The 57440-nt window shown below is 66.7% G+C and carries 50 protein-coding genes, 1 tRNA gene and 4 pseudogenes (2 of these 55 only partly in view); 38 read left to right on the top strand and 17 right to left on the bottom strand.

Annotated features, from left to right (window positions below; all coding sequences use genetic code 11):
- Positions 1-150: the start of an ArsR/SmtB family transcription factor gene (locus OHA40_RS03945; RefSeq protein ID WP_330231711.1), read on the bottom strand. The gene continues 561 nt to the left of window position 1, outside the view; only the first 150 of its 711 coding nucleotides appear in the window; it begins with the start codon at positions 148-150; its stop codon lies beyond the left edge, outside the window.
- Between the two features lie 899 nt (positions 151-1049).
- Between OHA40_RS03945 and OHA40_RS03940 the strand changes: the two genes are divergently transcribed.
- A complete protein-coding gene (locus OHA40_RS03940) occupies positions 1050-2000 on the top strand; it encodes an AraC family transcriptional regulator (RefSeq protein WP_330231710.1) in 951 nt (316 codons plus the stop codon).
- Between the two features lie 19 nt (positions 2001-2019).
- Here the strand turns inward: OHA40_RS03940 and OHA40_RS03935 are convergent.
- Positions 2020-2189 (bottom strand): annotated as a pseudogene (locus OHA40_RS03935) (IS701 family transposase); the annotation flags it as partial.
- A 130-nt stretch (positions 2190-2319) separates the two neighbouring features.
- The gene (locus OHA40_RS03930; protein ID WP_330231709.1) at positions 2320-2646 is read right to left on the bottom strand and encodes a hypothetical protein; all 327 of its coding nucleotides are present in this window, start codon (positions 2644-2646) and stop codon (positions 2320-2322) included.
- An 872-nt stretch (positions 2647-3518) separates the two neighbouring features.
- Here OHA40_RS03930 and OHA40_RS34660 point away from each other — a divergent pair.
- Positions 3519-3902: an ImmA/IrrE family metallo-endopeptidase gene (locus OHA40_RS34660; protein WP_442943919.1), complete on the top strand. Its 384-nt coding sequence runs from the start codon at positions 3519-3521 to the stop codon at positions 3900-3902.
- Between the two features lie 40 nt (positions 3903-3942).
- Here OHA40_RS34660 and OHA40_RS03925 read toward each other — a convergent pair whose 3' ends face one another.
- Positions 3943-4347: a hypothetical protein gene (locus tag OHA40_RS03925; RefSeq protein WP_330231708.1), complete on the bottom strand. Its 405-nt coding sequence runs from the start codon at positions 4345-4347 to the stop codon at positions 3943-3945.
- A 9-nt stretch (positions 4348-4356) separates the two neighbouring features.
- On the bottom strand, positions 4357-4494 hold the full coding sequence (locus OHA40_RS03920) for a hypothetical protein (protein WP_330231707.1): 138 nt from the start codon (positions 4492-4494) through the stop codon (positions 4357-4359).
- 21 nt (positions 4495-4515) lie between these two features.
- On the opposite strand from OHA40_RS03920, the pseudogene OHA40_RS34655 reads away from it, so the two are divergent.
- The 6 genes and pseudogenes from OHA40_RS34655 (at position 4516) to OHA40_RS03890 (ending at position 8260) form a co-directional block, all read left to right on the top strand.
- A pseudogene (locus OHA40_RS34655) lies at positions 4516-5285 on the top strand (DUF6879 family protein).
- Positions 5282-5797 (top strand): annotated as a pseudogene (locus tag OHA40_RS03905) (Scr1 family TA system antitoxin-like transcriptional regulator); the annotation flags it as partial. The pseudogenes OHA40_RS34655 and OHA40_RS03905, both read left to right, overlap by 4 nt.
- 61 nt (positions 5798-5858) lie before the next feature.
- Complete coding sequence (locus OHA40_RS03900) at positions 5859-6176, top strand: Scr1 family TA system antitoxin-like transcriptional regulator (RefSeq protein ID WP_330234029.1); 318 nt, start codon at positions 5859-5861, stop codon at positions 6174-6176.
- Positions 6177-6361: 185 nt separating this feature from the next.
- Positions 6362-6841, top strand: a complete 480-nt coding sequence (locus OHA40_RS03895) for a helix-turn-helix domain-containing protein (RefSeq protein WP_330231704.1) — start codon at positions 6362-6364, stop codon at positions 6839-6841.
- 168 nt (positions 6842-7009) lie between these two features.
- Positions 7010-7138 (top strand): annotated as a pseudogene (locus OHA40_RS34650) (DUF4236 domain-containing protein); the annotation flags it as partial.
- 123 nt (positions 7139-7261) lie between these two features.
- A complete protein-coding gene (locus OHA40_RS03890; protein ID WP_330231703.1) occupies positions 7262-8260 on the top strand; it encodes a DUF2510 domain-containing protein in 999 nt (332 codons plus the stop codon).
- A gap of 515 nt (positions 8261-8775) precedes the next feature.
- On the opposite strand, the gene OHA40_RS03885 is transcribed toward OHA40_RS03890, so the two are convergent.
- Together OHA40_RS03885 and OHA40_RS03880 are read right to left on the bottom strand one after the other, a co-directional pair.
- Complete coding sequence (locus tag OHA40_RS03885) at positions 8776-9222, bottom strand: hypothetical protein (protein WP_330231702.1); 447 nt, start codon at positions 9220-9222, stop codon at positions 8776-8778.
- A gap of 83 nt (positions 9223-9305) precedes the next feature.
- Entirely contained in the window at positions 9306-10163 is an 858-nt protein-coding gene (locus OHA40_RS03880) for an HNH endonuclease (RefSeq protein WP_330231701.1), read from the bottom strand.
- A gap of 1635 nt (positions 10164-11798) precedes the next feature.
- On the opposite strand from OHA40_RS03880, the gene OHA40_RS03875 reads away from it, so the two are divergent.
- A complete protein-coding gene (locus OHA40_RS03875; protein WP_330231700.1) occupies positions 11799-12020 on the top strand; it encodes a tyrosine-type recombinase/integrase in 222 nt (73 codons plus the stop codon).
- A 42-nt stretch (positions 12021-12062) separates the two neighbouring features.
- Here OHA40_RS03875 and OHA40_RS03870 read toward each other — a convergent pair.
- Positions 12063-12136 (bottom strand) — tRNA-Pro (locus OHA40_RS03870).
- 271 nt (positions 12137-12407) lie between these two features.
- Here OHA40_RS03870 and OHA40_RS03865 point away from each other — a divergent pair.
- The 8 genes from OHA40_RS03865 (at position 12408) to OHA40_RS03830 (ending at position 24550) form a co-directional block, all read left to right on the top strand.
- Complete coding sequence (locus OHA40_RS03865; protein ID WP_330231699.1) at positions 12408-14060, top strand: S8 family peptidase; 1653 nt, start codon at positions 12408-12410, stop codon at positions 14058-14060.
- Positions 14061-14392: 332 nt separating this feature from the next.
- On the top strand, positions 14393-14803 hold the full coding sequence (locus OHA40_RS03860) for a hypothetical protein (RefSeq protein WP_330231698.1): 411 nt from the start codon (positions 14393-14395) through the stop codon (positions 14801-14803).
- 85 nt (positions 14804-14888) lie between these two features.
- The gene (locus OHA40_RS03855; protein WP_330231697.1) at positions 14889-15239 is read left to right on the top strand and encodes a hypothetical protein; all 351 of its coding nucleotides are present in this window, start codon (positions 14889-14891) and stop codon (positions 15237-15239) included.
- 396 nt (positions 15240-15635) lie between these two features.
- Positions 15636-17303 (top strand): fatty acyl-AMP ligase, encoded by a 1668-nt coding sequence (locus OHA40_RS03850; RefSeq protein WP_330231696.1) that lies wholly within the window; start codon positions 15636-15638, stop codon positions 17301-17303.
- A gap of 44 nt (positions 17304-17347) precedes the next feature.
- Positions 17348-17608 carry an acyl carrier protein gene (locus OHA40_RS03845; protein WP_330231695.1) on the top strand — a complete coding sequence of 87 codons (261 nt, stop codon included), beginning with the start codon at positions 17348-17350 and terminating at the stop codon, positions 17606-17608.
- Positions 17605-21915, top strand: coding sequence for an aminotransferase class I/II-fold pyridoxal phosphate-dependent enzyme (locus OHA40_RS03840; protein WP_330231694.1), 4311 nt, complete (start codon positions 17605-17607; stop codon positions 21913-21915). The genes OHA40_RS03845 and OHA40_RS03840 overlap by 4 nt, the downstream gene beginning before the upstream one ends.
- Before the next feature lie 430 nt (positions 21916-22345).
- Entirely contained in the window at positions 22346-23938 is a 1593-nt protein-coding gene (locus tag OHA40_RS03835; RefSeq protein WP_330231693.1) for a carboxylesterase/lipase family protein, read from the top strand.
- 117 nt (positions 23939-24055) lie between these two features.
- Positions 24056-24550, top strand: a complete 495-nt coding sequence (locus OHA40_RS03830) for a hypothetical protein (protein ID WP_330231692.1) — start codon at positions 24056-24058, stop codon at positions 24548-24550.
- On the opposite strand, the gene OHA40_RS03825 is transcribed toward OHA40_RS03830, so the two are convergent.
- Both OHA40_RS03825 and OHA40_RS03820 read right to left on the bottom strand, forming a co-directional pair.
- On the bottom strand, positions 24481-24897 hold the full coding sequence (locus OHA40_RS03825; RefSeq protein WP_330231691.1) for a hypothetical protein: 417 nt from the start codon (positions 24895-24897) through the stop codon (positions 24481-24483). The genes OHA40_RS03830 and OHA40_RS03825 overlap by 70 nt on opposite strands.
- A 33-nt stretch (positions 24898-24930) precedes the next feature.
- Entirely contained in the window at positions 24931-25521 is a 591-nt protein-coding gene (locus OHA40_RS03820; RefSeq protein ID WP_330231690.1) for a DUF2231 domain-containing protein, read from the bottom strand.
- Positions 25522-26231: 710 nt separating this feature from the next.
- Here OHA40_RS03820 and OHA40_RS03815 point away from each other — a divergent pair.
- Entirely contained in the window at positions 26232-26483 is a 252-nt protein-coding gene (locus tag OHA40_RS03815) for a S1 RNA-binding domain-containing protein (RefSeq protein WP_330231689.1), read from the top strand.
- Positions 26484-26873: 390 nt separating this feature from the next.
- Entirely contained in the window at positions 26874-27560 is a 687-nt protein-coding gene (locus OHA40_RS03810) for a PAS and ANTAR domain-containing protein (protein WP_330231688.1), read from the top strand.
- Positions 27561-27590: 30 nt separating this feature from the next.
- Here OHA40_RS03810 and OHA40_RS03805 read toward each other — a convergent pair whose 3' ends face one another.
- A complete protein-coding gene (locus tag OHA40_RS03805) occupies positions 27591-28667 on the bottom strand; it encodes an Rv2629 family ribosome hibernation factor (protein ID WP_330231687.1) in 1077 nt (358 codons plus the stop codon).
- A 236-nt stretch (positions 28668-28903) separates the two neighbouring features.
- Here OHA40_RS03805 and OHA40_RS03800 point away from each other — a divergent pair, with 236 nt between their 5' ends.
- From OHA40_RS03800 to OHA40_RS03790, 3 genes are all read left to right on the top strand, one after another.
- Positions 28904-29104 carry a hypothetical protein gene (locus OHA40_RS03800; RefSeq protein WP_330231686.1) on the top strand — a complete coding sequence of 67 codons (201 nt, stop codon included), beginning with the start codon at positions 28904-28906 and terminating at the stop codon, positions 29102-29104.
- Between the two features lie 911 nt (positions 29105-30015).
- Complete coding sequence (locus OHA40_RS03795) at positions 30016-32775, top strand: hypothetical protein (protein WP_330231685.1); 2760 nt, start codon at positions 30016-30018, stop codon at positions 32773-32775.
- A 243-nt stretch (positions 32776-33018) separates the two neighbouring features.
- A complete protein-coding gene (locus OHA40_RS03790; RefSeq protein WP_330231684.1) occupies positions 33019-33675 on the top strand; it encodes a hypothetical protein in 657 nt (218 codons plus the stop codon).
- Between the two features lie 4 nt (positions 33676-33679).
- On the opposite strand, the gene OHA40_RS03785 is transcribed toward OHA40_RS03790, so the two are convergent.
- Positions 33680-34558, bottom strand: coding sequence for a LysR family transcriptional regulator (locus tag OHA40_RS03785; RefSeq protein WP_330231683.1), 879 nt, complete (start codon positions 34556-34558; stop codon positions 33680-33682).
- Between the two features lie 70 nt (positions 34559-34628).
- Between OHA40_RS03785 and dapA the strand changes: the two genes are divergently transcribed.
- Both dapA and OHA40_RS03775 read left to right on the top strand, forming a co-directional pair.
- Positions 34629-35564, top strand: a complete 936-nt coding sequence (dapA, locus tag OHA40_RS03780) for a 4-hydroxy-tetrahydrodipicolinate synthase (protein WP_330231682.1) — start codon at positions 34629-34631, stop codon at positions 35562-35564.
- Complete coding sequence (locus tag OHA40_RS03775) at positions 35561-37099, top strand: DHA2 family efflux MFS transporter permease subunit (RefSeq protein WP_330231681.1); 1539 nt, start codon at positions 35561-35563, stop codon at positions 37097-37099. Before dapA ends, OHA40_RS03775 begins: the two co-directional genes overlap by 4 nt.
- A gap of 252 nt (positions 37100-37351) precedes the next feature.
- On the opposite strand, the gene OHA40_RS03770 is transcribed toward OHA40_RS03775, so the two are convergent.
- Positions 37352-37783 carry a type II toxin-antitoxin system Rv0910 family toxin gene (locus tag OHA40_RS03770; RefSeq protein WP_330231680.1) on the bottom strand — a complete coding sequence of 144 codons (432 nt, stop codon included), beginning with the start codon at positions 37781-37783 and terminating at the stop codon, positions 37352-37354.
- A gap of 646 nt (positions 37784-38429) precedes the next feature.
- Between OHA40_RS03770 and OHA40_RS03765 the strand changes: the two genes are divergently transcribed.
- The 9 genes from OHA40_RS03765 (at position 38430) to OHA40_RS03725 (ending at position 48204) form a co-directional block, all read left to right on the top strand.
- Positions 38430-39800: an ATP-binding protein gene (locus tag OHA40_RS03765; RefSeq protein WP_330231679.1), complete on the top strand. Its 1371-nt coding sequence runs from the start codon at positions 38430-38432 to the stop codon at positions 39798-39800.
- Positions 39800-40225 carry a roadblock/LC7 domain-containing protein gene (locus tag OHA40_RS03760; RefSeq protein WP_330231678.1) on the top strand — a complete coding sequence of 142 codons (426 nt, stop codon included), beginning with the start codon at positions 39800-39802 and terminating at the stop codon, positions 40223-40225. The genes OHA40_RS03765 and OHA40_RS03760 overlap by 1 nt, the downstream gene beginning before the upstream one ends.
- 234 nt (positions 40226-40459) lie before the next feature.
- A complete protein-coding gene (locus OHA40_RS03755) occupies positions 40460-40810 on the top strand; it encodes a DUF742 domain-containing protein (RefSeq protein ID WP_330231677.1) in 351 nt (116 codons plus the stop codon).
- Positions 40785-41390 carry a GTP-binding protein gene (locus tag OHA40_RS03750; RefSeq protein ID WP_330231676.1) on the top strand — a complete coding sequence of 202 codons (606 nt, stop codon included), beginning with the start codon at positions 40785-40787 and terminating at the stop codon, positions 41388-41390. The genes OHA40_RS03755 and OHA40_RS03750 overlap by 26 nt, the downstream gene beginning before the upstream one ends.
- Before the next feature lie 35 nt (positions 41391-41425).
- A complete protein-coding gene (locus OHA40_RS03745) occupies positions 41426-42661 on the top strand; it encodes a cytochrome P450 (protein WP_330234028.1) in 1236 nt (411 codons plus the stop codon).
- 12 nt (positions 42662-42673) lie between these two features.
- Positions 42674-43903, top strand: a complete 1230-nt coding sequence (locus OHA40_RS03740) for a cytochrome P450 family protein (protein ID WP_330231675.1) — start codon at positions 42674-42676, stop codon at positions 43901-43903.
- 304 nt (positions 43904-44207) lie between these two features.
- Positions 44208-45503: a cytochrome P450 gene (locus OHA40_RS03735; protein ID WP_330231674.1), complete on the top strand. Its 1296-nt coding sequence runs from the start codon at positions 44208-44210 to the stop codon at positions 45501-45503.
- A gap of 199 nt (positions 45504-45702) precedes the next feature.
- Positions 45703-46965, top strand: coding sequence for a cytochrome P450 (locus tag OHA40_RS03730; RefSeq protein WP_330231673.1), 1263 nt, complete (start codon positions 45703-45705; stop codon positions 46963-46965).
- A gap of 9 nt (positions 46966-46974) precedes the next feature.
- A complete protein-coding gene (locus OHA40_RS03725; RefSeq protein ID WP_330231672.1) occupies positions 46975-48204 on the top strand; it encodes a cytochrome P450 family protein in 1230 nt (409 codons plus the stop codon).
- A gap of 44 nt (positions 48205-48248) precedes the next feature.
- On the opposite strand, the gene OHA40_RS03720 is transcribed toward OHA40_RS03725, so the two are convergent.
- Positions 48249-49214: a pyridoxamine 5'-phosphate oxidase family protein gene (locus tag OHA40_RS03720; protein ID WP_330231671.1), complete on the bottom strand. Its 966-nt coding sequence runs from the start codon at positions 49212-49214 to the stop codon at positions 48249-48251.
- A gap of 524 nt (positions 49215-49738) precedes the next feature.
- Between OHA40_RS03720 and OHA40_RS03715 the strand changes: the two genes are divergently transcribed.
- Together OHA40_RS03715 and OHA40_RS03710 are read left to right on the top strand one after the other, a co-directional pair.
- Complete coding sequence (locus OHA40_RS03715) at positions 49739-50239, top strand: flavin reductase family protein (protein ID WP_330231670.1); 501 nt, start codon at positions 49739-49741, stop codon at positions 50237-50239.
- Positions 50240-50463: 224 nt separating this feature from the next.
- Positions 50464-52728: a hypothetical protein gene (locus tag OHA40_RS03710; RefSeq protein WP_330231669.1), complete on the top strand. Its 2265-nt coding sequence runs from the start codon at positions 50464-50466 to the stop codon at positions 52726-52728.
- 87 nt (positions 52729-52815) lie between these two features.
- Here OHA40_RS03710 and OHA40_RS03705 read toward each other — a convergent pair whose 3' ends face one another.
- On the bottom strand, positions 52816-53415 hold the full coding sequence (locus OHA40_RS03705) for a TetR/AcrR family transcriptional regulator (RefSeq protein ID WP_330231668.1): 600 nt from the start codon (positions 53413-53415) through the stop codon (positions 52816-52818).
- Positions 53416-53480: 65 nt separating this feature from the next.
- On the opposite strand from OHA40_RS03705, the gene OHA40_RS03700 reads away from it, so the two are divergent.
- On the top strand, positions 53481-54779 hold the full coding sequence (locus OHA40_RS03700) for a YhgE/Pip domain-containing protein (RefSeq protein WP_330231667.1): 1299 nt from the start codon (positions 53481-53483) through the stop codon (positions 54777-54779).
- A 113-nt stretch (positions 54780-54892) separates the two neighbouring features.
- Here the strand turns inward: OHA40_RS03700 and OHA40_RS03695 are convergent, their stop codons facing one another.
- Together OHA40_RS03695 and OHA40_RS03690 are read right to left on the bottom strand one after the other, a co-directional pair.
- Positions 54893-55225: an ArsR/SmtB family transcription factor gene (locus tag OHA40_RS03695; RefSeq protein ID WP_330231666.1), complete on the bottom strand. Its 333-nt coding sequence runs from the start codon at positions 55223-55225 to the stop codon at positions 54893-54895.
- On the bottom strand, positions 55212-55643 hold the full coding sequence (locus OHA40_RS03690; RefSeq protein ID WP_330231665.1) for an SRPBCC domain-containing protein: 432 nt from the start codon (positions 55641-55643) through the stop codon (positions 55212-55214). Before OHA40_RS03690 ends, OHA40_RS03695 begins: the two co-directional genes overlap by 14 nt.
- A 317-nt stretch (positions 55644-55960) precedes the next feature.
- On the opposite strand from OHA40_RS03690, the gene OHA40_RS03685 reads away from it, so the two are divergent.
- Both OHA40_RS03685 and OHA40_RS03680 read left to right on the top strand, forming a co-directional pair.
- Positions 55961-57193 carry a PucR family transcriptional regulator gene (locus OHA40_RS03685; protein WP_330231664.1) on the top strand — a complete coding sequence of 411 codons (1233 nt, stop codon included), beginning with the start codon at positions 55961-55963 and terminating at the stop codon, positions 57191-57193.
- Between the two features lie 128 nt (positions 57194-57321).
- On the top strand, positions 57322-57440 hold the 5' end (the start) of the coding sequence (locus OHA40_RS03680; protein WP_330234027.1) for a class I adenylate-forming enzyme family protein. The gene runs 1360 nt beyond the window's last position; only the first 119 of its 1479 coding nucleotides appear in the window; it begins with the start codon at positions 57322-57324; its stop codon lies off the right edge, out of view.

The following is a 57440-nucleotide window of genomic DNA, read 5'->3' as shown; positions in this document are numbered from 1 at the left end:
CCACAGCACCTCCGCGATACGGTCCCCGAGCCCGTCGAGAGCCAGCCACTGAGCGGCCGGCGGCTGTGGGCACGCGGCGACCGCCTCCGCGGCGACGGACCGGAGGTACTTGTCCGAATGCGCCGCCACCTGGGCGAGCTCATCGGACAACCGCGTCGTTACACCAGCCGGCGGTGGAGCCACGACGCCTGGAATTTTTTTCGTCGTCGCCAGCAACGGTAGCAGTCCCGCGGCTACCGGATCCTGGCGTAGCCACTCACGGTATGCGGCGCAATGGCGGTTCCCTTGCGCCAGATACGGATGGGCAGACCGACGCTGCAGCACGATCAGACTGCCGATCGTTTCCGCAAGCGGCGAAATAACGAAGCGACATCGCGCCATCGCTCCCGGACTCAACCGGACAACAACCACCGAGCCCCCCTCACCAGCCACCCAGGGATGGCGATCCGAAACAAAGTTCCTATGTATTCCGTCAGACGTGACCGGAAACCCTCGCCCGGGATTGCCATCCATCCGGATGTCTTCGGTGAAATCCTGCGGACTTGTTTGTGCGCCAACCCATATCGGGAAACGCGCGCGGGGCCGGCTTCGACCGATACCTCGGTCACACCGTGGATCGGCTGCGCAACTGTCGCCGTTTCGCCGATAACGGCGCGGAAAGAAGCCCTGCGCGGACCCGGAGACAGCGTTGATCGCGGGTGCGTGTGGCCTGGGCTCGGTGATCCCAAATCGGTGGACGTGTCGCAGGTGTCGACAGGGATGCAGTGCTTTCAGCGAGTCGGGTGGGCATAGACCTCTTCGCGGGCTTTCTCGGCAACTGCATTTGTAGAAGCTCACCTTTTGTCGTCGTCTCGGTGCAGTGTCACCCTCGGATGACGACAGTAGATGTGATGCGCAGGCCCCGATTGCCGGTGAGCGCACGAAAGTTGTTGCTGCGCGCAGCGTCGACCGTAGGCGCATGGCAGATGGGGGGCACCTATGCTGTGGACGCGCCGCACCACCCCGAGACGCGGCCTGCTCGACGGTGACGATGTTGGGAGATGATGCCGATGAAACACGAAATTGACCTCATCGAGTCAGCTGCCACGCACGATGTCGCTCCGCACGAGCGCGCGGACTACTGGGCCGAGCTGATCCAGTCCCACCACCGCCTACGCATGGGCTACGCATTCCCCCGCCAGCGTGACTTCGACGGACGCACGGTGCTTCGACGGACCGCCAACTACCAAATCATCGGATGGCAGGCCGACGCAGTGACCTACTACCGCAGTGCCGGACATGTGCGGGCCGACTCCGACGGAGACTATCGCCTGGTGCTGCCTACCACAGGACACGTCGCCATCTGGCAGGAAGACCAGCACGCACTCATGTCACCCGGCATCGGCTGCCTGGTGACCATCGACCAGCCGTTCGCGTTCACCCAGATCGGCGGCACCAAGGGGCTGACGATGACAATCCCCCGATGCGAGGTCGATCACCGCCTCAACCGCGCCGCACCATCTGGTCAGCGGTTGGACTTCAGGTCGGGGCTCGGACGAGTGGTTGCCGACCTCGCCACCGGTTTGATCGCCGAACGCGCCGATCTCACCCACCATCAATTCGACGCCGTGTCCGATCGGCTGGTCGAACTACTCTGCATGCACATCGTCGGCGACCACCCCACCGAGTCCCGTCATCTCACAGAGGTGGAATCCGCAGTCCGCCGCTACATCCGTACCCACGCCCACGACCCCGAACTCAGCGGCGCTTCCGTTGCTCACGCTCTCGGCTGGTCCCTGCGCCAGATTCAACTCGCGCTCCAGCACGGCGGCACCACACTCCGCGACCTCATCAGGGAAGAACGCCTGCAACTGGCCCGAGCACGGTTGCAGAACCCCGCATACCGCCACTGGAGCATCGCCGCCCTCGCCCACGAACTCGGCTTCAGCTCCGCAAGCGCCTTCACCACATCCTTCCGGTGCCGCTTCGGCACCACCCCCCGCGAGGTCCGCCGATCGTGACGAACCGTGAACCCATGGTGTTCAGCAGATGCTGACACCCATCGGGACGCACCGCTCCAGCCGCCTCTGCCAACTGCCAGGAGTTCTTCCGCTCCACCAGCGCCAGCGCCCCCTCACATACGCCCGCGCCCACCCTCGGGGTTCTGCCCGCCCGAACGCCCCGGCGATGCGGGCGAACACGTCGTCCAGATTCGCCCGCCATACCGAAGTACCTTGCGATACAACATCATCTGCGACGACATTGCACAGGTAACGAACTGCAACCTGTTGCGTTAGGTTCTCCGCGCCGATCGTCTCAACCAGACGATGCCAGTGCGTCTCACTGTTGTTCGAAACGGTGTGGAATGCCGGATGTCTTCTCGTGGCCTTTACCATCGCCGGGAACGACGTGACGCGATGGCGCAGCAGGGCCGAGCCATTCGATCAGCAGCGTTTTCTCGGTCGAGCATCGGTTGTGCCAGTAGACGGTCGTGGTGGTGTTGCCGTCAGCCCACGACCACGCGAAGCAACCGGCTTCACCTCTGTGCATGTCCACCGCTTGGAACGGTGCCATCGGCTGTGCCAGCGCTGTCGGCGCAGCGGCGATCGCCGTCGCGAAGACGGGAGCAGCCATCAGCGCGGTCGTGAGCTTGCTCATCAACGTCATGTTCGGATTCCTTGTCCGTTGGTTTCTCTTGTCCCCCAAAAGGTGCACGGGGCAAGCGCCGATAGTGTCAGTCAGCGGTGTGGCGCGCCAACGTTGCGAACAGGGGCGTAACAACGATTCGAGCAAAGTCAGGAGTCGTGGTAACAGCCCATGCATGGTTGCGATTTTCATCGCAACGATGGCTTCGGGCAGAGCCTTCGACAAGACTCCACGTCGACGCTCTGCCGTCGGGATGTTCAACCCTGACGGATTGGAGAGGTCGTCACTGCGGCTAGCGGAGCGCTGGCCTCTGTCCACCTTTTTCGGGGGGAATTTCAACTGAGGAAAGGAATCCCATCAATGGGTGTCTTCAATTCGAACTGTCGCGCGGATCGGTCTCACCGCCCGGCCACGGCAGTGCGAGCCGGCATAGCCGGCGTCGCCATCAGTGCCGCAGTTGTCTGTGGCGCTGCCCCGGCCCAGGCTGCGGACCAGAATTCTGCCGGCATCGCACTGGCCACAGTTGTGCAGCCCGCCGACGAGAACGCGACGCACACGGCACCATCCGGATCGATGATCTCCGGCGTGTGCAGCTCCCCCGGTAGTATTTATATTCTGCCTCTCGCCCTCTTCTGCATCATTACCGGCTCTGCGGGCAGTTGAGTTACGGAACGCTGCACACGTGCGGTAATGACCGCCGCGGCTACCCGCGCCAACGCGGTGACGACAAGTGGCACATCCGCAATGTGCATTGTGGCTGAACAATGACAGACGAGAGGCTTGTGCGGAATCGGCTCCCGCACAAGCCTTTCTTCTACTGACCACGCGTTGTCGACACCGGTGCATCGCAGTCAATCGTGACCGGTCCCCGATGACGCGACCGCCCGATCCGGGTGCTGCACGGCGAGGACGCCTCCAGCTTCTCGGGCTTGACGCTCTTTGACGGACCGCGACGTGCGATCGTTCACAACGAGGCGCATTCACCCGGACGACAGGCCAGCGATATTGCCCACGAACAGGGCCATGGCCTGCGCATGCATCCACCCGCCCCGTTGCACGACGGCTGTGGCTGCCGGAAGTGGAACGCCGACCACGAGGATGAAGCAACCTTCCTCGCTGGTGCGCTACTTGTCCCCGCCAAGGCAGGTGGGCAATTGCCAAGCAGCGCAAGAGCCTTGAGGAAGCAGCGTGGGCCTTTGGGTGCAGGGTCGAGATGGTGTGGTGGCGGATCAACGTTACGGGAGCGCGTCGGCTGTTGGCGGGATGAAGTTGGATAGATAGGTCACCGCTCGGCCGTCACCCGGTCTGTCGGGGCCGTTATGTCTGCCGTTCAATCCCCGCCCGAAACTCCTCCGCATGCGGCCCCCTCACCTTGTAGGTGACAGCAGCCGGTTCCGCCGGCCCGTGCGGACCGTTTGGTGCCCCAGGGATGATCGACTGCACCAGCGCCTTGATCTCATCGAACGTCAGCGCCTGCTGCGGTGCCGACGGATCGAAGTCGTTGATCTCACCTCGGTTCAACGGTGTTCCGCCTTGCCGGGGCCAATGCACCTCCAGGATCGAGAGCGGTGTGGCGGTCACAATGGCGGCCAGCAGATCCTCCACACCGATCCAATTGTGCCCGTGCTCGGCAGCAATGGCTGCCGCCCGCCTGAGCGCCACGATGGTTCCCGGCGCCGCCCCGGTGATCGTGACGGTCGACTCATCCTGCTCGGCGGTCATGATTGGACCCTACCGAGCGCGGTAACGGGTGTCGCCGCCGAACTCCAGGATCTCCAGCGGTTTGGGATGGCCGTAGAAACCACCGAAGCACCACAGCTTCGTCGTCTTGCCGGGTGCCGGGCACGTCACCTTGTCCCGGCGGGTCACCCCGGCTGTTCGGCGCAGCGGATGACGATCCCACCACCATCGACGCAGTCCGAGATCGTGATCGCCCCCGCTGGCCCTATGCCCAGGAACTCCTCGGGTTCCTCGAGCCCGGAACCTGTTTGGGCACAGTGCTTCACGACACCAGGCACGGGACGTTCACCCTCACGGGAGAACCCGCTGCCGATGCGGAAGCATTGGCGCAGACGGACATTCCGCCGCATGAAACGTGCGTGGAGGTGCCGATGGGAAAGGAGATCCGCCGCGATGTACTCGCTGACCGGTGACGAACTCGACGAACTGTTCCGGTCCCCGTGGCAACGTGCCTTCCACCTCGAACTACAGGACACGTATGCCGTATCCGGGGAGTTCGAACCGCTGCGGCAGTTCCTGGCCGGAGAACCCGAGGACGCGGCCTGGCAGCAGCCCTGGCTTGATCTCGTCCGCGAAATAGCCGGTACCGGTAAGGCGGTGCAACGGGTACGCGTGGTGACCGAACCGCACACCGACTACACGCGGTGGGCACTGTCGGTATCGCGCGCAACATCGCGGCAGGTGAGGAAATACGTTGGCTGCCAAGGTATTCCATTGCACCAGCCGATTTGACCGGTGACGACTACTGGCTGTTCGATGACCACTTGGCCGCGTTCAGCGTGTTCACTTCAACCGGGGAGGGCGCCGGCTTCGCCGTGACCACCGATCCGGTGATCGCGGCGCATTTCCGCACTGTCCGTGACCGTGTTTGGCCATTGGCGGTTCCGCACGACGAATACATGCACGTGCTGCATCAGTGACCAATCTGCGGGAGGCCCGCGAGGCGCTCGGACAGCGACTGCGCGAGATCCGTAAGGGTGCCGGTCTAACTGGCCGCGCCCTGGCGGACCTCGAGGGGTGGCACGAGTCGAAGGTCTCGAAAATCGAATATGGCAAGCAGACACCCTCCGAAAAGGATCTTCGGGCGTGGTGTCTGCATTGTCATGCCGCGAACCAGTTGCCCGACCTGATCGCCACCCTGCACAACGTCGAAGCCGCCTACCTGGAAGTCCGGCGGATGCGTATCCCGCAGTGGCAGCGGGTGATCGCCAAGATAGAGGCCGACGCCGAGTTAGTCCGCTGGTACGAGCCCGGCCTCGTCCCCGGCCTGCTACAGACGCCGCGCTACATCCGAGGCGTTCTGGAAACGGTCGAAGCCCTATACGGCGGCCCCAATGTCATCGAGGCATCCCTGGCAGCTCGACTGGAGCGGCAAAACGTCCTGTACCGGGGTCGGCACCGCTTCCATTTCCTCATTGGCGAACAAGCCTTACGTACGGTTGTTGGCGGCCCCGACGTCATGATCGAACAGTTGGACCGGCTCCTGGTAGCAGATGACTCTGCCGCGTGTCGTACTCGGCGTGATTCCCCTGGATGCCGCCTACCGGATACCGGAAATGAACTTCACCATATTCGACCGGAAGATGGTGCAGGCCGAGACGATCACCGCGCAGCTGACAGTCACTCAGCCGCGCGAAGTTGTGTTGTACGAGAAGGCATTCACGGCGTTGATCGAACAAGCAGCGATCGGCACCACTGCCCGCGAACTGATCCGGACCGCCATGGACCGGTATATGGCGTCGCAACGTCCACACCCAATCGGTCCTGTCGATGTCGGCCAACGAGGAGCTCCGGCCGCTGGTGACTCGTAGCGCCGCCGCGATGCAGAGCAAGCCAGAAGCGCGCATGTTCGTCGGTCCGCGTGGTGGTCGCATCTCGACCGGTGTCCTGCGTCGGGCCACGCAATGGGACGACGTCGTCAGCCCTGGTGGAGGACGGAACCTGCTCTCACAGCATCTCCGGTCCCCACGTGGTCCCCAACTCCGGGTGGTCGGGGATGAGGAAAGCCCCTCCGACGTTGGTCAGAGGGGCTTTTTGGTCTGTCGACCTACTGGGACGTTACTCGAAATGTTGGCAGGCTGAACAGCTGCGGAAGATCGTCAAGCTGGTCGAGCACACACCGCCGCGGAGGCCGGCGAAACCAAGCAGCAAGGTTCAGGCACGGCGGCTGGATCGGCGGCTCGCCGCCACCACGATCGCTGAGCTGGTCGATGATTACAAGGCTGGAACCTCCAGCAATCAACTCTGCGAGCAGTACAACCTGTCCAAGGGCGGGCTGTTGAAGATCCTTCGGGACCACGGAGTCGAGATGCGGTATCAGCCGATGACTGAGGACGAGATCGTCTGGGCGGTAAGGCTTTACGGCGAGGGGCAGTCCCTCAATGCCGTCGCCCGACAGCTTGGCAAGGCGAAGGGCAGTGTCTGGAAGGCGTTGCGAGAGCGAGGCGTACGGCTGCGGTGGTCGCCGTTACGATAAGGCCGAGCCGATTCTCTTTCGATTCGGCGTTGCAATATCGCTGCTCGACGTAGCGGACCTTGGTGGGCGGCCACCCCGGCGCAGCGGCTCCGGTAACGCCACATCGAGCTGTACCGATGATGTCATCGCCAGTCGCTCGGCGGCAATAATGGGTATCGAAACCGCAGTGTGGAAGCGGCAGTGCAGGAGGCAGGACCGTTGGGGTTCTATTTGCGGAAGAGCGTGAAGGCTGGGCCTTTTCGGTTCAATCTGTCCAAGTCCGGACTGGGAGTTTCTGCCGGAATGAAGGGCTTGCGGATCGGCGCCGGCCCGCGTGGGAGATACGTTCACATGGGGCGCGGGGGTCTCTACTATCGACAAACCCTCTCCGCCCCGTCCCGCAAAGGCACCGGTGCTCCCGTCAAACGTGGTTTCCCTCACGTGGATCCGTCGCCGCAACTGATCGAGGACCTGCCATCCGTCACTGTTCTCGAAATGGAGTTCGGTTTCGGAACACAACTGGTGAAGGATCTCAACTCGGCATCGCACCGGTTTGCCCTGTCGCCGATCGCGTGGCTCACGGGCCAACACCGGGTACCTGTCATCTACGACGTCAACGACACACCTGCTCAGGCATTCGAGGACCTTGTTCGCGCGTTCAACGGTATTCGTAGCACATACGGCCGCTGGCTGATCGACGCCCAAGCGGCACTCACGACGGCTTATCATCGCAAGGTCAATGCTGGGGCCACATCACTGGTCAACCGGCAATCGGCGTCACCGGTGACCCAGGGGCCGAAGTGGCTCGCGACCAACATCGTCGTTCCGGGTCTCAGCGCCAGTGGCTTCAACGTCTATTTCCTGCCCGATCAGATCCTGGTCCAGTTGGCCAAGCAGTTCGCGGCCTGGCGATACTGCGACCTGGCGGTAGCAGTCACCCCCACCCGATTTATTGAGGGACAGGCCGTACCGCCTGACGCCGTGCAAGTGGATCACACCTGGAAATACGCGAACAAGAATGGTGGCCCAGATCGCCGATTCAAGAATAATCGAATGCTGCCGATCCTTCAGTACGCCGAACTCCGGATCAACGCCACAGGGCTCAGCCTCTGCTGGCAGTTCTCGAATGTGACAGCTGCGGAGGCTTTTGCAGCCCAACTGACGAACATGCCAACCCTCACGGCCGAAGAACCCGCCGCGACCACACCGCGCACCATCGACAACGCGCATCAGGACCGAGCCGCGTCGGTTCGTGGCGAGACAGATGTGTCGGACCCGGGCCAGCCGGTGACGCTGCCAGCTCGTACTCCGGCGACCGTTGCACCGACGACTTCTCCAATGCCCCCGCCACACGCTCCGCCCGCGTGGTATCTGGATCCGCAGGGTGTGGCACGGTGGCGATGGTGGAACGGGAATGCGTGGACTGACTACATCGCCTGACCAACCGTCGGCCAATGTGAGCACGAATTCGATCTGCTGACAGGATTTGAACCTCGACCACTTGACCCCCAGTTCGGACTGAGGGGCGAAAATGCAGTTCAGAGCATATTTTTGACCGTTTCCGCGCGTTTCGAAAGTGCTGGTCAGTCCTGAGCGTTCGTAGCGTGTGGTCCCGTTCTGGTCCCGCTCCGTCGCCTTGGAGTTGACATCTCATCGGGCAAGAGCGCGAGGGGCGGCACGGGCATCTGCAGCCACCTCACCTCTCCTGCGAGATATTCGAATATGACAATTCGAACTCTCACGGAATCGCCTTCGGCCTCCACGTAGAATCGGTAGTTTCCGTCTTGTACGACAACCCATCCATTAACCAGATCGGCGTCCAAAGTCATCCGAGAATAGAGCCTCGTGCCAATCTCGGCCAGCAAGTCTTGTGAAACCATTTCGAATTCGGCTAGCTGAAAAGCTGTCATCGCTTCCAGCGCGACGAAGACCACGGTGTCGGGTTTGTCAGGCCGTCATACACCTAACTCGAACAGTGCATGTCCACGCGCATTCTTGATGAGAACTTTCTCGATGCGCTGCATTTCAGGAGACCATAATATCGGACCGGTTCCGGGCAGCGTATTTGCCTGCGCCGCAGCGATACGCGCCTGCAATTTGGGACTTCTTACGAGCATCGCGCGGGCCAGTGCGTCAACCTGGTCATCTACCTCGGCCGAGCCAGCGAAGACACATCCCAGGAAGGCGTACAAATACTCCTCGTCGATGGAGAATTTCAGGTTGCATTCTTCGCAAATTGGAATGGTCGGCACATTGGACGGGTAAGGCTTTCGCAACAACACCTTTGAAGGTATGTGATCCTTTGTTTCCGTTTTGTCTCGAAACGACCCTGTGCAGTGCGGGCAAGTGTCCGGCGGCAGTGACCGAGTTCGGTCATCAATAAACTCTGAAAAGTCGCGCATGGCGCACGACTATACTCCGCCCGAACGCGATACGCTTCGAATTTTCAATCCTCGGGCCGCACCAATTCATAGCTTGGCATCCCTCACGAGGTGAACCACCTCATGTACTGGTTGCTCGGTACGATAATTTTGGCGGACTTTTTCGAATTGCACTCGCTACAGAGCAATTGAAGGTTGGTGACGTCGTTCAACCCACCCTCTGCGAGAGGAACCATGTGGTCGTAGTTCTCCCTGGACATCGCGTGCATCAGCCCGGTCAGGTCTCGCTTGCAGTAGGTACAATGCCCTTGATCCCGAAAGAAGACTGCTCGCTGCACCCACTCTGGGATCGTTTTGCGTCTGAGTCGCCCCGGCCGCGCGAAAAGCTTGGCTACCTCGGGTTCCGTGCCACACATCTCAGCGTCGAGTTCGGAGATGAAGGTGGCGGCGATCCAGTTGAGGTTGTAGAGCATGGTGCGGTACGGGAAGATCGCATGGAAGACCTCGTCGGCCATCTTCTGTAGGAGCTGTTCGTAGGGTGCGCTCCACATCACATCGTTGACGAAGTGGTCGTGGCATATGTCGCGGGCATCGGGGGTGCTGGGTACTTCGAAACTGTCCTGTATACGCTCCAGGCGGTAATTGAGGAGCGCCACCGTTACCGACATGTAGTGCACAGTGCGGTATTCTCCGGCCGTCGTCTTGCTGTGGATATCCCACGTCGAAGGCTTAGCGTCCGCCTCGTCGTAGAACATATCGTGGGCAGACATTCGCGCGAGGCGATGAACGAGAGTATCTCTCGGCCATGACGCAATGAACTCGGTCTCTCGTTCCTCATCTCGGATGCGGGCGACTGTTGGCAATCCAGCGAGGGCCATGCCATACAGTCGGTCGGCAAGTTCGAAGGTGCGGTGGCCATAGTGCGAGAACCATTCTCGATCATGAGCGTTCGTCGAGCGCATTGCCCCGATGCTAGGCCCTGTTCACACGATCTCGACGGTTTCCGTCCGGGTGACTTCCCTTCCCCTACTTCCCCGTCCTGGCCATCCCTGAGCGGAGGGAGGTCGTGTCAAGGGCGTTCTTTCCCTTGACACGACCGAGCGAGGTCAGACAATCGGGCCATGAGGAGGCAGGGGTTTCGCAACCACACGATGCCCCGTCGACAAGGTGCCGCGGCGTGCTCTCTGTCGTCGGATTTGTTCAGCAATTCATCCGTGCAGGTCAGCTCGGTTTCGAAGTTCCTGCGACCGGACCACAGCCAGGCCCCACGTGCGAGTGCCGGCGGATTCGTGGGCGTGCTGCGGGAGAGCAAGTCGGGGACGTCAGGCGAAGTGCCCAGCACTGCTCGGTGAACGAAAAAACGGCCAGCGCTGAGGAGTCTGCGTGCTGCCACGTCGCCGAAGCGGATGCCAGAACACGCGAAGAGAACCAAAATGCGCACCGGCGGCCATCGCGCTGCCGACGCGCCGCCACCGACGAGGCTTGCCGAGGAGGTGAGCGGTTGCGCGGCGGCGGCGCGTAGCGCCGCCGGTGTGCTCTTGATGCCTGTATGGCGGAATTCGGTAACAACTCGCACAACGCGGGGCACGCTCGAAAGCGGAAGGCCAATCGCCCCAACGTGGGTGAGATCGTCATCCGTTGTGGATCGCGCCCTGGACCGGCAGGCGAAGTGCTGGAACCTGTTGGGGTTCAACGGTTCATGTCGGCTCGATCACGTAGGGTGGATGGACCTCCAGCCGAGGGGCGGTGGACTTGGTCCACACACCGCGCCCAGGAAGGAGGTGGTGGGGATGGCGAAACATCGCCGGAGAAAGCAAGAGACCCCGGTCGACTACGGCATCATCCTGGTAGTTGCTGCCGTGATCGCCGGGGCTCTGGTCCTGGTCCGCCGAGTGCGGGCTAGCTAACCCACCTGGTGGGGCGTCGCGCCAACGGCGTCCCACCTCTCGGCATCACTCGCGTGATGGTTGCATGATATCAAGATCCCATGCTCGCCTGCTAGCAAGAGCTAGAGGGGGGTGAACTCCAGCGACCGTCTTGTCGTCGTGACGCTTCGCCCGCGGTCGCTGCTGGCCGTGAGGGTTGTCGTACGCTTCCCGGCGTCGCGCAAAGGCAAGAACCCCGGCAAGCCCTGGCGATCAAGGCGTGCAACGTCGAGCCACGAAATACCAAGCGGCGCTAGCATGTCGGCTGCTCCGTCGGTGGCCAAGGCGACCAAACCAACTTGTGGCCGTGGGTAGTGTGCAACGAGTGCATGATTCGCCGCGCGGGGATCGGCCTCGGCGATCCAGTAGCCGCCATCCCGGTTGCGCTTGAGTCGTTCTTTCCGCTGTAGTTCCGCGAGGATGGCTCGGTGTTCGGCGTCGTATCCGCTACCTGCTCCGAGGCGGCTCCGGTAGTGCCTGGACTCGGGCAAGTCGAGCTGGGCGAGACGGTCGTGGACTACCACTTCGTACGTGTCGTCTGGTGTTCCTACGACGACCGTCGAATCTTCGAGTACCAAGGTATCAACGGTCCTTCGGTTGACTCGAAGGATTGTGACAGTGCGCGAGGGAGCCGAGCCAGGTCGCAAGTCGAGTCGGACTGTTGTGGCCACGATGGCGCTTGACAGGATGGATCTGCGGCACACCGGACTGACCTGGATGGCCGATATGGGGGTGAGTTCGCACGTGCTCCAGAAGATCGCCGGGCACGCCGATAGCCGGACCGCCGAGCGGTACCTACATCCGGACCGCCGGGAGATCACTGGAGCCGGTGACAAGCTGTCGGAGCATCTGCGGTCCCGTTCTGGTCCCGCTCTGCGCGTGGTCGGTGAATGAAGAAAGCCCCTCCGACGCTGGTCAGAGGGGCTTTCTGGTCTGTCGGGCTGACAGGATTTGAACCTGCGACCACTTGACCCCCAGTCAAGTGCGCTACCAAACTGCGCCACAGCCCGTTGCGTCCCGCTTCGCGGGCGCTCGAAGAGATTACCGCACGATCCGGTGGGGGAGCTAATCGCCTAGTCAGGAGCGCGTCCGCGGATGCGGGAGGGGGCGCGGCATTGCGGCCCGGTGCCACGGCCTGAGGCGTGTCTGTGGTGCCGTCTCGAACCCAAGTCCAGTGCGGTCAGGCGTAACGAATAGCGAGTACCGCATTACTCGGGATTCCGGTGGTTCGCGGGGCTAGATTCGTTGGGGTGCTCGGTGCGCGCGGGGAAGGAGATCGTTGTGCCTACGGCTATTTTCGGTTCGAAGGAAGATCCTGGATTCGAGCTCGAGGAGAGTCCGGATCTGATCGTGGTGCGGACGCACAGTGGGCGGGGGATCCGGCGGAAGACTGGGTCGGTCCGGACGCCGCTTGCTGCCGAGCTCGAGGATGCGACGTTGGTGCAGGCGTACCCGGAGGCGGGGGTCGAGGTGTATCGGCTGCCGACGGGGGCGTCGGTGGAGGAACGCAAACCGGTGCTGGATGCCGCGCCGGAAGTGCGGTTCGCCGGGCATGTGCTGGTGGATCCCGGCACCGAGGAGCCGGTGCTCTACACGGAGAACATCTTCGTGAAGTTCGTCGACCGGGTCGATCACGAGCATTGTCTTGCCGTGTTGGCGGCGGCGGGTCTGCGGGTCAAGGAGGCGGTTGCGTATGCGACCAATGCGTACTTCACCGCGGCGCCGGAGGGTACCGGTCAGCGGGTGTTCGATATCGCGAATGCGCTGCTGAGCCGCGACGACGTCGAATACTGCCACCCGGAGCTGATTCGGCGCCGTTCCCGCAAGGCGATCTTCCCGCAGCAGTGGCACCTGAAGAAGACGGTGATCGGCGGTGTGACGGTCGACGCGCACGCGGGCGTGGAAGCGGCCCATGCCGCCGCGCGCGGCGCCGGGGTGACGATCGCCGTCATCGATGACGGTGTCGACATCGACCATCCCGAGTTCGCGGGGGCCGGGAAGGTGGTCGCGCCGCGCGATGTCACCCTGCAGACCAACGATCCGCGCCCCAAGGACATGTCCGGCACCGGCCCTGACGGCGGTGACAATCACGGCACCGCGTGCGCCGGCGTGGCGTGCGCGAACGGCACGGCTGGAGCGTCGGGAGTGGCGCCGCGGGCCGCGCTGATGCCGATCCGGCTCGCGTCGGGGCTCGGGTCGCAGGCTGAGGCGCGGGCCTTCCAGTGGGCCGTCGAGCACGGTGCAGACGTCATCTCGTGCAGTTGGGGTCCGCCGGACGGCGACTGGTTCCGCCCGAACGACTCGCTGCACAATCGGGTCGTGGCGCTGCCGGCCAGCACGCGGCTGGCGATCGAGCACGCTGTCACTGCCGGACGCGGTGGTAAGGGCTGTGTGGTCCTGTTCGCGGCGGGTAACGGCAACGAGTCCGTGGACAATGACGGCTACGCCGGTTTCGCCAAGGTCATCGCCGTCGCGGCGTGTAACGACACCGGGAAACGCAGCGTGTACAGCGATTTCGGAAAAGCGGTGTGGTGTGCGTTCCCCAGTAGCGACTTCGGGCACGCGCCGTTCGCGCATCCGGACCCGCTGACTCCGGGCATTTGGACGGTGGACCGGCGCGGCCGGGACGGCTACAACCCGGGCGGGTCCGGATCGGGCGATGCGGCGGGCAACTACGCCAACGACTTCGGCGGCACCTCCAGCGCTTGCCCAGGCGCTGCCGGGGTGGCGGCTCTGGTGTTGTCGGTGAATCCGGATCTGGCCTGGCATGAGGTCAAGGACCTGCTGAAAGGGGCCTGCGACAAGATTGATCCACAGGGCGGAGGCTACGACGCGGACGGGCACAGCCACAAGTACGGCTACGGCAGACTCAACGCGCTCACCGCGGTTCGAGCGGCCAGGCCCGCGGTGCGCAGTCCGCTGCCGGTGCGCTGAACCCACCGAACGTCGGTCTGATCTACCTCGACCGCCGATCCGATCAATTGACAGCGCCAGCTGACACGAGCCGCACGAGAGGCGTTGCTCGCGTACAGGGCGGAGGGCCGGCGGATACAGCTATGCGCGCCCACTCTGGCCCAACTGTGGTGTTCGAGCGCAGCGAGACCTGTCACCGACTGTTCGCGGCCCGGCTCGTGTCGGGGTAGCCGCCGCGTCCGCGACGAAGTCGCTAGCGGCGGTCGCTCCGACACGAGCCATGAGGGGGGCCGCGGACACGCAGTGCTGCAGGCGCTGCAAAAAGCTACCGTCCGGGGAGGAGACTGTGTGGGGTGACGGAGAACAGCGATCAGTTGATCGTGGTAGACGCCGCGAATGTCGTCGGCTCGCGGCCCGATGGGTGGTGGCGTGATCGTCCGGGTGCGGCTCGGCGACTGCTCACGAAAGTGGCCGGCCTCGACGAGTGCCTGGAACAACCGGCCGAGTTGATTGTCGTGCTCGAGGGCGCGGCGAAGGCCGCGGTCACCGGAGCGTCCGATCCGGAATTCGCCAACCTGTGTGTAGTGCGGGCGGAGGGTTCGGGAGATGACGCGATAGTCGGTGTGATGGCCGCGGCGATCGCGGAGGACGGCAACCGTCCGGTCACTGTCGTGACGGCGGATCGCGGTCTTCGTGGCCGTGTCGAGGCGATCGGGGCGAAGGCAGTCGGTCCTCGCTGGCTCCTGGACCGCATCGAGTCGTAGCGGTCACGGCAGGATAGGTCGCGGCTCGGCGCACATCCGGCGTTTCACCTGTCCGTCCAGTCCGTTTTGGTGCAGTCTGTGCGGTATGACCGCCTCCGACGCCGTGGGCATGCCACTGTTGTACCTGGTCGAGATCTCCGAGCCGGGCCATTTCCGTCGGCCGTGGTGGAAGATCGCCAGCACGGGCGAGCCGAGCCAGGTCGCGGCCGCGCTGATCGAACTGGCCGTGCGGACCGAGCGGGATATCCAGCGCAGTCGCAGTGACGGGCGCTGCTGGTATCGCTACGACGTGCGGTGGTCCGATGGCGCCATGCTGGAGTGCTTTCAGGGCGCCATCCGATCGGTGCTGATCCCCGGCGAGTTGCGCGGTCTTGCGGTCGCGATTGCCTCTGCCTCGGCCGCCAACCTGCGCTCCGCTGAGCGGCCGCCGCAGTGAGCGCTGCGCAGACCCGCGGGACCGGTGCGTCAACTCGCCGTGCGAGCGCCCGCCGCATCGGGTCGCGGGCAGGATCAGCTTCGGCCTAGCGGACGCCTCCGGCACCAACGCGGTCGTGCGACGAGGGCAACGACCGTCGCTGCCGCTGTGGAAGATCCGTCCGGTCGCAGCGCCGTAGGAAGCGCCCACGATCGTGGCGATAAGAGTGGGCAAGGCGTCGAGCTCCAGGTGCTGCCGCTGGAGAACTTGGTCTACGGGCCACCACACACCCAAGGGTGGGATTGTGCCCACCCCGCGGTTTGCTGGTCGGTCCCTGAGGTGCCTGGTTGTACGGCTGTGGACGGCCGAGAGTTATAGCCGACACCGATGACCATCTCTCCCGCGAAGGAATCACGAATGCAGCCCAGTTACGTCCACCACCTCAGGCAGCAGGTTGCCGAATACGGGGATACCAGGTCGTACACCTACCTTCGTGAAGCCGGGCGTGAGCTGAGCGAGGAGATCCTCACCTACCGTGAACTCGACCGCGATGCCAGGGCCTTCGCCGCCTGGCTGGCGCAGCGTCCGGAGTCGGCGGAGCCGGTGGTGCTCCTGTATCTCGACGGAATGGAGTTCCTGCGGGCGTTTCTCGGCTGTCTGTACGCCGGGGTCGTGGCCGTCCCCGCGCCGGTGCCGCACGACGCCAGCAGCGCCCGACGCGTAGCGAGTGTGATCGCGGATTCCGGCGCCCGATTGGTACTCACGACCGCGCGCTTCGAGCCGCTTGTCGCGGCGGCTACGCCTGTTCTCGTGGTCGCGACCGGCGATCTGGCCGGTGATCCCGACGCGTGGCAGATGCCCGATATCGACTCGGGGACGATCGCGTTCCTGCAGTACACGTCGGGATCGACGGGAACACCGAAAGGCGTCGTCGTGACGCACCGCAACCTCATGCACAACGAGGCCGCCATCGCCGCGGGCGGGATGAACGATGCCGGGACCGGCGTCGGTTGGATTCCGCACTTCCACGACATGGGCCTGATCGGGATGCTGCTCGGGGCGATGTACGCCGGTGCGAACCTGGTGCTCATGGCGCCGACGACGTTTCTCAAGCGTCCGGTGCGCTGGCTGCAGGCCATCGACAAGTACCGCGCAACCTTCACCGCCGCACCGAATTTCGCATACGACCTGATCGCGCGTCGGGTAACCGACGAGCAGCTGGCCGATCTCGACCTCAGCACCCTCGAGATCGCGCTGAGCGGCGCCGAGCCGGTCCGCGAACGGACGATAGCAGCGGTGCTCGAACGGTTCGGGCTCGCGGGTTGGCGGCCGACGACGTTCCGGCCGGCCTATGGCTTGGCCGAGGTGACACTGCTCGCCAGCGCGGGAACGATCCCCTCGGCACCCGTCTATCTCGACATCGGACGCGATACCCGGCTCGTCGGCTGCGGACAGGCGGCCCGTGGGCTCGACATCCGCATCGTCTGCCCGCACACACGGCAACAGCTGGCGGAGAACACTGTCGGCGAGATATGGATCCGCGGCGACAGCGTCGCCGCCGGCTATTGGAACCGCCCCGACGAGACCCGCGAAACCTTCGACGCCCACATCGGCACCGAGGGGCCGTTCCTGCGTACCGGTGATCTCGGTCTGCTGCGTGACGACGAGCTGTTCGTCGCGGGCCGCCTCAAAGATCTGTTGATCATCAACGGCCGCAACGTCTATCCCCAGGACGTCGAGGAGATGGTGCGCGAGTTGCATCCGGCGATCGCCGACAGTCCCGGCGTCGCCGTATCCGTCGACGCGGGCGGCCGGGAACGACTTGTCGTGCTGCAGGGTGTCAAGACGGCGCTGCAAGGCGACACCACGTTCGCCGAACTGACCTCCGCGATCAAGGCCACGGTAGCGCGCCGATTCGACGTGCCCGCGCCGAGTGTCGTACTCGTGGCCCCCCGATCGGTGCACCGCACCACCAGCGGCAAGGTCCAACGCAGCTCGATGCGGGAGTCGTTTCTCCAGGATCGCCTCGTGGGTGTCCTGTACGAGGATCTCGAACCGGCACTGAGCCGATCAATCACCGTATGACCGATCACCGTATGACCAACCTGTACCCAGCCGAGGAGTCCAACATGTCCAGCACAGCCGTCAGCTACCCGATCCAGAGCTGGCTCGTGGAGCGCGTCGCCGACTACACCGAACGCGCACCGCACCAGGTCGATCCCGCGGTCCCGCTCGCCGAGCTCGGCATGGACTCCGTGGCGGGGATCAACCTGTGCGGCGAGATCGAGGACCGGTGGTCGCTCGAAGTGGATCCGACTCTGGTCTTCGATTACCCCACCATCGCCACCATCGCCGCTCATATCGCCGCCGAATTCGCGCTAGCCGCATGACCGATATCGCCATCGTCGGCCTCGACTGCCGATTCCCGCAGGCATCCGATCCCGCCGCGCTGTGGCAGCTGCTGATCGACGGACGAGACGTGATCTCCGAGGTTCCGGCGAATCGCTGGGATGCCGACGACTTCCACGACCCGGCCGGCGCGCCCGGCACGATCAACACCCGCAGCGGCGGATTCATCGACGATGCCGACGCGTTCGACGACGAGTTCTTCGGTATCACTCCGCGGGAAGCGGAAGCGATGGATCCGCAACAGCGGCTGCTGTTGCAGGCCACCTGGCGGGCTTTCGAGGACGCCACGCTGGACCCTCGCGCCGAGGCCGGCTCGCGAACCGGGGTTTTCGTCGGGGTGATGGCCAACGAATGGGCCAACCTGCAGATGAGCGACTACGCCGCGATCACGCCGCAGCACGGCTCGGGCAACGGGTACTTCATGACCGCCAACCGGCTGTCCTACCAGTTCGACCTGAAGGGGCCGAGCATCGCGGTCGACACCGCCTGCTCGTCCTCGCTGGTCGCGATCCACCTCGCCTGCGCCGCACTGGCTTCCGGGGAATGCGACCAGGCGGTCGCCGGTGGCGTCAACCTCGTGCTCACCCCGGCCGTCGGGGTGTTCTACACCCAAGCCGGGCTCTCCGCGCCGGACGCCCGATGCAAACCGTTCAGCGGCAAGGCCGACGGAATCGTCCGCGGCGAGGGCGTAGCCGTGCTCGTGCTGCGGCGGCTCGCCGACGCGCAGGCCGCGGGCCTCCCGATCTACGCGGTGATCAAGGGCAGCGCGGTCAACTCCGATGGACGAAGCAACGGCGTCACCGCACCGAACCGGTGGGCGCAGCAGCAGGTGATCGGCGAGGCGTGTGAACGGGCCGGAGTCCGGCCCGAGGACGTCGATTTTCTCGAGGCGCACGGCACCGGAACAGTGCTCGGCGACATGATCGAGATCAAGGCGCTCGGGAAGTTGCACGCGAAGGACCGCGCGCGACCCTGCGGAATCGGTTCGATCAAAGGCAATCTCGGCCACACCGAGGGCGCGGCAGGCGTCGCCGGCCTGATCAAGGTCGCACTCGGCCTGCACCACGGTGTCGTCCCGCCGTCGCGGTTCGCCGACCAGGAGAATCCGCAGCTGCGGATGGCGCAGCACGGCTTGCGACTGCTCGCCGAACCGATGCCGCTGGACGGGCCCGCGCACGGCGGCGTGAGCAGCTTCGGCATCGGCGGCACGAATGCCCACATCGTGCTCGGCAGCGCCCCTGTGATGGAAACTCCCTCGGTGTCCGGCGGCGGTGTACTCACCCTGTCATCGAACGACGCGGAAGGGCTGCGGCGTAACGCGCATCGCCTGGCCGAGTCATTGGCGGCGGTGCCGCCGGGGCGCTTCGCGCAGCTGTGCTGGACGAGCAATCGCGCCAAGGCGTCGGGCCGGCACCGGCTCGCGATCGTTGCCGCCGACCGCGACGACGCGATCGCGCGTCTGCGTGGCGACCTGGAATGCGGTGTCGCGGGACCGATCAGCGTCGGCTGGATGTTCACCGGCCAAGGCTCGCAATTCGCGGGCATGGCCAGGGCACTGGACGCGGCGAGCCCCTTGTTCCGGCGCGCCCTCGCAACAGTCGACCACGCCATGACGGCCCACCTCGGCCGCTCGGTGCGCGAACTGCTGCTCGATCAGCGCGTCGACATCGACCGCACCGACCTCGCGCAACCGGCGATCTTCGCGATGGAGTACGCACTCGCCGAGTCGCTTTCCGGCGCGGGCGCCCGGCCTGCCTGGCTGATCGGTCACAGCATCGGCGAATTCGCGGCCGCGGCGGTGGCCGGGGTGTTCGACCTGGACGACGCTTGCCGACTGGTCGTCGCGCGCGGCAGGCTGATGCAACAGCTACCGGACGACGGCGCGATGCTCGCCGTGCGGGCGGCCACCGAACAGATCGCCGAGTTGCTCGCGGACGAACCGGAGGTCGCGCTCGCCGCCGTCAACGGTCCTGGCGAACTCGTGCTCTCCGGTGCCGCCGCGGCGCTGGGCCGGATTCGGGATGCGCTCGCCGCGCGTGCGGTGAGCACGAAGGAACTCACCGTTTCCCACGCATTCCACAGTCCGCTGATGACGCCGATGCTGGAGCAGTTCGAGGCCATCGCCCGCGAATGCACCTACCGCGCACCGGTTCTTCCGATCTACTCGACCGTGCACGGCCGCCTGCTCGACGGGCACGAGGCGATGGACGCCGCGTACTGGACCGAGCACGTCCGTGCCACCGTCCGGTTCGGCGACGCCATCGAGGCCGCTCTCGGCACCGACCCCACGCACGTGATCGAAGTCGGTCCGCGCCGCGTGCTCGCGGCTCTGGTCGGCCGGATTCGTCCCGGCCTGGCGGCGCGTTGCCTGGCACCCAGTCCGGGGCCCGCCGCGACCGGCAGCGAATTGGCCGGAACGCTGGCCGCGCTGTACCGGGACGGATTCGACCCGAACTGGGACGAGTTCTACGAACCGGCGCAGCGGGTGCGCCGTCGCCTTCCGGTGTACGAGTTCTCCACCGAGCACCGGTTCTGGGTCGAACCACCCACTATCCCTTCGACTTCCGCACACACCGAGGAAACGACCATGGAGCAGCTGATTTCGTTCTTCCGCGAGCAGAACGCGGTGCTAGCGAGCCTTGTGGCAGGCACAGGGGAAAACGGCGCGGCACAACCGGCCGCGCCACAGATGGGGGCGACCCAGTCGGTCGCCGCGCAGTTGTCGCCCGCGGCGCAGACGGCGACCGGGCACATGGCCCTCGCCCCGGACGCGGTCGCCGGTGTGGTCCGCGCGGAACTGGCCAGGGTGAGCGGTTTCCCTGTCGATCGGCTCCGCGACGCGCAAACTCTCGGCGACGAACTCGGATTCGATTCGCTCATGCTGACCGACCTGTTCGCGGGGCTCATCCGCAGGGTACCCGGACTGACCATCGACCCGGCCTGCTTCACGCCGACGACGACGCTCGGCGACGTGATCGGTTACGTCACCGGTCAGGTCGGCGAACCGCCCGGTTCCGGCGGGCCCAGCCAGGGCGTGACGGCTCCGTGCGCGTCCGAACCCAGGCCCGCCGCCGTCGAGCCGGAGTACCGGATCGCCGACTTCGCGGAAGTGAAGGCGATCGACGATCGGCTTTCCGGCGCGGAAGCACTCGGTCTGTCCAATCCCTACTTCCTCGTCAACGACGGGGTCACCAGAGACACCTCGGTCATCGGCGGGGACCAGGTGATCAACTTCTCCAGCTACAACTACCTGGGCCTCACCGGCCATCCCGCGGTCGTTGCGGCCGTTCAGGACGCCGTGGCGCGCTATGGCAGTTCGTGCTCGGCCAGCCGGGTACTCTCCGGCGAGAAGCCGGTACACCGCGAGCTGGAGGCCGAACTCGCCGCCTTGCTCGGTACCGAGGACGCCATCGCGCTCGTGGGTGGCCACTCCACCAACGTCACGATCATCGGGCACTTGGTCGGACCGGAAGACCTCGTCATCCACGACAGCTTGGCGCACGACAGCATCCTGCAAGGCTGCAAGCTGTCGGGCGCGACTCGTCGGCCGTTCCCGCACAACGACCACGCCGCGCTCGATGAGCTGCTCACCCGAATCCGGCATCAGTACCGGCGGGTTCTCATCCTGATCGAGGGCGTGTACAGCCAGGACGGCGATATTCCCGAGCTGCCCGCGATCATCGCGATCAAGAAGAAGCACAAGGCGCTGCTGATGATCGACGAGGCGCACAGCGTCGGCGTGCTTGGGGAAGGCGGCGGCGGAATCGGCGAATACTTCGGCGTCGATCGCAACGATGTGGAACTGTGGTCCGGCACCATGTCGAAGGCCCTCGCCGGCTGCGGAGGCTATGTCGCGGGCAGTGCGGAGCTGATCCGCTTCTTGAAATACACGACGCCCGGATTCGTCTACAGCGTCGGTATGACGCCGATGAACGCGGCCGCGTCGGCGGCGGCGATCCGGCAGCTGCGAGCCGACCGCGAGCCGCTCGAACGGCTGCGGCACAACTCGCGGTTGTTCCTGCATCTGGCCCGCGACGCCGGGATCGACACCGGCGACAGCCACGACACGCCGATCATCCCGTGCATCGTCGGCGACTCGCTGAAGACGCTGAAGCTGTCCAACGCGCTGCTGCGCCGCGGCATCAACGTCAACCCGATCCTGTATCCGGCGGTACCGGAAGACCTTGCGCGCCTTCGGTTCTTCGTCACTGCCTGCCATACCGAAGACCAGATTCGCGACACCGTGAAGGTCCTCGCCGAGGAAATCGCACTGCTTTCCGGGAGTTGATCCCCGGCGGCCCGCAGGTGAGCGGGGAACCGCTCGTGCCGAGACTCGCGCCGTGCAGGACCACGCGGTACGTGCCGCTGTAGCATCTGTCCGAGATGCCATGTCTCCAGCTCGGCCGGTCGAAGGACTGCGGTTGGGCTGAGGGCTGCGGGCGATGAGGGCGGTGCACGTTGGCCGCTGTCCATCCGTTCAGGTTGGGCGGTGCGGTCGGCCCGGCAATCAACGGTGTTGCTGTCGGTGTGTGGTGGCCGGGTGAGGGTTCTGGGCGAGGTTTTCGGTGCTTCGAGTGTGGTTCCTCGGGTCCTGACCCGACGGTGCGGTACCACCTCCAGCTGATCGACGTCGGCGCTCGACGCTGCCGAAAAAACCTCCTCGCTGCCGACCCTAGCGACCGCATCGGAGGTATTGGGCAGCAATGATTCGCTCGATCATGCGATCCGCGATCTCCGGGATGGCGGCAATCGGCCTCTCGTGCGTCGGGTCTCCTGCCCCCACCGTCGCGTCGCCGCCACCCACGGTGGTCGTGACCGGCGGCGAGATCTCCGGCTTCGCCGCGGACGGAGTCGTCGAATACCTGGGTATCCCGTTTGCCGCACCCACCGGCGGCGACGCCCGATTCCGTCCCCCTCGGCCCGTGGAACCTTGGCCCGGCGTCCGGCCTGCCCTCGACCACGGACCGCTGTGCCCGCAGAACGGATATCTGCCCGGCACACCACCGGCCGGCCCCACCAGCGAGGACTGCCTGACCATCGACCTCTACGTGCCCGACGGCGCACGCGACAGAAACCTGCCGGTCATGGTGTTCTTCCACGGCGGCGGCTACGTCACCGGTTCCAACAGCCAATACGACGCCCCGTCCCGGATGGTCGCCGAAGGTGACGTCATCGTTGCGGTCCCCAACTATCGCCTGGGACCGTTCGGATTCATGTCGTTGCCCGAACTGGCCGCCGAGTCGGGTGGAGTGACCGGAACAGTCGGGATCCAGGACCAACAGGCCGCCCTGCGCTGGGTGCACGACAATGCCCCTGCCTTCGGTGGCGATCCCGCCAACGTCACGATCTTCGGTGAATCCGCCGGTGGCGGAAGCGTCTGCACACATCTGGCCGCGCCCGCTTCCGGCGGCCTCTACCACAAAGCCATCATCCAAAGTGGATCCTGCGCCCAGTCGCCCTTGGTCCCCGGCAACCGCGACGACGCCTTCGCGCGCTCGCAGCGCTACGCGGAAAGTATCGGATGCGGCGATCCCGCAACACAATTGGCCTGTTTGCGCGCGCTACCGGCCGCGCAGCTCTTGGCGTCGCCGACCGTTCAATTCGACGGGCCGGTGCCGATCTGGGTGCCCAGCATCGACGGCGTCGTCGTCACCCGCACACTCGATGCCGCACTGGCGGCGGATGACCGGAAAACGCCCATCATCGTCGGCAACAACGGCAACGAAGGGGCCCTGTTCGTCGCCGAATCCGACTACGCGCGGGGTCGCGCTCCGGATGCCGCAAGTTATGAAACCTACGTCCGCCAGTCATTCGGCGCCTACGCCGATCGAGTACTCGCCGAGTACCCGGTCGATCACTATCCCTCACCGGCGGCCGCTCAATCCACGGTGATCACCGATGGCCTTTTCGCCTGCCCAGCGCTCTTCACCAGCCGTGTCGCGCACGACACCGGACATCCCCTGTGGCAGTACGAATTCGACCAGGCGCCCTTCGGCGACACCAATCCCGTGCTGCCGGGCGCCTTCCACTCCGCCGAATTGCCCTACCTGTTCACCAGCCTGATGGGCGTGCCGATCCCATGGACCGGCCCGTCCGATGCCTTCGCCCGGCAGATGCAGCGATGGTGGACCACCTTCGCCCACACCGGCGACCCGAACGGACCCGGCTTGCCCCCATGGTCGGCCTGGCCGGAATCCAGCCGTCGGAGCCTCGACGGTCCGGCGCTGATCATGCGCGCGACCGGCAGCACCATGTCCCACGATTTCGACGCCAGGCACAGATGCGGATTCTGGTCCGAACGCCCGCGCTGAATCCGTGATATTCGGTTCGTGATGCCGTGGGCGTGTTCTCGCGGCAGGTTTACGGAAGCGCGGCCTCGAACGTGCGGGCCACCATTGGCTGGGATAACCCACGTTCGAGGAGGTTGCATGCGCCTGCCATTTCCGGTGATCAGACTATGCGGGCTAACGCTGTTGGCCGGGGCGGGAGCCCTGAATGCGGTGCCGGTACTCGGCGCTGTGTCGCCCGAGTGGGCCGAATCGGCGTACGGGGTGGGGCTCGCTGATATAGAGGTTTTGATGCGCCACCGTGGCGTGCTGTTCGCGATCGTCGGTGGCGGTCTGCTGGTGGCGGTGGCCCGGCCGCGATTGCGCGTCGCCGCCGTGACCGCGAACGCGGTCAGTTACGCCGGTTTCGTGCTGATCGCGGTACTCGAGCGGCCGATCAGCCCGGAGCTGGCACGGATCGCCCGCTACGACGTCGCAGGGCTCGTGGCGCTCGCCATGGGGACCGCGCTTGTGGCATGGAGCAATCGCCGCCACACCGGGAACGTCCGGCCCTCGACCCGGCAGGGTCAGCTGCCACCGACGCCGAGGGCCGCCAGCAGTACCAGAACTACTGTCGTGACTGCGAAGACTCCGTGACCGGCGACGACTGCCACGGGAAAGTGGCCCTCGGCGGCCTCCTGCGGACCGGGCGCGGACTGTGCGCGGTATACGGGGAGCCAGCGGGCGAACATGAACAAGCCGAGCAGGGCCACGGGGATCAGGAGAATGAATGCTGTCCACGCGAGCGCGTCCTGGTCGGTGAAGAGGTAGATGATCCAGACGATCAACCCGACGACGGCGAGGAGAAAGTGACCGAAGACGACCGGGGGCGGTAGCTGCGTCGTGCCCGGTTGCCGCGTAGCGCCTTTCGAGATCCATGTGCTGAGCAGGACGAAACCGCCTGCCGCGGTCAACAGCCAGGTGATCAATGCCGCGATGGCCATGACGAAGTCCTTTCGCTCCGAACGGAATAGGGATCAGCGCTGGAAGCCGGCGGCCTGGCTGGCCTCGTCGGCCACTCGGACGCCATAGCGATAGGCGAGCTTTCCACCGAGGTAGCCCGATACCCCCAGCACGGCGAGACCCACCGCGGACAGCAGCAGCGGGCCGAAGGCGACCGGACCGTGCGGCCCCTCGCCCGCACGTCGCCACAGGAAGCCGACCGCGAAGGCGACGGTAACGGCAAGGTTCAGGCTCATATGCAGCAAACCTGTCCGGAACGCCGGTGTGCCGCTCGGGATCGCCAGCAGATCCAGGAACCCGATCGCGGCCGCGGCCAGGGCGCCCAGCACGCCGATCGCGATCAGCCACAGCGCGCCTTCGGCGAGAAAGTCCGGATCGTCCACGACCCGTGAGCCGATATCGAACACCAGGCTGGCCACCCAGGCACCGATCGGCACGGTCACCAGAATCGGGTGGAACGGGTGTCCGTACGGACCCGCCAGCAGCGCGCTCACAGGGCGCTTCGCCTGTTGTGGATCGCTGGTCACGACAACCTCCGAACTGGGCGGAACGGTGCCTTGCGGTGTCACCGGGGGCGCGGCGAGCACCGTCTCGGTAATACCCATTGCCTCTCGGATATCACGACCGGCGTCTGCCCAGTTCAGCGATTCATTCGGCTCGGTCTCCCGGGCTCGACGCCGGTTCGCCGGGAACCGCTGGCGGGCGGTCGCCGCTCGGTTGCGCGCCGGGTCTCGAGTCGTCGGCCAGGTGGCCGCGGCAGGTCCCGGACAGACTGCGGGCTTCCCGTGCGGCGGGGGCTCTGCGTCGGGGTGTATGGACTCGGGCGGGTGTGACTCGTGGACGACCGGGTAGCCGCCGAGCACGCGTACTACAGCTCCGCTCCCGGCGGCTCGCCCGGGTGCGCCTGCGAGCCGTGGTGACCTGGAGCGACTCCGGCATCGGTGCGGCGATCGCGGTCGCGCTCGCGGGCGGCGGAACCGATGTCGGGGCTCAGGTTCTACCGCGACAGGGACGGTCTCGCGAACACCGCCGCGCGGATGCGCGAGCAGGTATGACCGCCGCGGTTCGCGCAGCGCGCTGCCCGGCACAGGATCGCCGCGGGACGAAAAGTGGCGCACGCCTTGGTCATACGCCGGGATCGAGCTTGCTGTGCTCGATCGGCTGGGTTAAGGTCGACGGCATGACTGCCGGGTCGGCGATGCGCCGCGCACAGAACGGATGCCCGGCCGGGCTGTGATCGCCCCGCGGGCCAGGGGCCCGCCACCTTCTTCGCGAAATCCCATGGGTTACAGGGACATCGGAAGGAGGTGAAGACATGTCCCCTTCGGAAACAGCGCCGCAGGGGTGGCCGGAGTTTATCGCCGCCCACGCCCGGGGCGGAGTGCTCGAGGCGACCGTTGTCCAGATCGTGCCGTTCGGCGCCTTCCTGGAGGTCGCTCCCGGCGTCCACGGTTTGCTGCACAAGACGGAATGGTCCGCCGAACCGCAGGTCGGCGCGGCGCTGACGGTGCGCATCCTCGATATCGACACCGTGCGGCATCGAGTGGCCTTGGCGCAGGCTGAATAACGGCGCGAACAGGTGTGCCGGGGCAGACTTCACCTGCCCCGGCACACCCCCAGACTATCCGCGTCTGCCGCCACGTTGGGCGCGCGGAGGATTGTCCACCCGCCATACTCATCCCGGCAGACCGTCCGTTCGGCGAGCGGGACGCCACGGCCCGCGCTCGCCGCGGCAGGCATGGCCGTCATCCTCCGCCGCCGGCCCGACCTAGAGGACCGGCCTTCGCTCCGGCCCAGGCCCGCGATCAGGACGCCGACCGTTGGCGGTGCTGGCCCACGGCCGCCATCATCGAGGTCGCCGCGGACAACCTGCAGGTCTGCCTGGTGAAACGGCGGTGGCGAACGGCCACGGAGCTACACTGAAGCCCCAGTAGGAGCCTAGGAGCATACTCACGCGATGAACGAATCGGGCGACCCGATCGTGGACACCGCCGAAGGGGCGGTAGCCCGCGTGGTCGGGGCGGGTACGCCCCAGACTACGGGCAGCTTCCGGTTCTGGTTCGCCGATCAGCGGTGGGAATGGTCGGACGAAGTCGCCGCGATGCACGGCTACCCGCCGGACTCGGTGACGCCGACGACGGAGTTGTTGCTCGCGCACAAGCATCCCGACGATCGGGAACATGTCGCCGAGGCGATCGAGAAGTCGGTCCGCAACGCCCAACCGTTCTGCAGCCGCCACCGCATCATCGATACCGCCGGGGCGGTGCACCACGTCATCGTGCTGGGCGACATCCTGACCGACAAGGACGGCACCGTCGCCGGCAGCGCGGGTTACTACATCGATCTGACCGCCAGCATCGCCGAGGAACGGCAGGACCTGCTCGATGACACGCTGCCGCGACTGGTCGAGTCGCGTGCGCTGATCGAACAAGCCAAGGGCGTGCTGATGCGCGTCTACCGGATCAATGCCGACCAGGCCTTTCACGTTCTGCAATGGCGCTCGCAGGAAACCAACGTCAAGCTTCGTGACCTGGCCGCCGAGCTCATCGCCGAAATCGACCGCCTGCCCCCGGTTCCGCCGCAGGTGCAGACCGCCTTCGACCACCTGCTGCTGACCATCCACGAGCGCGTTTCCAAGTCGTGACGCTCGGCCGCCCGGTTCGGATCGCCGGACTCAGCGGTGCCGCAGCAGGGCGCCGACGCCGTCGCGCAGCGGTGTCGCGTCGTCCACCACGGTGATCGCGGCGTCGGTCGCCAGTGCGGCCACCGGCAGCGCCTCGTCGGCTCGGCGCATCTCGCCTGCCCAGCCGCTCGTGGCGGGGCTGATCAACGGGCCCGGGGTGGTCCCGGCCAGCACCAGCCGATCGCCCAGCGCCCTGCGGTTGAGCAGCATCCGTTCCACATTGGCGGCGCGAAGGGCGCTGGAGGTGCCGGCGAGCCCGGTCACCGCCAAGCCGGCCGGACGCCCGAGTTCGGCGGCGAAGCGGTCGAGCAGCTGTCGGCGCCGGTCGGCAGCTGCTCGGTGCAGGAGCTCACGCACTTCGGCGTCGAGCGCTGTGGGATCCGAATTCGGTGCCAGAGTTCCGGATTCGGCTTCGATGACATTCCGTCCTTGCGCGCCGATTTCCGCGCGCAGGTCCGAGCGGGCCTGCACCTCTCCGGCGAGCACGACGATATCCGCGTGCACGCTGTCGGCCAGACGGCCCACTTCGCGGGCGAACTCGCGGAGATTGCGCCGGGTGGTCTTCTCGACCCGCTGTTGGATCGTGCGATGGGACCAGCCGCCGCGCCGGACCTTGTGCACTGGATGATCCGCGCCCCGCAGAGTCTCGTCGAATTCGGCGCCGTGCTCGTCGAGCGAGTAGAGCTCCGAACCCACCCGGTCGACGACCGCGACCACGTGTGGTATCTGTTCGGATTCCACCTCGATCAGCGGCAGCAGATAGGGGAGTGGCGATACCCGGACCGTCTCTACGTCCGGGGGACTCGGCAGGCGCTCGTCGGCGAGCACCTCGGTCTCATCGGCGATGAGCAGTCTGCCGCACCGTCCCCGCGCCGGGGGATGCCGCTCGATCTCCTGGGCGAGCAGCCGGCGCATCCGCGGGCGCGCTCCGCTGCTTTCCAGCTCCGCATCGATCGAATGCCAGTGCAGCTGGAGTTGACGCGCCGCGTCTTCGGTGTCGTGTGAACTGTCGAAGCAGACCGATGCGAAGGGGCCGTGCTTTTCGATTATCCGTCGAAGGTCGGCCATCGGTATCACCTGGTTCCCATAGTGTGCGAACCCTCGCCGCTGATGCGCGTCTGTGATCGCCAGGAACCGCGCGCCACTGCGGGCCTCGGCGCCGGTGATTTCGGACCAGCGGAACGCTCGACGAATACCCGCGTATCCCGATCCGAATCAGCGCAGGCCCATGCGGGCACGCACGTGGTCGGCGCGGGCCGCGCACAGCCGTACTGGTTGTGCGCGAAGGCATTTCGAAGATTCGGATGCCTGATCCGAACAACCCAGGCCAGTTCGGCAACCGGTCGGACACCGAGGAGCAGGCGCGTCGTGGCGGCGAGGCAAGCACAGGGAGCTTCGGCGAGAGCAACTCGGCCGATCCCAGTGCGGCCGGGCGTAAGGGCGCGGAAGCGCAGCCGACCGAGGCGAAGGCCCGCGGAGGCGAACACAGCCGCGGCGGACACTGACGGAGAGCTCGCACGGGCCGGGCGGCCGGTTGGTCGCTCGGCCCTTCTTTGCGGGCGACAAGCCGCGGCGAATGATGCTTTCACCTGGTCGAATGCCCCGCTGCGCGGCCACCTGCCCGGAGGGGGCGCGCCGGTCGAAAACCGGAAAGATCAGTTTGTTCCGCGTTCCGCGTGGTATTGGTTGTATATGTATCGGACCGACAGTGCGGTCGTCCGGTAGACGGGCGAGGAACCCGCGCTGCTCGACGATCAGCCGGTTCGAAACGATTCGTCGCGGACCATCGGCGCCGCGCGAACACGAGGGCCCTCCGCCACCACATGCATCAGCGCAGAGGAACGTCATCGTGATCGAGAAACCCAAAGCGCGCGCCGCAGACGACGAAGATCGAGACCGGATCGTATGGCCCGACCCCAGCCCGTTGAGTGGTTGGTGGGCCGAGGTCATGGCCCATCGCCGAATCACCCGACCACAAACCTCGCCTGCCGACCCGAGCCGTAACTGAGGGGCCTACACCCTCTTGCCTGCTCGGCATCGGTGTGCTCATCCATTCCGTAATCCATCCCGCGCCCGCCTGACGACGAAGGACGCGTTCTGTTCCGGACCGGCGGTTCGCCGGGTGAAGCAACGCGGCAGCAGCGCGTTGGTCAACATGGGGGGCCATGTCCGCGGCACGGTCTCGAGGCGGACAAAAGAAATGGATGCACGTCCTCTACACGGGTATTCCGTACGAAGGCGCGAAGGACATTGCGACGTTGGCCGGTCGGGCGGCCGCCGAACTCGCCGAACGCTGATCGCGCGGTGGCGGGCCGCGGGGGAGGCCCGCGGTCCGTTCGTCGGAGAACCATGGTGCCAACGGGTTTGGGGTCTGCTTCAATAGGTGATCACATTCGGCGGAGGACACGGGGGCGTCATGTCCGGCACCAGAGCTGTCTCCTTCCGGGGAGTCGATGTGCTCGAGGATTTGCTGCGCTGGTTGGTGCGGCGGCCGCCGCGCGGCGAACGGATATTGCCGATGGTGGGTCTGTCCGGCGATCGCACCAATGTCGAGGCCTGCCTGGAGATGTTCGCCGTGGCACTCGGCAGCGCGGTGCACGTCACCGTCGACGCGGCGGATCTCGAACCCTTGCCCGACGGCAGCTCCCTGGTGGAGGACACGACGCCGGGCCTGACGGTATTGCGCCAACTGCTCTACAGCCTGTGCAAGAGGTTGTCGGCCGACCGCTTCGGACGGTTGCGCCCGTTGCCCTTTCGGCGCTACCGCTTGGCCGAATGGCTGATGGCGCGCAAACTGAACACCGACAACGAACTCGATGAGCTGGCGTCGATGCTGCGCGAGAACTTGGGCCGATGGGGCGAGGAGCTGCTCGGCGAAGCGCAGAACACGGTGGGTCCGCTACAACGTGTGCTGTTGGGCGTGTTGCGCATCGTGTTGCCGCCGGCGGTGTTCCGGGCGCGCACCGGCGGACGGATTCCCGGCGTCGGGCGCGAGTTCCGCTGGTTCATGCGTCAGCAGTACCTGGCGCCGGAACAGTCCAGTCAGTTCGTCGGGTTCGCCCATCGGCTCACCGAGGGCGCCCGCAGGCACGAGCACGCGGAGCAACTGGCCAAGCTGCTGGTGCACGCCTTTCTCGAGGATCTCCGGGTGGCATACCGCCGTCGGTGGTGGAGCATCGGCGCGGCGCGGCGAACCACCTATCCCGTCGTGGTGCTGCGTGCTCTCGGCGCCGAAGTCGGTCCACGGCTGCTGGATCTGATCAACGACGTGCGCAACGAAACCGGCAAGGATGACCCGCTGCTGGTGGTGATCGGCACGCGCACGCCACCGTCGGACGTCACCGCGCGCCCGGCGTACCGCGTGCGGCGGATGTACGAGATCTGGGTGGACGAGCTGGCTGTCGCGCGGCAGCGCCAGCGGCCACGGGCCTGGCAGCTGTGGTTCGCGGTGCCCGCCACCGGGACCGACGATGACGAGCCGGACCCGTTCCGCCGGATCCAAGTGCCCGCGCCGCCATGGTGGGCGCGGCGGGCGATGTCGGTGAGCGTTGTCCTGCTGGCGGTTCTGCTCGCGGTGGCCGCCGGCGGGTTCGCGGTCTGGCGGCCGTGGCTGACGGGGCCGCCCGCGTGCGGCACCGGCGAAGCCGATCAGTGGGTGCGAGTCGTGGCCGGCGAGTACGGCAACTGCATCGGTTTCAGCGCCTACGATCCCTACGATCCGGCCGCGGGCGCTCGCGGCTTCCTGTTCGCGAGCGACGAGCCGGGCAGCCGCCGGCTGGTGGAAGTGCAGCGGCGGGTGTACAAGCAGAATCTGCGCGCCGAGCAGCTGGCCCGTGCGCAGCCGACGCGTCCGCTGTTCACCCTCGTCTATTTCGGCCAGCTCACCGGGGTCCCGGGCGATTATCCGGCGCAGAGCGAGGACATCGAGGGGCTCGCGCTCGCCCAGTACCACGCGCTGGAATCGGTCGCGCCGTCGGAGCCGATCACACCGGACACGGTCCCGCTGATCCGGCTGTTGCTGGCCAATACCGGTCCGGCCAACCTGCAGGGCCGGCGGGTCGTCGATCTGCTCGCCCCGCTGATCCGCGCCGAGCCGAGCGTCGTCGGGGCGATCGGACTCGATCAGAGCCGTGCCGCCACGCTGGACATGATCAACGCGCTGACCGGGCTCGGCATGCCGATGGTGGCGCCGAGCCTGTCCGCCGACGAGATGGTGCGATCCTCACCGCTGTATTTCCAGATCGCACCGCCGAATTACGCGATCGCCGACATGATCAGGCAGTATCTGAACTCCGTACCGGCGTTGGCCGGGCGTGGTGTGCGGATCTACCACCGGCCCGATCCGACTGATCTCTACACCGAGAACATGGCCGCGGACCTCCACATCCTCGCCCGAGACGGGCGTGTGATCTGGGACGGCTCCTGGGATCTGCGCGACGCGTTCGCCGGCGCGGACAACACGGACGCCTGCGACGAGGTGCTGTTCTTCGCCGGCCGGGATTCGGAGTTCCCCGACTTCCTGCAGAGCCTCAACAAAGCCTGCGGCGACCAGCGGGTCGTGCTGATCGCGGACGATTCGGTCAACCGGTTCATGGCCAGCGCGGAGCGACGCCGGGCGGCCAACAGCGCACGCCCGCTCGTCTACGTCGCCAAAGCCAGCCTGGTCAGCTGCCGGAACAAAGGGCAGGGATTCCGCAGTCGCGTCGAGTTCTACAACCTCGCCACCACCGTGGATCCGGAGATTCCGAGCTGGAACGCCTGCGCTGAAACGGACGAACCGTTGGGGGAGCGGGCCCAGGTGCATCCGCTGGGTGAGCGTGTCGCGTTGACCTATGACGCGGTCGGCTTGTTCGTGCGGGCCGTGCAGGCGTTGGCCCCGGCCGTCTCCGGCGTGTGGACCGAGCCCATCCCGATCAGCGCGGCCGCGGTGTGGGCCGCGCTGCGTGATCTGCCGCGTCAACCGGTGATCGAATCCAGCAGCGGCGTACTCGATTTCTCGGTCAGCCAGGGCGCCTACGCGGGACGGGTGGCGCACGACAAATGGGTGGGCCTGCTCAGCGTGGAGCAGATCTGGGATCCCTCCAGCACCGCCGAGCCCGTGATGATCTACGGCTGCGGCCGGGCCACCGCGACCGACACCGCGCAGTGCCGTCCCTACCCGCTCGGCGGCGGCTGAGCAGCGGCCGTCCGGGTCGGCTCACGGGCCGCAGCGGCTCGGCCAGATCCTCCAGCGGCGGCCTGTGTCAACGTCTTTCGGTTCGGATCAAACGTGCGGATCGCTGTAGTGCAGCGCCAAGAGCGCTTGATGGGGCCCCGGAACAACGACGATCAGTTGACCTGAGCCGCCCCGGCCAACTGGGCCAATGGGCTAGGCTCGGATCGTTCGAATGGAACGTGTTCTAGAAAGTGGCCTGGTCTGATGAAGACGATCTTTGCGCTGTGGGGTGTCGGTGACCTGCTGACGGCCGATCTGGCCGGGCGGCTGACCGGTGCGGCCGCGGTGCAAGCGAACGTCTCGGACGCGGCGGTCGAGAAGGCGATGCTGCGGATCACGACGTTCCACGAGCCGGTGCAGGCCGTCGTCAGCGTGTGGTGGGCGGCGGATCCGGAACCGGGCGTGGCGCAGCGGGTGCTCGCCACCGTCGCCGAGCGGGTCGCCGGTTGGCACGTCGACGAGGTGGCGCCGATTCCGCTGCCGGTCGTCGCCCCGATGGAGCGTGCGCCGGGCTTGTCCAACATCGCTTTCCTGCGTAAGCCCGAAAGCCTCTCGCCCGCCGAATGGCTGGACCGCTGGCGCACCCACCACACCGCTGTCGCGATCGAGACTCAGGCGACCTCAGGCTACGTGCAGAATCTCGTGACCGGTCCCGCCACGGACGACGCTCCCGTCATCGCGGGCATCGTGGAGGAACTGTTCCCGATCGAGGCGCTCACCGATCCGCACGCGTTCTACGGCAGCGGCGGGGACCACGCGGAGCTGGCGCGCCGCGTCAACCGGCTGATGACCAGCGTCGCGACCTTCGGTGGCGACCGCAACCTGGACGTCGTGCCCACCAGCCGGTATCGGCTGCGGTGACGGCTCAACGGCCGGGCGAACTCCCTGCCGATTCACGCAGCGCCACCCGTGCGGCGCGCACTGCGGGATGGCTGCCGGTGCCGCGTCGATAGGCCAGGTGGGTCCGTCGCCGCATCGGCAGCGGGTTGAGCGTGACGTCGGCCGGGCATTCCCGCGCACCGAATTCGGGGACCAAGGCAACACCTTGTCCCGCGGCGACCAGCGCGAGCACGGTGCCGAAGTCGTCGGCATGGTGGCGGATGCGGGGGGTGAATCCGGCCGCCTCGCAGGCGCGCACGGTCATCGTGTGGCACAGCGTGCCGGGAGTGCTTGCGATCCAGGGGCTTTCGCGGTGCGCGGTGAGCGGCTCCGTGGAGCGTGCCGCGAGATGGACGATCTCTTCGAACAGCGGGTCGCTGTGCAGGGCTGGGTCGGCGGCGACCGGAACGTAGTCGTACTCCTGCACCAGCGCGACATCCAGGGTCTCGGCGCGCAGCGCGTCGGGCGCGAGCGCCGGATCCAGTTCGGTCACCCGCAGTTCCAACCGGGGATGCGCACTGCTCAGCGCGACGAGTGCGGACGAGAGGAAGGTCCGCACCGCGGTCGGGAACGCTCCGATGCGCAGCGTTCCGGTCAGCTCGGTGCGGGCCGTGGCCAGCTCGGCGGTGGCCTGCTCGAGCACCGCGAGAATCGTCTCGGTGTGCTCGACGAGGACCAGGGCCGCCGGGGTCAGCGTCACCCGGCGGCCGGTACGCGCCAGCAGCGGCACGCCCGCCTCGCGTTCCAGCGCGGCGAGTTGCTGGGAGACGGCGGACGGCGTGTAGGCGAACGCCTCCGCGACGGCGGCGATGGTCTCGCGGTGCGCGAGTTCGCGCAGCAGGCGCAGTTTGCGGACATCGAGCATAAATTCAGCTTATGTTCTGCGATAGCAACGTGAACTGGATCTGATGCTTCGGCGCGGTCAGGCTGGTGGTATGACGCTGGCAGGTCTCTTCGTCCCTATGATCACGCCGTTCACCGCCGATGGCGCGCTGGCTGCCGACGCTCTGGAGCGACTCGCCCACGAGGTGCTGCGCGACGGTGCGACCGGGATCGTCGCGCTCGGTACCACCTGGGAACCGGCGACGCTGACGGACTCCGAACGCGCGGAAGTGACCGCCATCTGCGCGCGGGTCTGCCGGGAGCACGACGCGCCGCTGATCGTGGGCGCGGGATCGAACTCCACGGCCGGCTCGCTCGAGGCTCTCGCGCGGCTCGATGCCGACAGCACCGCCGCGCTCACCGTGGTCCCGTACTACACGCGGCCCTCCGAAGCCGGCGTGCTCGAACATTTCCGCCGACTCGCCGCCGCCAGCCCGGTGCCGCTGATCGTCTACCACATCCCGTACCGGACCGGGCTCACGCTCGGTGCGGACACGCTGCTAGAGCTTGCCGATCTGCCGAACGTGATCGGCCTCAAACACGCCGTCGGCGCCATCGACGATCCCACCATGGCGCTGATGAGCGCGCGTCCGGCCGACTTCGCGGTGCTCGCGGGCGATGACCGTTTCGCGGCACCGCTGCTCGCTCTCGGCGCATCCGGCGCGATCACGGCCTCGGCGGTCGTGCACACCGCATCCTTCGCCGCTCTGGTCGACGCCTGGCGCGCCGGCCCGGTCGAGGCGGCCCGGCTGCTGGGCCACCAGCTCGAGCCCTTGTCGGCCGCGCTGTTCGCCGAACCCAACCCGACGGTCATCAAAGCGGTGCTCGCGGCGCAGGGCCGCATTCCGGATCCGGCGGTCCGATTGCCCCTGCTACCTGCGAGCGACGGTGCGACACAGGCCGCCTTGCGAGCGATCGCGGAATTCTCGGCACCAGGAATGCCGAATCGCTGGTGCGAACCTCGTGGAGCTGCCACGCTGAACCGGTGACACAACCTCCGGATACACAGGCGGCTGGGCCCGGCCCGGCGGCCGACAAGCTGGACGCGGCGGTCTTCAAGGTCGCGGGCGTGGTCGTGCTCGGTGCGATCATGTCGATTCTCGACATCACCGTGGTCACCGTCGCGATCCCGACCTTCCAACGCGAGTTCGACACGAGCTACGCCATCGCGGCGTGGACGATGACGGGCTATACCCTCGCGCTTGCATCGGTCATTCCGTTGACCGGGTGGGCGGCGGACCGGTTCGGCACCAAGCGCCTCTACATCATGGCGCTCACCTTCTTCGTGCTCGGCTCGGTGCTGTGCAGCACGGCGTGGAACATCGAGTCGCTCATCGCGTTCCGGGTGATCCAGGGCATCGGTGGCGGCATGCTGATGCCGCTCGGCATGACGATCATGACGCACGCGGCCGGTCCGCAGCGGGTCGGCCGCGTGATGGCCGTGCTCGGCGTGCCGATGCTGCTCGGCCCGATCGGCGGCCCGATCCTGGGTGGCTGGCTGATCGAGAACTTCAGCTGGCACTGGATCTTCCTGATCAACCTGCCGATCGGCGTGGTCGCGCTGGTGCTGGCGGTCATCGTGTTCCCTGGGGACCGGCCGGAGCCGTCGGAGTCGTTCGACTTCCTCGGCATGCTGCTGGCCTCGCCGGGGCTCGCGCTGTTCCTGTTCGGTGTCTCCTCCATTCCCGAGGAGGAGACGGTCATCGCGGCGAAGGTGCTGGTTCCCGCCGCTATCGGCGTGCTGCTGATGATCGCGTTCGTGTTCCACGCGCTGCGTACCGAGCACCCGCTGATCGATCTGCACCTGTTCCGCAATCGCGCGCTGACCTACGCGGTGGTCACCATGGTGTTGTTCGCGATCGCGTTCTTCGGCGCGGGTCTGCTGCTGCCGACCTATCTGCAGCAGGTGCGCGGTGAGTCGGCGCTGCAAGCCGGGCTGCTGATCGCGCCGCAGGGCATCGGCGCGATGCTCACCATGCCGGTCGCCGGTCGCCTGGTGGACAAGATCGGCCCGGGCAAGATCGTGATCGTCGGCATCACGCTGATCACGATCGGGACGGCCTATTTCGTCCAGCTGGACGCGGACAGCTCCTACCTGCCCATGATCGCCGCCCTGTTCGTCATGGGCCTCGGCATGGGCTGCACGATGATGCCGATCATGACCGCGGCGATCCAGACCCTGACCCACCAGCAGGTGGCCCGCGGCTCGACGCTGATGAACATCGTCAACCAGACCGCCGGTTCGATCGGCACGGCGACGATGTCGGTGGTGCTGACCAATCTGCTGAACAACGAGCCGCTCGCCAAACCGGCGATCGCGGCCAATTTCGATCCCACGCTAGCGAGCCAACTTCCGCCGGGCACGGTCGAAACGGGTCTCCAGCAGGCGGCGGATGCGTTCAGCCAAACCTATGTTGTGGCCCTGGTGCTGATCGTGCTCACCTTGGTCCCGGCGTTCTTCCTGCCGCGGACCAAGCCGACGAATCCGGACGTCGCCGAGGCTGCCACCGCGGTGCACGCGTAGCTACACGTCCCGAGATCGCCTGTCTACGAGGCGGTCTCGGGACGCAACGGCAAATGAGCCGGGTGGGTGGGAGGCCCGCTGGCGCGTACCGGTCAGTGATTCCGGAGACCGTCGAGCACGATAGGCAGGCAACGCCGCCACGATGCTGAGCCGGTGGTCTCACCGAGCAGCGACAGCGCACACACCGAATTGACGACGTCCGCGTCGGTCGCGTCGGCGCGCAGTAGTGGGTAAGTTTTCGATGAATGGTTCTCACGCGTAAAGGTCGATGAAACGATCGAGGGATCGTTGGATATCCCCTTTGAGGGCGCGGGCGACGCCCGAGCCGATCGGGCCGAACAGTGGTGGGCCACCGAGTTCGATGTCGATGGTGACTTCCGAACCCGAGCCCTTCGGGCTGACGAGCAGTTGCAGGCCCAGTTTGGTGCCGCCCTTGCCCGCGCCGGTCAGTCGCAGGCGGCGTGGCGGTTCGGCGGCTCGCACGGTCCAGGTCACTCGGTTGCGCAGTCCCTTCACGGAGGCGATGCCGACCAGTTGGGTGCCGACGGTCAGTTCGGCGGGGACGTCGCCGCGCCACGCTTCGTGCATGGTCAGCCACTTGTCGAGTTCGGCGAGGTTGGAGGTGTGCGCCCAGGCCTCCGCGGGGGAGATCGGGACGTCGACCGAGACCGTCAGCTTTGCCATGGCCGCATGGTATCCGGTACCGATGGTCTGCCCTCAGGTGAGGACGGGCGCGGGTCCGGTCCCGGTGAACAGGCCCGACCGACATTCCCGCGGTCTCGTCGCGCCGAAACCGAGCGAATGCGAGCGCACGCCAACGCTTTTGTCGCTGACTCGGTGAACGTGCATTCTCCCTGGTGGCTTCCCGGTGCGGATGCGGCGTCGCCTGCGGATGCGGCGCTATCTGTTCGGCGGCTACTCGTGCGGCAGGCTCTTACGCAGGGCAAACGGTGATCGAGTTACCCGGCAGCCCAACATTATTGCGCAGCTATGTCGCGATCTGCGGCACCTATCGTCCCAGCTAGGGGAATCCCGAAAAGTGTCGGCTGGATCGGCAGAGACTTCGTTCGAATGCTGCTAATGTGCGAATGGTCGGGTTCTGGTTACCGTTCGGGCACGATCCGAGCGGTCGGCGATTCAGGTGTAATCGCCTGTCCTGCGGGCACTGTGCGGTACGCGTTCGGGTGAGCGCCGGTGTCGACGCGGGGCTCCGGTGCCCCGACGCGGACCCGACCGACCGGTCCGTCCAGGGTCGGCAGGCGAGGGAAGGCGAGCAAAGCAGGATGGCAGAGGGCCGATTCCTCGAGACCAGTCAACGACGAAAGAACTGATGAATCAAGATATCGCCGTGGTGCTTTCATGGATCCTCGCCGTCGCTGTGGTGATCGCCGTAGCGGGGGCGTTGTACGCAGTGCAGTACGCAAAAACTCAACGGGCCAGGGTCGAGGCCCTGACCAGGGAACAGCGCGCGACGGAGGACACGCTCGAGCGGTTCGCCGCCACGACGCTACCCGCGGTGGCCGACTCGGTCCGCCGGTTCGAGTCGCAGATGCCGCCGGTCGAAGTGCAGGCGGGTATGGAGAATTCGCGGCTGGCACAATGCCTGCGCTGGATCTCCGAGCGGTATGCCGACGATCTGAGCCTGATGCGCTCGGAGACCAGGGAACTGACCAACTCCGAGGCGCAGCAGGCGATCAAATCCGCCGAGGATGCCGCGCGCAACGAGGTCGGCGCCGCGTCGCGCCAGGCGACCAGCGCCGCGGTCCGCTCGTTCGGCACCTCCGTGGTCAGCCTCGGCGCCGACGTCAGCCAGGTGGTGAGCGCCGCGCTGCGCGAGCACCGCGATGACCAGGTGTACGAAACCCTCACCCGCATCGACCACACCATGCAGCAGATGATCCGTCAGGCGCAGTCCTACGTGATCGTCTGCGGTGGTCTGCCCGGCCGCCGCTGGCCCGCGCAGACGCTGACCGACGTGGTCGGCGGAGCCATCGGTCGTGTCCGCGAATACCTGCGGGTGCGGCCCAACCAGCTCGATCGCGTCGTGATCAGCCGTGCGGTGGAGCCGCTCGTGCACACGCTGGCGACCTTGCTCGACAACGCGCTGCGGTATTCGCCGCCGACCTCCTATGTGGACGTCAACTTCCAGGAGGGCCACCACGGCGTCACCGTGATCATCGATGACGCGGGCGTGCGGATGAACGCCGAGCAGATGGAGGAGGCCCGCCAGGTACTCGCGCACGAGCGTCCGGTCGACATCCACCAGCTCGGCCCGTCGCCGAAGGTCGGCTTCCCGGGTATCGCCGCGCTGGCCCGCCGCTACGGCTTCACCGTCTACATCGACGGCCCGAACGTCTACGGCGGCATGCGCGCGATGGTCTACATCCCGGAGTCGCTGCTGGTCGCCCCGCAGAACGTCCAGGAGGTCGCGCCCGTGACCGAGGCACAACCCGAGCCGGTCACGGCTCCCGCTCCGGCCGCGCCGAGCGAGCAACTCGACGAGGACGAGCAGTCGTTGGCGGTGCACGAGATCACCAGCGGCGGCTTACCCAAGCGACGCCGCAGGACGGTCGCGTTGGCCCCGGTCGGGCCGCGTACCGAACCCGGTCTCGCTCGGCCCGAGATCGCCGCAGCTTGGCAGACGGGCTCCAAAAGCGGCCGCGCCGCCGCAACCGATGACACGGAAGGGATGACATCCTGATGGCCACACCCGTGACCGACAGCAGCAACAAACTGGGCTGGCTACTCGAAGATCTCAACGTCTCCGGGGTGCGGTTCGCGGTGTTGCTGTCCGACGACGGCCTGCGGATCGCGCACTCCACGGGGATCACCCGCGACGAAGCGGAACGTTTCTCCGCCGCCGCCTCCGGCCTGCGCTCGCTCGGCAAGGCGCTCGGCGAGTTCTGCGGCGACGCCACCAACGGCGTGCGGCAGAACATGACCGAATACGACCAGGGGATGCTCCTCATCACCGCCGCGGGGGAGGGCGCGCTACTCGGCGTCGCGACCACCACCGACATCGATGTGGCCCTCATCGCGCACCGGATGAACGAGCTGGCCGGCCGAGTCGGACACGAGCTGGGCAGCCAGCCGCGCAGGCGCGTAGACGGCAGCGAAATGCCATGATCGAACGCGGCGAGCGAGTCACAGGCACTGCGCCGCTGAGCATTACGGAGCCGAGTAACCGCGAGGTGCCGTCGTGAGCGAGCGTCAGCGAGTGAACCGAGGACACAGCGCGCACTTGCGCATGACGGGAGCCGAGCGCCAGCGAGGTGGAGTCATGAGCGAGCGTCAGCGAGTGAACCGAGGACACAGCGCGCACTTGCGCATGACGGAGCCGAGCGCCAGCGAGGTGCCGTCATGAGCAAGCCACGGCGCGATCCGGACCTGGTCCGGGCTTACGTGCGCACCGGAGGGCGTACCCGTCCCACTCGCGAGCTGGACCTGGTCACTTTGGTCCTGACCGCCAAAGATCCACTACCCGGCGCGTCGCCCGATGCGCGCCGGGTCATGGCCTTGTGCAGCCGTCGCGGCGCGCTGTCGATCGCCGAGATCGCCGCGTACCTCGACCTGCCGCCGTCTGTCGTCAAGATCGTCGCGTCCGACCTCATGGACGGCGGACAGCTGGTCACCCCCACCCCGGCCGAGTCCCTGCCGGAGATCGCTCTGCTGGAGGAGGTACTCAATGGGCTCCGTGCTCTCGCCGTCTGATCGCGCCGTCGACTATGTGCCCGAGACCGTGACGCGCTCGGTGAAACTGTTGGTCGCAGGCAACTTCGGTGTCGGCAAGACCACGTTCGTGAGCAGCGTCTCGGAGATCAAGCCGCTGCGCACGGAGGAGACCATCACCGAAGCCAGTGTCGGCGTCGACGACATGGCCGGGCTGCCCGGCAAGTCGCAGACCACCGTGGCGATGGACTTCGGACGTATCACGCTCAGCCCCAAACTCGCGCTCTACCTGTTCGGCACCCCGGGCCAGCAGCGTTTCGTCCCCTTGTGGGAGGAGCTGGCCCGAGGTGCCCTCGGCGCGCTCGTGCTGGTCGACACCCGCCGCATCGAGAAGTCCGACGAGGTTCTCTCGGTGCTCGAAGAACGCGGCGTCCCGTACTCGGTGGCGGTCAACCAGTTCGAAGGCGCACAGCACTACCCGCTCGAGGAGGTGCGCGATGCCCTCGACCTGGAACCCGGCACGCCGCTGACGTCACTGGACGCGCGTGATCGAGGCACGTGCCTGCGTTCGCTGATCACGCTTGTCGAATTCTTGTTCCACCGTTTGGAGTCTCGTCTTTGACCACGCCCCAGTCCTCGTCCACGCTCACCACGCATATGTCGGCAGGTGGCTGCCCGGTCGCACACGGATCGCCGATCGACACCGATGGGCCCCGCATTCCGCTGTACTCGGAGCAATTCGCCGCCGATCCCCATGGGATCTACCGGGAGATGCGCAGACGGCACGGGTCGCTGGTTCCGATCGAACTGTCGCCCGGTGTGCCGGCCACATTGGTGATCGGGTACCAGGACGCGGTGCGGATCCTCAACGATCCCGAGCACTTTCCCGCCGACCCGCGCACCTGGCAGCAGAACATTCCCGAGGACTCGCCCGTCAAGCCCATGATGGAGTGGTACCCGAACGCGCTGCGCAACAGCGGGGCGGCCCATGCCCGCTATCGGGGTACGTACACCGCGAGCATCGACGCCGTCGACCTCCACGAGGTCCACTCGACGGTCGAGCGCATCGCCATCCCGCTGATCAACACCTTCTGCCGGGCCGGATCCGCCGACCTGGTCACGCAATACGCGTTCCCGCTCGTCTTCGAAGTGCTCAACCGGATGGTCGGCTGTTCGACGGAATTGGGGCAGCGCGTCGCGACCGGTATGGCGATGCTCTTCGACACGGTCGAAGCCGCCAAGGGTATGCAGATGCTCTCCGAGGCGCTGATGGAGCTGATCCATATGCGCCGGGCGGCGCCCGGCGACGATGTCACCTCTCGGCTGGCCCATCACCCGGCCAACCTCAACGACGAGGAAATGCTGTCCCAGCTGATCAGCCTCTACGGCGCCGGTATCGAACCGCAGCAGAATCTGATCACCAACACGCTGCTGCTGATGCTCACCGACGACCGCTTCGGCGGCGACATGCTCGGCGGCAGTCTGTCGACCCGCGACGCGCTCGACGAGGTGCTGTTCAACGACCCGCCGATGGCGAACTTCTGCATCACCTACCCGCGCCAGCCCATTCTCGTCGACAACACCTGGCTGCCCGCCCATCAGCCGGTGCTGGTCAGCCTCGCCGCCTGTAACAACGATCCGGCGATCCGCGGCGGCGACCGCACCGGCAACCGTTCGCATCTGGCGTGGGGGGTGGGACCGCATGCCTGCCCCGCGAAGTCCGTGGCGTCCGTGGTCGTGCAGGAAGCCATCGATCAGCTTCTCGATGCTCTCCCCGAAATGCGATTGGCCGTGCCCGCCGACCATGTGGTCTGGCGACCCGGGCCGTTCCATCGGGCGTTGGCGGCCTTGCCGGTCGTCTTCTCCCCGTCCCCTCCGTTGAACGTGGTGTAAGGAGAGCGTCCGATGTCGCAAGAAGCGATAGTCCTGGACATTACCGGTTCCGATATCCCAGGCGAGTCCGCGCGGCTGCGCGAGCGTGGGCCGGTGGCCCTGGTGGAATTGCCCGGCGGGGTGCCCGCGTGGTCGGTCACCGACGCCGTCGTGTTGAAGAGTCTGCTGGCCGACCCGCGCGTGTCGAAGGATCCGCGGCAGCACTGGGCGGCCTTCATGAACGGCGAGATCACCCAAGAGTGGCCGCTGCACCCCTGGGTGGCGGTGGACAACATGTTCACCGCCTACGGTTCCGATCATCGGCGGCTGCGGAAGCTGGTGGCGCCCGCGTTCACGCATCGGCGCACCATGGCGCTGCGTCCGCGCATCGAGGCGATCACCGCAAGCCTGCTCGATCAGCTGGCGGCGACCTCGCCCGGGGAGGCGGTCGACCTGCGCGAGGGCTACGCCTACCCGGTGCCGATCCAGGTCATCACGGAGCTGATGGGTGTGCCGGAGCACCTCGGCCCAGCCGTGCGCACCTGTGTCGACGGGTTCTTCGACACCTCGTTCGGGCCGGAGGAGGCCCAGGCCAACTATCTCGAAATGTACCGGCTCATCAGCGAACTCGTGGCCTACCGGCGGGAGACCCCGGGCGAGGACATCACGAGCCTGCTGATCGCCACGCGCGACGAGGACGACGGCTCGCAGCTGACCGAGAAGGAACTCGTCGACACCCTGATGCTGGTCATCAACGCCGGGCACGAGACCACGGTGAACCTGCTCGACCAGGCCATCTTCGCGCTGCTGACCCGCGCGGACCAGCGCGCCGACGTGGTCGAGGGTCGCGTCGCGTGGTCCGACGTGGTGGAGGAGGCGCTGCGTTTCGAGGCGCCGGTCGCGCACCTGCCGCTGCGGTACGCCGTCGACGACATCGAGATCGCCGGTATCCGCATTCCCAAGGGCGAGGCGATCCTCGCCTCCTACGCGGCGGCCAACCGCGATCCGAAGGTGCACGGCCCCACGGCCGACGAGTTCGACGTGCGGCGGTCCGGCAAGGATCACTTGGCTTTCGGTTACGGGGTGCATCACTGCCTGGGTGCGCCGCTGGCTCGGCTGGAAGCCGAGATCGCGCTGCCCGCCATCTTCCGGCGCTTCCCGGACATGCGCTTGGCGGCCGACCCGTCCGAGCTCGGTACCGTACTCAGTTTCGTCTCCAACGGGCACTCCGAGCTGCCGGTCTTCCTGGCGGCGGAACAGTAGCCCGGCCCGGCGTCCGATCACGCACCACGACAACGGACTTTGATCGCATGACAGTCGAGACCGGTCCCCGGGTATCCCCGGTGGATACCAGGGGTGCGGCTCTGTCCTGCGGTGCGGGCGGAGCCGCTGGATCGGCCCGCGTTCCATGTCCCTCACGAGATATGCTCTGCCCCAGGGGAATACGGCACAGAGTCGGAACCCGCCCTGCCCGCATCGACCACCCCGACGCACGTGACCGAGGCACGTGCCGTGCGCTTTTGACCATGCTCGTCGAACGTTCTGTCCCCGTTTTGGAGTCACGTTTTTGACCACGCCACAGTTCTCGCCGCACCCCTCGGCATCCGCGAACGGTTGCCCTGTCCAGCACGGTTCGCCGATCGACACCGACGGACCCCGTGTCGCCCTGTACTCGGACGAGTTCGCCGCGGACCCGCACCGCGCCTACCGGGAGATGCGCAGCCGCTACGGGCCGCTGGTTCCGGTGGAACTGGCGCCGGGCGTGCCGGCGACACTGGTGGTCGGCTATCACACGGCGCTGCGCATCCTGAACGATCCCGACCACTTTCCGGCCGATTCGCGCACCTGGCAGGCGACTGTCCCCAGTGACTGCCCGGTCCTGCCGATGCTGGAGTGGCGTCCGGCCGCGATCCGCACCACCGGCCCGGCGCACACCCGCTACCGGCAGGCCACCGTCGCGGGCGTCGAACAGATCGACATGTTCGCTCTGCACGCCACGGTCGAGCAGATCGCCGTTCCGCTGATCAACACTTTCTGCGGGGATGGTTCCGCCGACCTGATCGCTCAGTACGCGTTCCCGCTGGCCTTCGCGGTGATCAATGCCATGCTCGGCTGCCCGCAGGACATCGGGCAGCGGGCGGCGATGGGCATGGCCGCGATGTTCGAAGGTATCGAGGCCGAGCAGGGCAACGCGATGTTCGCTTCGGCCATGGCGGACCTGGTGGCGCTCAAGCGAACCCAGCCCGGCGACGACATCGTCACCGGGCTGCTGCGGCACCCGGCCGCGCTCGACGACGAAGAGATGATCCACCAGGTGCTGTGCGTGTACGGCGCCGGGATCGAACCGACGCAGAACCTGATCATCAACACCCTGCGGCTGATGCTCACCGACCAGCGATTGGCGGGCGGCATTCTGGGCGGCAGCCTCTCGACCCGCGACGCGTTGGACGAGGTGTTGTTCACCGATCCGCCGCTCTCGAACTACTGCATCACGTTCCCGCGGCAGCCGATTCTGATCGACGGTGTCTGGCTGCCTGCACACCAGCCCGTGGTCGTCAGCATGGCCGCCTGCAACAACGACCCCGAGATCAGCACGGGTGTCCACACCGACAACCGAGCGCACCTCGCCTGGAGTGTCGGTCCGCACGCGTGCCCGGCCCGGTCGGTGGCCTACATGATCGCCCAGGACGCCATCGACCAGTTGCTCGATGCCCTGCCCGAAATACGGCTGGCGGTCCCCGCCGAGCATCTGGTCTGGCGGCCGGGTCCGTTCCACCGGGCTCTGTCCGCGCTACCGGTCGCCTTCCCACCCTCTCCTCCACTGAACGTCTTTTCGGACCCTCGAGGACAGTCGGCACCGTAGCCTCGATCAGCTCAGGAGGGGGCCGCCGCTTACCGATTCAGAAGGGAGACCACCGCTTAGGGGGCCGTGTACACCGAGGTACGCGCCGATCGACCTGGAACCCGATACGCCCGTACCGAATCGACGTCCGTGACCGGAGCATGTGCCCGCACGCTCGACCACGGTCGTCGACTGTCTGTTCGCTTCTGGAGTTACGTTCGTGACCACGCCACACTTCCCGCCGTCCGCTTCCACGAGCGGCTGCCCTGTCCAGCACGGTTCGCCGATCGACACCGACGGACCCCGCTACGCGCTGTATTCGGAGGAGTACGCGGCGGATCCGCATCGGGCCTACCGCGAGATGCGCCGCAAATACGGTCCCCTCGTCCCGGTGGAGCTGGCGCCGGGTATCCCCGCCACCTTGGTGATCGGCTACCACACGGCGCTGCGCATCCTCAATGACCCCGAGCATTTTCCGGCCGACCCGCGTACCTGGCAGAAGGGCATTCCCGGTGAGTGCCCGATCCTGCCGATGCTGGAGTGGCGGCCGAACGCACTGCGCAGCGCGGGCCTGGAACACTTGCGCTACCGGCAGGCGAACGTGGCCAGTATCGCCGAGATCGATCTGCACGCCCTGCACAGCACCGTTGAGCGGATCGCCATCCCGCTGATCAACGCCTTCTGCGAGGACGGCGCGGCGGATCTGATCAGCCAGTACGCCTTCCCGCTCACCTTCTCGGTGCTCAACGCCATGCTCGGCTGCCCGCCGGAGATCGGGCAGCAGGTCGCGACCGGTATGGCCGCCATCTTCGAGGGCGTCAACGCGGACAAGGGCAACGCGATGCTCACCGACGCGCTGTTCGAGCTGGTGCAGCTGAAGCGGAAAGAACCTGGCGACGACGTCACCTCCCGGCTGCTGCGGCACCCGGCGGGCCTGGACGACGTGGAGATGATCCACCAGGTGGTCACCTTGTACGGTGCGGGCATCGAGCCGCAGCAGAACCTGATCGTCAACACCCTGCGCCTGATGCTCACCGACGACCGGTTCGCGGGAAACTTTCTCGGCGGCAGCCTTTCGACCCGCGACGCCCTCGACGAGGTGCTGTTCAACGACCCACCGCTGGCCAACTACTGCGTCAGCTACCCGAAGCAGCCGATCCTCATCGACGGCGTGTGGTTGCCCGCGCATCAGCCGGTGCTGATCAGCATGACCGGCTGCAACAACGACCCCGCCATCGGCGTCGGCGAACGCACCGACAGCCGCGCGCATTTGTCCTGGAGTGTCGGCCCGCATGCCTGCCCCGCTCGGTCGGCCGCCTACCTGGTGGTGCAAGACGCCATTGATCAACTTCTGGACGCGCTGCCCGAGCTGAGCTTGGCCGTCGCGCCCAGCCAATTGACCTGGCGGCCAGGTCCGTTCCACCGCGCTCTGGTGTCCCTGCCCGTCGTCTTCCCGAAATCCCCTCCGTTGACAGTGTTTTAAGGAGACCAGATGGACACACAACCCCTAGTACTCGACCCGACGGGCGCCGACATCCAGGGCGAGTCCGCTCGACTCCGCGCGCGTGGACCGGTGGCTCTCGTCGAGCTGCCCGGCGGCGTGCGCGCGTGGTCGGTCACCGACGCCGACCTGCTCAAGCGGCTGCTGACCGACTCGAGGGTGTCGAAAGACGCCAGGCAGCACTGGCCCGCGTTCATCAACGGGGAGATACCGCAGGACTGGCCGTTGTTCCTGTGGGTGGCGGTGAACAACATGTTCACCGCCTACGGCGCCGATCATCGCAGGCTGCGCAAACTGGTCGCGCCCGCGTTCACGCACCGCCGCACCCAGGCGATGCGTCCGATGATCGAGCGGATCACCGCGGACCTGCTGGACGAGCTCGCGGCGATCCCGGCGGGTGAACCGGTGGACCTGCGCGAGGGTTTCGCCTACCCGCTGCCGATTCAGGTGATCAGCGCGCTGATGGGGGTGCCGGAATCCCTGAACGCCGGTCTGCGCAAGTGCGTCGACGGCATCTTCGACACCTCGCTCAGCCCTGAGGAATCCCAGGCCAACTATATGGAGATGTACCGGATCCTCGGTGAACTCGTCGTCTACCGGCGCGAGACGCCCGGTGACGACATGACCAGCCTGCTGATCTCGCATCGCGACGAGGACGACGGGTCGCAGCTGACCGAACAGGAGCTGATCGACACGCTGCTGCTGGTCATCAGCGCCGGGCACGAAACCACGGTGAACCTGCTCGACCAGGCCATCTTCGCGCTGCTGACCCGGCAGGACCAGCGTGCCGAGATGGGCGAGGGGCGTGCGGCCTGGACCGACCTGATCGAGGAGGCGCTGCGCTTCGAGGCGCCGGTGGCGCACCTGCCGCTGCGCTTCGCCGCCGACGACATCGAGATCGACGGCATTCGCATCGCCAAGGGCGAGCCGATTCTCGCGTCCTACGCCGCGGCCAACCGTGATCCGAAGCTGCACGGTGCGACCGCGGACGACTTCGACGTGCGCAGGCCCAGCAAGGAGCACTTGGCCTTCGGCTACGGGGTGCATCACTGCCTGGGCGCGCCCTTGGCCCGGCTGGAAGCCGAGATCGCCCTGCCCGGCATCTTCCAGCGCTTCCCGAAGATGCGGCTGGCCGCCGATCCGGCGGAACTCGGCATGGTGTCCAGCTTCATTTCCAATGGCCACGCGAAGCTCCCGGTCTACCTGAAGCCCGCGGACTAGCTCCGGTTGTCGCCGATGTGCCCCCGGACGTGTCCGGGGGCAGGTCAGCGCACTGCCTCGGCCCTGCCGGTCTTGCGGGCTCGGGCCAAGCCGCGGCGCGCGAGAAAACCATTGGCCAGCAACAGGATCGTCTTGTTCGGCGGCGCCTTGAACCCGGCCGCGGTGTGCGGCGCGTATACCGCCGCCGTGCCGGAGACCTCGAGCCAGCCGGTGCACTGCCGTGATTCCAGCCCGATCAGCTGCGGCCGATACGCGTGTGCCAGCAGTCCGGCGCGGCGGCCGCCCTGCGGCACGCCCGCCGGGACGGTCATGACGATCCCGCCCCCGGCGTGGGCGCGCCGGTCGCTCGATCCGGCCACCTGTACCGGGACGACCGCGGGGTAGCCGTCGGCCTGCCGGTAGGCGAGCAAGCGGTGCGGCAATTCCGCCACCCGCGCCGCGGTCTTCGCGACATCCACGCGCGCGCCGGCGCCCTTCGCGGGCGGTCGCTGCGGTTCGGGCTCGACAGATGGCGATGCGGCGCCGAAGATCTCGGGCGTGCCCGCGGCGTCGAGATCCGGCCACACGACGATCCGTTCGACCATCACCGTCACCAGCACCCGGTCGGCGTAGTACGCGTGCAGCCATCGATCCCAGAACACACCGCGCCGCGGTCGGCCCAGGTAGGGCACCGACTGGTCGCCGATGCGGTCGAGCGCGTCCTGGTCCGGTGTCGGATCGAAACTCGCCGTCCCCTGCACGAGTACGAATCGTGGGTTGCCGAGATCGCCGATGCCGTGCTCGCGTGCGTGATACGCCAGCGCCACCCTCGGGTCCCGTTTCATTCGTTCGAGCTTGCGCCCGAACCCGAGCGACGTTGTGAACCCGACCGTCCCCGCCGTCCGGTCGCGCAGCCCGATCGGCGACACCGCCGACACCACCGCGCCGCCCGCCGGCGTCACGTACGCCACCGCACAGGTCAGATCGCCACGGAGTACCTCGTCCACCTCGTCCGGCCAGGTGACTGCCATGGGCGGAGCTTACTGCCTGCTTCCGGCCGCACCGTGGAATCCGTTTTCGGCGGAGTGTTCATCGCTCGGGGTGTTCGGAACGCAGTGCTGGATCGGCCGCGTCCTGGTCGGCTCGGAGACTGGTCGACACGACGATCGCCTTCTGCGCAATGCCATCGAGCGTGTTCGGTGGACGGCACGCGCGGTTCGGTTCCGTGGCGGTTCGTGGGAGGATTTCGACCAGTTCGGGGCGTGTGGGGCGCGGTCGTGTACCTGCAAGCGCAGGTGCACAACGCAATGTGGCAATCGCCACGCGGCATTTCCAGTGACGGTACGGAAGTTGTTGCTGTGGACTATCATCCACGGGATGTAGATCAGAAAGCGCTGATCTACACAGCCGTCGCATGGGCACCTCATCCCGGCTGGCGTCACCGTCTCAGACGCTCTGCCGCCGCAGTTGCAGGGTGAGCCGTGCCCGGCCCGGAACGCTTGCCCGAAGATCGCGTGGGCATCCGGGGAGACGTCTCATCACGCTGGGAGGATCGATGACTTCCGAAGAGCGGACCGCAGTGTTCGACGCGGTGGTCGCGGCGGCGGACTATCCCGTGCTGGTGGTCACCGTCCAGGCCGATGGGCGGCGCGCCGGATGCCTCGTGGGCTTCACGACGCAGGTGAGCATCGAGCCGCGCCGGTTCCTGGTCGGACTGTCCAAACGCAACCACACCTATCGCGTGGCCCAGCGCGCCGAGCGGCTGGCGGTGCATGTGCTCGGCAGCGAACAGCTGTCGCTTGCCCGGCTGTTCGGCGGCGAGACCGGCGACGACCTCGACAAGTTCGTGCACTGCGACTGGACCTCGGGTCCCGACGGCGTGCCCGTGCTCAGCACGGTGCCCAGCTGGTTCAGTGCCCGCATCCGTGACCGGTACGACTTCGGCGACCACGTGGGAGTACTGCTGGAACCGGAGGGCGGCGCGATGGTGCGCCGCGCCGCCGAGACGCTGCGCTATCACGCGGTGGCCGACCTGGCCGCCGGACACGCGGTCTGAGTCGGGCCGAGTCCCGACGCCGACCTCGGTTCGGTGCGTGCGCGAGTCCGAAGCGGTCGGCGAAGCCGGACAACTCGTCGCGTCACCGACGTCACCGCAACGCTGAACCTTCTCGTCGACGTCAAGGCAAGTCGGTGTGAATCGTCGTCCGATGGCGAAAAGGCGGACATACCGAACGAACCGGACGTGACGAGTTCACTTGCCGCCACTACACTGCGCGCTTTGTGAGGATCGGCGCGGCGCCCGGAGCGCGAAAAGAGCATTACGTCTGGGGTGCGGCCACCGTCATCGGGGTGATCGCCGGGTATGTGGCGGTGCTACTCGGCGACGCGAGGCACTACTACACCGACGACACCGAGGCGCAGTACGCCCCCATGTGGGTCGCGCTCGGAGAGCTGTTGCGCGATGGCCGATTTCCCGCTCTCGTCCCCCACGAATGGATGGCGGGCAACTACACCCTGGAAGAGGCGGCGCTGTTCAATCCGCCGCAGCTGCTGGTCTATCTGCTCGCGCCGTCGATAGACGATCTCGCCGCCTACGCGACGGCGGTGAAGCTCGTCTTCTCGATCATCGCCGCACTCGGCGTGTTCCGCATCTGCCTAGCCTACGGCGCGCGGCCACGCTGGGCCGCGGTCGCGGGTATCGCGTTCCCGCTGACCGGTTGGTTCCTGTTCTTCGATCAGGCCAGCTGGTTCACCCCGCATGTCGCGACCGCCTGGATGGTGCACGCGTGGGCGTCGGCGGTGCGGTATGCCCGTGGTCGGAGTGGGCCGTTGCCGGTCTTCGTCTTCCTGTATCTGACGCTCACGGTCCAATATGCCTTCCCGGCAGTGGAATCCGCGCTGGTCATCGCCGCGGTCGCGGCCGGAGAGGTCGTGCATCAGCGACGGTGGGCACCCACGGTGCGACTGTGCCTTGCGGCGGGTTGCGCCGCGCTCACCGCGGCGATCGCGAATCTGTCCGGGATTCTGTCCTCCCAGGTGACCTGGCGGGGCAGCGTCCAGATCCACAACGATCCCTTCCTGACCGTGCCGTGGTCGGAATCGCTGAATGCGAGCCTGCCCAGCACCACGCCGGCGTTCACCGCCTGGTGGGGGCATGTCCAGCCACTGCCGATGGTCTATATCGCCTGGTTCCTCATCCCGGCGCTCGCGTTCATCGACTGGCGGGCCGCGCGGGCGGCGGCACGGGAGTTCAGTGGTCTCGCCTTCTTCGCGACCGCGGTGCTGATGTGGACGGCAGGGCCTGGGGCCATCGGACCGCTGCGCTGGCCCGCTCGTGTCCTGCCGATGCTCGCCGTGGTCCTGCTCGTGCTGGTCTGCGTCTTGCTCAGTCGCTACGGCGCTTTCGCCGCCTCGCGCCGCCGCGCCACCGCCGCCGCCGTGCTGGTCGGGCTGTTGTTCGTGCGGTCGGTTTCCGCGGCGCCGGACCTGGTGCTGCGTCATGTGGTCGCGGCGCTGGCGGTCGGCGCGCTCGGCGCCGCCGCGGTGTGGCTGGCCCGCAACCGCGGCACCGTCGCGGCGTGCGCGCTGACCGTCGTCGCCATGTTCCCCATCGCCTACGAGCAGGTTCGAGGCGCGCCGATGACGCCGATGTCCTATGACTTCCCGGAACGGCGTTCGGCAATGCGGGCGGCGTTCCCCGATTTCGACGGCCTCACTCTGCAATTGGCCGACCGCGCCGCCGTGCGGCCCGAGGACAGGAACCTCGCTGGCGCTTACGGCTCGCTGGCCATCGGCAACTACGCGAAGGCCGTCGGGCTCGACTACGTCAACGCGTACACGCCCATCGGGCATGCCGCCTTCGCGGGCATGTTGTGCATGGCCTGGGACGGCAGCACCTGTCCCGACGCGTACCGTCGCGTGTTCGCGACCGAAACTCGAACGGGGACGACCATCGTCGATCTGATGAAGGTCGACCGGGTGGTCCTGCATCGCGTGCAGTACCCCGACGCGCGCGACCGTCCCGCGCCCCCGGGCTGGCGCTGGGCCGACTATCCCGGACACGAACGCCACATCTGGGTGCTGGAACGCGCCGACGGCCGCGTGTCGACGCGTAATGGCCCGATCGCCCACACCGCGGGCGTGACCGCTGTGTCGAGCGATTCCCTCGACGACATCACCGTCCGAGCCGTGGTCAGCTCGCCGAGCGGCGGGCGCGTCGTGTTCGCGCGGCTCGCCTGGCCTGGCCACCGGGTCACCCTGAACGGGCGGGAGCTGGCCACCCAGGCGATCGGAGGCGTGTTCCTCGCTGTCGACATCCCGGCGGGCACCGACATCGCGGAGCTGGTCGTCGACTGGCGCCCGCCCGGCAGCCGGATCGGCCTCGTGACCACCGCTGCCGGACTCATCGGACTCGTCCTGTTGCAATGGGCCTACCACCGGACCCGGCGGCGCGCCACGGACGAGCCGATCGAGACTCCGCAGATCCCGGCCCCGGCCGAACCGGCAATGGTGGAAGCAACCGAACTGGCGACCGTGGAAGCCTGAGCCGAGCATTCCCGCCGGGAACGTCTATCGCGTGCGCTGCGCGCCCGCGTCGACGAGGTGCTGGCCGGAGTGGGCGGCTGACGGGCCTCACCGTCGTGGGCGCAGGCCCTCGATCAGGTGTGTGGTCGTCTCGTCCAAGAGTTCGTCGGCGGCCTCGGCGGCGATCACGCCGGAGCCGACGAAGGTGGCCAGGCCCTGCAATGTGGCGACGGCGGACAGCGCGATGCGGCGCGGGTCGCCCACGATCACCTCGCCGTGTGTCTGCGCTTCGGCGATGAGCGAGATCGGGGTAGCGAACGCCGCGTCCACGGCCTGGGACATCGCGTCACCGGCGGCGGGGCTGTACCTGCGTGCGAACATCAGCGCGATGAGCGCCGGGTTCTCCGTCGCGAAGCGGAGATAGGTCCTGGCCAGTGCGCGGATGTGCCCGTCGAAGGAGTCCGTGGCGGCGGTCCGCGCCAGGGCAGCGGCGAGGCGTTCGAATCCGGACACCGCGATGGCGTCCAGCAGCGCCTGCTTGTCCTTGAAATGCCGGGTCGGGGCGGCGTGGCTGACACCGACGTCGCGGGCAAGTCCACGGAGCGACAGACCGTCCACCCCGGACTCGCGCAGTGTCGCCTCGGCCCGCTGCAGCAACTCGGCGCGCAGGTCGCCGTGGTGGTAGGAGCGGGCTCGGATGATCGCCATGGTGTATGCAGGATAACAAAATGTAGGCATTGCCTACTTTGTAGTCGGTGACTACATTTGCCCGCATGACGGTTCGGACCTTCACCGCCCCGATCGCGGTGCTGATGGTTTTCGCGGCGCTGCTCGCCACCATGTATCTCGGCTACTCCGGCAATACCGAGGAGAACCTGCACGACTTCCCGGTGGCGCTGGTCAATCAGGACGTCGGCGACACGATCGACGGCAAGCCCGCCGATATCGGCGCTCAGGTCACCGATGCCCTGGTCGCGGGTATCTCGTCGGAGAAGATCGACCTTCGCGTCGTCGGCATCGCCGAGGCGCGCAAACAGTTGCAGTACGGCCGGGTCTACGGCGCGATCGTCATCCCGTCCGACTTCACCAAACGGCTGGCGATCCTCGGCGCCGCCGCCGTGGTGCCCGGCGAGATCGAGCGGCCGGTGATCACGGTCCACACCAACCCCCGCATCGGCCCGTACACCACCGGGATCATGCAGCGTATCGCCGACCGGGCGTTGAACCAGGTGGACGAGACCGTCGGCAAGAACCTGACCGACCAAGTGAACGCTGCCCTCGCCGGGACTCCCGGCGCGCCGACCGAGCTCAGCGGCGCCACCCGGCTGATGCTCACCGATCCGGTGCAGATCGTCACCGCGCCCTACCGTCCTATGGAGGATTCCGCCGGGCAGGGTCTCGTCGCCTTCTTCTACACCCTGATCCTGCTGTTGGCGGGCTTCACCGGCGCCATGATCATCCACACTCTCGTCGACTCGGTACTCGGCTTCACTCCCACCGAATACGGCCCGCGGTTCGTGCAACCGCCGGCCACCGGGATCTCCCGCTTCCGCACCCTGCTCGTGAAATGGGCGATCGTCGCCACCGCGGCGCCGATTCTGTCCGGGATATTCCTCGCCGTGGCAACGGCCTTGGACATCCCGCTGGGCAGCCCGCTGCTGCTGTGGCTCTACGGAATTCTGGCCATCATCGCGGTCGGCGTGACCGCGCTGGCCGTCCTCGCCGCCTTCGGCACCGCGGGACTGATGGTCAACCTGGTGCTGTTCGTCGTGCTCGGCCTGCCGTCTTCGGCCGCAACGGTCCCGCTGGAAGCGACGCCCGCCTACATCGCGAATCTGGCCGCGTTCGAACCCATGCACCAGATCTACTTGGCCGTGCGCGCCATTCTGTTCTTCGATGCCCGGGTCGAAGCCGGTTTCGGCCTCGGCCTGTGGATGACGCTGCTCGGCCTCGGTGTCGGCCTGCTCCTCGGCGCTGTCGTCACCCACTCCTACGACCGCCGCGGCCTGCACCGCGTGACGGCCCCGGTCGATACCGCGGTGGTCATGCGTGCGCCCGCCGTGGCTGGATGATCCGCATCAGGGCGTAGGCAGTCCGGCCGCGTTGCACATGGCGGCGCATCGGCGTTGGGCGGCGGATCGATCGCCGAGCAGCTGGATCTCCTGGTCGACCGCCATTCCACCGCTCAATCGCCGAGGTGCCTACGTAAGGCGTCGAGCCGACCGTCCCAGTCGCGGGCCAGTGCGGCCAGAAACTGTTGCGCCACTTGCATCGGAGCGGAGCTGAGCCGGTATCGGATCCGGCGCCGCTCTCCGGGTTCGGCCGTGACCAGGCCGGCGTCCGCCAGCAGGGCGAGGTGCTTGGCGATTGCTTGCCGCGTGATCGGCAGCCGGTCGGCCAGATCCGTTGCCGTGGCCGGACCGCCGGTTGCCAGCGCGGCGAGGATGCCGCGCCGGCTCGGGTCGGCCAAAGCGATGAAGACCTGCTCCGCGATCGCCTCGATCTCAGGCGGCGTCAAGGTATTCGACCAGCTCACCCAGCTCGCTCGCCCAACCCTCGGTGTTGCCGTCGAACGCCTTGCGATATTCATCCGGCGGCAACTGGGCGAAGCCGGTCTCCACCACGGTCAGCCGAGTTCCGGCGCCGACCGGCTCCAGCGTGAATTCGACATAGGTGCGGCGCGGATCGTCGTCCGGCAGGCCGTAGATGTGCCACGTGAACCCGAACGCCGTCGGCTCCTCGACCCGTTCGATGCGCATGTCCACCTTTTCGCCACTCTTCCATGACATTTCCGCCCTGCCCCCGGGACGCAGGTCGATCGTTGCCGCATGACCGAACCAAGTGCCGAGTCCCTCGGCTGTGGTCAGCGCAGCCCACACCTTCGCGGGCGGGTGTGCGAGCTCAACGGTCCGCACGATGTTATCGGGGAATCCCATAACAGCCTCCAATCTATAGCAACCATTTGGTTGCCACTTACAGTATTGCAACCAGATGGTTGCGTCAAGCGGCGATCGTCTGTCCGACCGTGCGGCGGTCGAGCAATCACCGGTGGGCTGGCCGAGGGAAGCATCAAGACCAGGGAACATGTCGTGGACGGCGGTGTCGCCTATTTCGGTGAAACACCGAACATGCTGTTCACCGGTGCCAACACCGGCAAACTCGTGCTCGCGGTCTGGAGCCATACTGTCCAGGTGGCCGATACAGAGGAGCTTGCCTGTCTCGGCTTCTCCCGTCGACGGGAAGGCAGCTGGACATGCAGAGCAACGGCGCAGAACTGCTCGCGAGGATCGCGGGAGGGCTGAGCCGGCGTGCGCTGGCCTTGTCCGAACAGTTGACCGAGCAAATGCTCGCGATCGAGCCGGAGTTGCGCGGCGACAGCCGAGTGGAGGCTCTGCTGCGCGCCAGCGTCACCGGCAACGTCGTGATCGCCTTGCATGTCTACGAGCTGGGGCTGGACATCGACGAGATCGATGCGCCTGCCGAGGCGTTGGAGTACGCCCGTCGCCTGGCCCAGCGCGGCACTTCGATCACCGCGCTGCTGCGGGCATACCGCATCGGGGAGCGACTGTTCACCGAGCACTTGCTCGGTGAGATCACCGCCGCGACGAGCGACCCCACGCTGGTCACGGCGGCGGTGGCTGTAATGACCGACCGCTCGTTCGCCTACATCGATCGGGTCTCCCAGCAAGTCGTGACCGCCTACGAGGACGAGCGGGACCGGTGGCTGCAGAACCAGATGGCCGTGCGCACCGCTCGGGTGCGCTCGATCCTGTCCGGACAGCGCGTCGACCCGGGTGACAGCGAACTCGCGCTGGGGTATCGCCTCGACCGAACCCACTTGGGCCTGGTCGTCTGGTTCGACGCGGGCACTGGTCGACTGCGTGCGGCCAAACAACTGGCGACGATCATCGCCGATCAGCTGCACTGCCAAGGGCAACCGCTGCTGATCCCGGCCGACGAATCGACTCTGTGGGCGTGGCTCCCGCAACCGGAACTGGACATGGACCCGGCCGCGGTGAGCACGCCCGAGGCGACATGGGTCGCGGTGGGCAGACCTGCCGCCGGGCTGGAGGGCTTCCGACTGACCCATCGCCAAGCGGCGCAAGCGCAGGTGGTCGCGATGTCCGCACCAGCACCGCAGCGTGCGTCGGTGTCGTGTTCGGCGCAGGTCGGGCCGATCGCGCTGATGTGCACGGATTTGGCCGCCACGCGGGCATGGATCAGCGAAGTCCTCGGGCCACTGGCGCGTGACGACGATGCCACGGCACAGCTGCGCGAGACGGCGCGTGTCTTCCTGGACACCAGCGGCAGCTTTCAGACAACGGCCGAGCGGCTGGTCCTGCACCGCAACACCGTCCAGTACCGGATCCGCAAGGCGGAGGCGGTACTGGGGCATTCGCTGCGGGAGGGCCGGCTGGACATCGAGGTCGCCCTGCTGGCCTGCCGATGGCTGGGGTCGACAGTGCTCCAGCCCATGGGTGGCTGATACATCCGTCGTGCGGTGCGCACGATCGCGCCGGAGATCTTCATGCGGCCGCCATATGGTCCAGGTCACATCGCCTTCTTAACGTGGCGTTCACGCAAATGAGCTGCTGCGTCAGCAAGGAGATCGACATGCACTTCGCTGCCCTCCCGGATGTCCGCGCCGGGAGCTTGCCCGCCAACCCCTGTCTCGCCGACGACAACCTCGGGCGGATCACCAACGCCGAGTTCCTCGACCTCGTGCAGAAGTA

It is taken from the genome of Nocardia sp. NBC_00508 (assembly GCF_036346875.1).
In the GTDB taxonomy this organism is placed as follows: Bacteria; Actinomycetota; Actinomycetes; order Mycobacteriales; family Mycobacteriaceae; genus Nocardia.
The sequence above is the reverse complement of the archived record's forward strand: the minus strand, read 5'-3'. Positions and strand labels throughout refer to the sequence as shown.

Excerpts from the sequence above, each read along its gene's own strand:
- OHA40_RS03940 (WP_330231710.1), top strand. The coding sequence starts at position 1,050 with ATGAAACACGAAATTGACCTCATCGAGTCAGCTGCCACGCACGATGTC.
- OHA40_RS03930 (WP_330231709.1), bottom strand. The coding sequence starts at position 2,646 with ATGACGTTGATGAGCAAGCTCACGACCGCGCTGATGGCTGCTCCCGTC.
- OHA40_RS03925 (WP_330231708.1), bottom strand. The coding sequence starts at position 4,347 with ATGACCGCCGAGCAGGATGAGTCGACCGTCACGATCACCGGGGCGGCG.
- OHA40_RS03900 (WP_330234029.1), top strand. The coding sequence starts at position 5,859 with ATGACTCTGCCGCGTGTCGTACTCGGCGTGATTCCCCTGGATGCCGCC.
- OHA40_RS03895 (WP_330231704.1), top strand. The coding sequence starts at position 6,362 with ATGAGGAAAGCCCCTCCGACGTTGGTCAGAGGGGCTTTTTGGTCTGTC.
- OHA40_RS03885 (WP_330231702.1), bottom strand. The coding sequence starts at position 9,222 with ATGCGCGACTTTTCAGAGTTTATTGATGACCGAACTCGGTCACTGCCG.
- OHA40_RS03880 (WP_330231701.1), bottom strand. The coding sequence starts at position 10,163 with ATGCGCTCGACGAACGCTCATGATCGAGAATGGTTCTCGCACTATGGC.
- OHA40_RS03875 (WP_330231700.1), top strand. The coding sequence starts at position 11,799 with ATGGCGCTTGACAGGATGGATCTGCGGCACACCGGACTGACCTGGATG.
- OHA40_RS03855 (WP_330231697.1), top strand. The coding sequence starts at position 14,889 with ATGACCGCCTCCGACGCCGTGGGCATGCCACTGTTGTACCTGGTCGAG.
- OHA40_RS03850 (WP_330231696.1), top strand. The coding sequence starts at position 15,636 with ATGCAGCCCAGTTACGTCCACCACCTCAGGCAGCAGGTTGCCGAATAC.
- OHA40_RS03845 (WP_330231695.1), top strand. The coding sequence starts at position 17,348 with ATGTCCAGCACAGCCGTCAGCTACCCGATCCAGAGCTGGCTCGTGGAG.
- OHA40_RS03840 (WP_330231694.1), top strand. The coding sequence starts at position 17,605 with ATGACCGATATCGCCATCGTCGGCCTCGACTGCCGATTCCCGCAGGCA.
- OHA40_RS03835 (WP_330231693.1), top strand. The coding sequence starts at position 22,346 with ATGCGATCCGCGATCTCCGGGATGGCGGCAATCGGCCTCTCGTGCGTC.
- OHA40_RS03830 (WP_330231692.1), top strand. The coding sequence starts at position 24,056 with ATGCGCCTGCCATTTCCGGTGATCAGACTATGCGGGCTAACGCTGTTG.
- OHA40_RS03825 (WP_330231691.1), bottom strand. The coding sequence starts at position 24,897 with ATGGCCATCGCGGCATTGATCACCTGGCTGTTGACCGCGGCAGGCGGT.
- OHA40_RS03820 (WP_330231690.1), bottom strand. The coding sequence starts at position 25,521 with ATGGGTATTACCGAGACGGTGCTCGCCGCGCCCCCGGTGACACCGCAA.
- OHA40_RS03815 (WP_330231689.1), top strand. The coding sequence starts at position 26,232 with ATGTCCCCTTCGGAAACAGCGCCGCAGGGGTGGCCGGAGTTTATCGCC.
- OHA40_RS03810 (WP_330231688.1), top strand. The coding sequence starts at position 26,874 with ATGAACGAATCGGGCGACCCGATCGTGGACACCGCCGAAGGGGCGGTA.
- OHA40_RS03805 (WP_330231687.1), bottom strand. The coding sequence starts at position 28,667 with ATGGCCGACCTTCGACGGATAATCGAAAAGCACGGCCCCTTCGCATCG.
- OHA40_RS03800 (WP_330231686.1), top strand. The coding sequence starts at position 28,904 with ATGCCTGATCCGAACAACCCAGGCCAGTTCGGCAACCGGTCGGACACC.
- OHA40_RS03795 (WP_330231685.1), top strand. The coding sequence starts at position 30,016 with ATGTCCGGCACCAGAGCTGTCTCCTTCCGGGGAGTCGATGTGCTCGAG.
- OHA40_RS03790 (WP_330231684.1), top strand. The coding sequence starts at position 33,019 with ATGAAGACGATCTTTGCGCTGTGGGGTGTCGGTGACCTGCTGACGGCC.
- OHA40_RS03785 (WP_330231683.1), bottom strand. The coding sequence starts at position 34,558 with ATGCTCGATGTCCGCAAACTGCGCCTGCTGCGCGAACTCGCGCACCGC.
- dapA (WP_330231682.1), top strand. The coding sequence starts at position 34,629 with ATGACGCTGGCAGGTCTCTTCGTCCCTATGATCACGCCGTTCACCGCC.
- OHA40_RS03770 (WP_330231680.1), bottom strand. The coding sequence starts at position 37,783 with ATGGCAAAGCTGACGGTCTCGGTCGACGTCCCGATCTCCCCCGCGGAG.
- OHA40_RS03765 (WP_330231679.1), top strand. The coding sequence starts at position 38,430 with ATGAATCAAGATATCGCCGTGGTGCTTTCATGGATCCTCGCCGTCGCT.
- OHA40_RS03760 (WP_330231678.1), top strand. The coding sequence starts at position 39,800 with ATGGCCACACCCGTGACCGACAGCAGCAACAAACTGGGCTGGCTACTC.
- OHA40_RS03755 (WP_330231677.1), top strand. The coding sequence starts at position 40,460 with ATGAGCAAGCCACGGCGCGATCCGGACCTGGTCCGGGCTTACGTGCGC.
- OHA40_RS03750 (WP_330231676.1), top strand. The coding sequence starts at position 40,785 with ATGGGCTCCGTGCTCTCGCCGTCTGATCGCGCCGTCGACTATGTGCCC.
- OHA40_RS03745 (WP_330234028.1), top strand. The coding sequence starts at position 41,426 with ATGTCGGCAGGTGGCTGCCCGGTCGCACACGGATCGCCGATCGACACC.
- OHA40_RS03740 (WP_330231675.1), top strand. The coding sequence starts at position 42,674 with ATGTCGCAAGAAGCGATAGTCCTGGACATTACCGGTTCCGATATCCCA.
- OHA40_RS03725 (WP_330231672.1), top strand. The coding sequence starts at position 46,975 with ATGGACACACAACCCCTAGTACTCGACCCGACGGGCGCCGACATCCAG.
- OHA40_RS03720 (WP_330231671.1), bottom strand. The coding sequence starts at position 49,214 with ATGGCAGTCACCTGGCCGGACGAGGTGGACGAGGTACTCCGTGGCGAT.
- OHA40_RS03715 (WP_330231670.1), top strand. The coding sequence starts at position 49,739 with ATGACTTCCGAAGAGCGGACCGCAGTGTTCGACGCGGTGGTCGCGGCG.
- OHA40_RS03705 (WP_330231668.1), bottom strand. The coding sequence starts at position 53,415 with ATGGCGATCATCCGAGCCCGCTCCTACCACCACGGCGACCTGCGCGCC.
- OHA40_RS03700 (WP_330231667.1), top strand. The coding sequence starts at position 53,481 with ATGACGGTTCGGACCTTCACCGCCCCGATCGCGGTGCTGATGGTTTTC.
- OHA40_RS03690 (WP_330231665.1), bottom strand. The coding sequence starts at position 55,643 with ATGGGATTCCCCGATAACATCGTGCGGACCGTTGAGCTCGCACACCCG.
- OHA40_RS03685 (WP_330231664.1), top strand. The coding sequence starts at position 55,961 with ATGCAGAGCAACGGCGCAGAACTGCTCGCGAGGATCGCGGGAGGGCTG.